This window comes from Pseudomonas sp. FG6, assembly GCF_057809015.1.
In genome coordinates this window covers 1-56,921 of the sequence record NZ_JBMDJD010000012.1, presented here as the reverse complement: position 1 = coordinate 56,921, position 56,921 = coordinate 1, and the positions used below count along the sequence as shown (strand labels likewise).

At 61.9% G+C, this 56,921-nt stretch carries 52 protein-coding genes, 1 tRNA gene and 1 pseudogene (1 of these 54 running past the window's edge); 25 read left to right on the top strand and 29 right to left on the bottom strand.

Annotated elements, in window-relative coordinates:
* From urtE to ureC, 7 genes are all read left to right on the top strand, one after another.
* Positions 1–53, top strand: the 3' end of a protein-coding gene (gene urtE / locus ACODSJ_RS10180; RefSeq protein ID WP_489101604.1) for an urea ABC transporter ATP-binding subunit UrtE. The gene continues 646 nt to the left of window position 1, outside the view; the window shows 53 of its 699 coding nt (coding positions 647–699); its start codon lies off the left edge, out of view; it ends in the stop codon at positions 51–53.
* 31 nt (positions 54–84) lie between these two features.
* Positions 85–927, top strand: coding sequence for an urease accessory protein UreD (locus ACODSJ_RS10175; RefSeq protein ID WP_489101603.1), 843 nt, complete (start codon positions 85–87; stop codon positions 925–927).
* 204 nt (positions 928–1,131) lie between these two features.
* Entirely contained in the window at positions 1,132–1,434 is a 303-nt protein-coding gene (ureA, locus tag ACODSJ_RS10170; protein ID WP_123415109.1) for an urease subunit gamma, read from the top strand.
* Positions 1,435–1,443: 9 nt separating this feature from the next.
* A complete protein-coding gene (locus tag ACODSJ_RS10165; protein ID WP_489101602.1) occupies positions 1,444–1,977 on the top strand; it encodes a GNAT family N-acetyltransferase in 534 nt (177 codons plus the stop codon).
* Positions 1,978–1,982: 5 nt separating this feature from the next.
* Entirely contained in the window at positions 1,983–2,516 is a 534-nt protein-coding gene (locus ACODSJ_RS10160) for a GNAT family N-acetyltransferase (RefSeq protein ID WP_489101601.1), read from the top strand.
* Entirely contained in the window at positions 2,513–2,821 is a 309-nt protein-coding gene (locus ACODSJ_RS10155) for an urease subunit beta (protein ID WP_489101600.1), read from the top strand. The genes ACODSJ_RS10160 and ACODSJ_RS10155 overlap by 4 nt, the downstream gene beginning before the upstream one ends.
* Before the next feature lie 141 nt (positions 2,822–2,962).
* Positions 2,963–4,663, top strand: a complete 1,701-nt coding sequence (gene ureC / locus ACODSJ_RS10150; protein ID WP_489101599.1) for an urease subunit alpha — start codon at positions 2,963–2,965, stop codon at positions 4,661–4,663.
* A gap of 188 nt (positions 4,664–4,851) precedes the next feature.
* Here ureC and ACODSJ_RS10145 read toward each other — a convergent pair whose 3' ends face one another.
* Together ACODSJ_RS10145 and ACODSJ_RS10140 are read right to left on the bottom strand one after the other, a co-directional pair.
* A complete protein-coding gene (locus ACODSJ_RS10145; RefSeq protein ID WP_489101598.1) occupies positions 4,852–5,151 on the bottom strand; it encodes a chaperone modulator CbpM in 300 nt (99 codons plus the stop codon).
* Positions 5,152–5,379: 228 nt separating this feature from the next.
* A complete protein-coding gene (locus ACODSJ_RS10140; protein WP_489101597.1) occupies positions 5,380–6,318 on the bottom strand; it encodes a DnaJ C-terminal domain-containing protein in 939 nt (312 codons plus the stop codon).
* Between the two features lie 69 nt (positions 6,319–6,387).
* On the opposite strand from ACODSJ_RS10140, the gene ACODSJ_RS10135 reads away from it, so the two are divergent.
* Both ACODSJ_RS10135 and ACODSJ_RS10130 read left to right on the top strand, forming a co-directional pair.
* The gene (locus ACODSJ_RS10135; protein ID WP_489101596.1) at positions 6,388–6,618 is read left to right on the top strand and encodes a hypothetical protein; all 231 of its coding nucleotides are present in this window, start codon (positions 6,388–6,390) and stop codon (positions 6,616–6,618) included.
* A complete protein-coding gene (locus ACODSJ_RS10130; RefSeq protein ID WP_489101595.1) occupies positions 6,615–7,889 on the top strand; it encodes an Hsp70 family protein in 1,275 nt (424 codons plus the stop codon). The genes ACODSJ_RS10135 and ACODSJ_RS10130 overlap by 4 nt, the downstream gene beginning before the upstream one ends.
* A 131-nt stretch (positions 7,890–8,020) precedes the next feature.
* Here the strand turns inward: ACODSJ_RS10130 and ACODSJ_RS10125 are convergent, their stop codons facing one another.
* The 4 genes from ACODSJ_RS10125 to ACODSJ_RS10110 all read right to left on the bottom strand — a co-directional run bounded on the left by ACODSJ_RS10125 (position 8,021) and on the right by ACODSJ_RS10110 (position 11,346).
* Entirely contained in the window at positions 8,021–9,034 is a 1,014-nt protein-coding gene (locus ACODSJ_RS10125; protein ID WP_489101594.1) for an AI-2E family transporter, read from the bottom strand.
* Positions 9,035–9,302: 268 nt separating this feature from the next.
* Entirely contained in the window at positions 9,303–9,611 is a 309-nt protein-coding gene (locus ACODSJ_RS10120; RefSeq protein ID WP_489101593.1) for a PsiF family protein, read from the bottom strand.
* A gap of 71 nt (positions 9,612–9,682) precedes the next feature.
* The gene (locus tag ACODSJ_RS10115; protein ID WP_489101592.1) at positions 9,683–10,573 is read right to left on the bottom strand and encodes an alpha/beta fold hydrolase; all 891 of its coding nucleotides are present in this window, start codon (positions 10,571–10,573) and stop codon (positions 9,683–9,685) included.
* 134 nt (positions 10,574–10,707) lie between these two features.
* The gene (locus ACODSJ_RS10110) at positions 10,708–11,346 is read right to left on the bottom strand and encodes an FMN-dependent NADH-azoreductase (protein ID WP_489101591.1); all 639 of its coding nucleotides are present in this window, start codon (positions 11,344–11,346) and stop codon (positions 10,708–10,710) included.
* Positions 11,347–11,476: 130 nt separating this feature from the next.
* Here ACODSJ_RS10110 and ACODSJ_RS10105 point away from each other — a divergent pair, with 130 nt between their 5' ends.
* A complete protein-coding gene (locus ACODSJ_RS10105; protein ID WP_489101590.1) occupies positions 11,477–12,418 on the top strand; it encodes a LysR substrate-binding domain-containing protein in 942 nt (313 codons plus the stop codon).
* Positions 12,419–12,596: 178 nt separating this feature from the next.
* Here ACODSJ_RS10105 and ACODSJ_RS10100 read toward each other — a convergent pair whose 3' ends face one another.
* Positions 12,597–14,672: an AsmA family protein gene (locus tag ACODSJ_RS10100; RefSeq protein ID WP_489101589.1), complete on the bottom strand. Its 2,076-nt coding sequence runs from the start codon at positions 14,670–14,672 to the stop codon at positions 12,597–12,599.
* A 390-nt stretch (positions 14,673–15,062) separates the two neighbouring features.
* Here ACODSJ_RS10100 and ACODSJ_RS10095 point away from each other — a divergent pair, with 390 nt between their 5' ends.
* From ACODSJ_RS10095 to ACODSJ_RS10050, 10 genes and pseudogenes are all read left to right on the top strand, one after another.
* Entirely contained in the window at positions 15,063–15,530 is a 468-nt protein-coding gene (locus ACODSJ_RS10095) for a hypothetical protein (RefSeq protein WP_489101588.1), read from the top strand.
* Positions 15,531–15,685: 155 nt separating this feature from the next.
* Positions 15,686–16,318, top strand: coding sequence for a TetR family transcriptional regulator (locus ACODSJ_RS10090; RefSeq protein ID WP_489101671.1), 633 nt, complete (start codon positions 15,686–15,688; stop codon positions 16,316–16,318).
* Positions 16,319–16,558: 240 nt separating this feature from the next.
* Positions 16,559–17,968 (top strand): PAAR domain-containing protein, encoded by a 1,410-nt coding sequence (locus tag ACODSJ_RS10085; protein WP_489101587.1) that lies wholly within the window; start codon positions 16,559–16,561, stop codon positions 17,966–17,968.
* Positions 17,965–18,354, top strand: coding sequence for a hypothetical protein (locus ACODSJ_RS10080; protein WP_489101586.1), 390 nt, complete (start codon positions 17,965–17,967; stop codon positions 18,352–18,354). The genes ACODSJ_RS10085 and ACODSJ_RS10080 overlap by 4 nt, the downstream gene beginning before the upstream one ends.
* 356 nt (positions 18,355–18,710) lie before the next feature.
* Positions 18,711–18,836: pseudogene (locus ACODSJ_RS10075) on the top strand (DUF6124 family protein); the annotation flags it as partial.
* Between the two features lie 364 nt (positions 18,837–19,200).
* Positions 19,201–19,701, top strand: a complete 501-nt coding sequence (gene ureE / locus ACODSJ_RS10070; RefSeq protein WP_489101585.1) for an urease accessory protein UreE — start codon at positions 19,201–19,203, stop codon at positions 19,699–19,701.
* Positions 19,698–20,372: an urease accessory protein UreF gene (locus ACODSJ_RS10065; protein WP_489101584.1), complete on the top strand. Its 675-nt coding sequence runs from the start codon at positions 19,698–19,700 to the stop codon at positions 20,370–20,372. The genes ureE and ACODSJ_RS10065 overlap by 4 nt, the downstream gene beginning before the upstream one ends.
* Positions 20,373–20,381: 9 nt before the next feature.
* Positions 20,382–20,996 (top strand): urease accessory protein UreG, encoded by a 615-nt coding sequence (ureG, locus tag ACODSJ_RS10060; RefSeq protein WP_489101583.1) that lies wholly within the window; start codon positions 20,382–20,384, stop codon positions 20,994–20,996.
* A 33-nt stretch (positions 20,997–21,029) separates the two neighbouring features.
* A complete protein-coding gene (locus tag ACODSJ_RS10055; protein ID WP_489101582.1) occupies positions 21,030–21,602 on the top strand; it encodes a HupE/UreJ family protein in 573 nt (190 codons plus the stop codon).
* A 226-nt stretch (positions 21,603–21,828) separates the two neighbouring features.
* Positions 21,829–22,962, top strand: coding sequence for an AGE family epimerase/isomerase (locus ACODSJ_RS10050; protein ID WP_489101581.1), 1,134 nt, complete (start codon positions 21,829–21,831; stop codon positions 22,960–22,962).
* A gap of 154 nt (positions 22,963–23,116) precedes the next feature.
* Here ACODSJ_RS10050 and ACODSJ_RS10045 read toward each other — a convergent pair whose 3' ends face one another.
* The 8 genes from ACODSJ_RS10045 to amaB all read right to left on the bottom strand — a co-directional run bounded on the left by ACODSJ_RS10045 (position 23,117) and on the right by amaB (position 33,078).
* A complete protein-coding gene (locus ACODSJ_RS10045; RefSeq protein WP_489101580.1) occupies positions 23,117–23,881 on the bottom strand; it encodes an SDR family oxidoreductase in 765 nt (254 codons plus the stop codon).
* An 801-nt stretch (positions 23,882–24,682) separates the two neighbouring features.
* The gene (locus ACODSJ_RS10040) at positions 24,683–25,399 is read right to left on the bottom strand and encodes an ABC transporter ATP-binding protein (RefSeq protein WP_489101579.1); all 717 of its coding nucleotides are present in this window, start codon (positions 25,397–25,399) and stop codon (positions 24,683–24,685) included.
* Entirely contained in the window at positions 25,396–26,268 is an 873-nt protein-coding gene (locus ACODSJ_RS10035) for an ABC transporter ATP-binding protein (protein WP_489101578.1), read from the bottom strand. Before ACODSJ_RS10035 ends, ACODSJ_RS10040 begins: the two co-directional genes overlap by 4 nt.
* Complete coding sequence (livM, locus tag ACODSJ_RS10030) at positions 26,261–27,565, bottom strand: high-affinity branched-chain amino acid ABC transporter permease LivM (protein WP_489101577.1); 1,305 nt, start codon at positions 27,563–27,565, stop codon at positions 26,261–26,263. The genes ACODSJ_RS10035 and livM overlap by 8 nt, the downstream gene beginning before the upstream one ends.
* A 2-nt stretch (positions 27,566–27,567) precedes the next feature.
* Positions 27,568–28,482 (bottom strand): ABC transporter permease subunit, encoded by a 915-nt coding sequence (locus ACODSJ_RS10025; RefSeq protein WP_072340177.1) that lies wholly within the window; start codon positions 28,480–28,482, stop codon positions 27,568–27,570.
* A gap of 163 nt (positions 28,483–28,645) precedes the next feature.
* Positions 28,646–29,782 carry a branched-chain amino acid ABC transporter substrate-binding protein gene (locus ACODSJ_RS10020; protein WP_489101576.1) on the bottom strand — a complete coding sequence of 379 codons (1,137 nt, stop codon included), beginning with the start codon at positions 29,780–29,782 and terminating at the stop codon, positions 28,646–28,648.
* Positions 29,783–30,151: 369 nt separating this feature from the next.
* On the bottom strand, positions 30,152–31,435 hold the full coding sequence (gene amaA, locus ACODSJ_RS10015; protein ID WP_489101575.1) for an L-pipecolate oxidase: 1,284 nt from the start codon (positions 31,433–31,435) through the stop codon (positions 30,152–30,154).
* 152 nt (positions 31,436–31,587) lie between these two features.
* Positions 31,588–33,078, bottom strand: coding sequence for an L-piperidine-6-carboxylate dehydrogenase (gene amaB, locus ACODSJ_RS10010; RefSeq protein ID WP_489101574.1), 1,491 nt, complete (start codon positions 33,076–33,078; stop codon positions 31,588–31,590).
* Positions 33,079–33,244: 166 nt separating this feature from the next.
* Here amaB and ACODSJ_RS10005 point away from each other — a divergent pair, with 166 nt between their 5' ends.
* The 3 genes from ACODSJ_RS10005 to nadE all read left to right on the top strand — a co-directional run bounded on the left by ACODSJ_RS10005 (position 33,245) and on the right by nadE (position 36,417).
* Entirely contained in the window at positions 33,245–34,150 is a 906-nt protein-coding gene (locus tag ACODSJ_RS10005; protein ID WP_489101573.1) for a LysR family transcriptional regulator, read from the top strand.
* Positions 34,151–34,358: 208 nt separating this feature from the next.
* Positions 34,359–35,585 (top strand): nicotinate phosphoribosyltransferase, encoded by a 1,227-nt coding sequence (gene pncB, locus ACODSJ_RS10000; protein ID WP_489101572.1) that lies wholly within the window; start codon positions 34,359–34,361, stop codon positions 35,583–35,585.
* A gap of 4 nt (positions 35,586–35,589) precedes the next feature.
* A complete protein-coding gene (gene nadE, locus ACODSJ_RS09995; RefSeq protein WP_489101571.1) occupies positions 35,590–36,417 on the top strand; it encodes an NAD(+) synthase in 828 nt (275 codons plus the stop codon).
* 97 nt (positions 36,418–36,514) lie between these two features.
* Here nadE and azu read toward each other — a convergent pair whose 3' ends face one another.
* Entirely contained in the window at positions 36,515–36,964 is a 450-nt protein-coding gene (azu, locus tag ACODSJ_RS09990) for an azurin (RefSeq protein WP_489101570.1), read from the bottom strand.
* A gap of 343 nt (positions 36,965–37,307) precedes the next feature.
* On the opposite strand from azu, the gene ACODSJ_RS09985 reads away from it, so the two are divergent.
* Complete coding sequence (locus ACODSJ_RS09985) at positions 37,308–37,895, top strand: cytokinin riboside 5'-monophosphate phosphoribohydrolase (RefSeq protein WP_489101569.1); 588 nt, start codon at positions 37,308–37,310, stop codon at positions 37,893–37,895.
* Positions 37,896–37,951: 56 nt separating this feature from the next.
* On the opposite strand, the gene ACODSJ_RS09980 is transcribed toward ACODSJ_RS09985, so the two are convergent.
* From ACODSJ_RS09980 to rnr, 13 genes are all read right to left on the bottom strand, one after another.
* The gene (locus ACODSJ_RS09980) at positions 37,952–38,848 is read right to left on the bottom strand and encodes a transglutaminase family protein (protein WP_489101568.1); all 897 of its coding nucleotides are present in this window, start codon (positions 38,846–38,848) and stop codon (positions 37,952–37,954) included.
* A complete protein-coding gene (locus ACODSJ_RS09975; protein ID WP_489101567.1) occupies positions 38,848–41,334 on the bottom strand; it encodes a circularly permuted type 2 ATP-grasp protein in 2,487 nt (828 codons plus the stop codon). Before ACODSJ_RS09975 ends, ACODSJ_RS09980 begins: the two co-directional genes overlap by 1 nt.
* 218 nt (positions 41,335–41,552) lie before the next feature.
* Complete coding sequence (locus ACODSJ_RS09970) at positions 41,553–44,846, bottom strand: transglutaminase family protein (protein WP_489101566.1); 3,294 nt, start codon at positions 44,844–44,846, stop codon at positions 41,553–41,555.
* Positions 44,847–45,020: 174 nt separating this feature from the next.
* Positions 45,021–45,479 carry a hypothetical protein gene (locus tag ACODSJ_RS09965; RefSeq protein ID WP_489101565.1) on the bottom strand — a complete coding sequence of 153 codons (459 nt, stop codon included), beginning with the start codon at positions 45,477–45,479 and terminating at the stop codon, positions 45,021–45,023.
* Complete coding sequence (gene ssp4 / locus ACODSJ_RS09960) at positions 45,479–46,399, bottom strand: Ssp4 family T6SS effector (RefSeq protein ID WP_489101564.1); 921 nt, start codon at positions 46,397–46,399, stop codon at positions 45,479–45,481. Before ssp4 ends, ACODSJ_RS09965 begins: the two co-directional genes overlap by 1 nt.
* Positions 46,400–46,560: 161 nt before the next feature.
* A complete protein-coding gene (locus ACODSJ_RS09955) occupies positions 46,561–48,861 on the bottom strand; it encodes a YgiQ family radical SAM protein (protein WP_489101563.1) in 2,301 nt (766 codons plus the stop codon).
* 214 nt (positions 48,862–49,075) lie between these two features.
* A complete protein-coding gene (gene dnaB, locus ACODSJ_RS09950) occupies positions 49,076–50,473 on the bottom strand; it encodes a replicative DNA helicase (protein WP_489101562.1) in 1,398 nt (465 codons plus the stop codon).
* 136 nt (positions 50,474–50,609) lie between these two features.
* Positions 50,610–51,056, bottom strand: coding sequence for a 50S ribosomal protein L9 (gene rplI, locus ACODSJ_RS09945; protein ID WP_260958874.1), 447 nt, complete (start codon positions 51,054–51,056; stop codon positions 50,610–50,612).
* An 18-nt stretch (positions 51,057–51,074) separates the two neighbouring features.
* Positions 51,075–51,968, bottom strand: a complete 894-nt coding sequence (locus tag ACODSJ_RS09940; RefSeq protein ID WP_489101561.1) for a hypothetical protein — start codon at positions 51,966–51,968, stop codon at positions 51,075–51,077.
* A 37-nt stretch (positions 51,969–52,005) separates the two neighbouring features.
* Positions 52,006–52,236 (bottom strand): 30S ribosomal protein S18, encoded by a 231-nt coding sequence (gene rpsR, locus ACODSJ_RS09935; protein ID WP_002551829.1) that lies wholly within the window; start codon positions 52,234–52,236, stop codon positions 52,006–52,008.
* A gap of 28 nt (positions 52,237–52,264) precedes the next feature.
* On the bottom strand, positions 52,265–52,693 hold the full coding sequence (gene rpsF / locus ACODSJ_RS09930; RefSeq protein WP_260958916.1) for a 30S ribosomal protein S6: 429 nt from the start codon (positions 52,691–52,693) through the stop codon (positions 52,265–52,267).
* 310 nt (positions 52,694–53,003) lie between these two features.
* Complete coding sequence (gene rlmB, locus ACODSJ_RS09925; RefSeq protein WP_489101560.1) at positions 53,004–53,765, bottom strand: 23S rRNA (guanosine(2251)-2'-O)-methyltransferase RlmB; 762 nt, start codon at positions 53,763–53,765, stop codon at positions 53,004–53,006.
* Positions 53,762–56,377, bottom strand: a complete 2,616-nt coding sequence (gene rnr, locus ACODSJ_RS09920; RefSeq protein WP_489101559.1) for a ribonuclease R — start codon at positions 56,375–56,377, stop codon at positions 53,762–53,764. Before rnr ends, rlmB begins: the two co-directional genes overlap by 4 nt.
* 228 nt (positions 56,378–56,605) lie before the next feature.
* Between rnr and ACODSJ_RS09915 the strand changes: the two genes are divergently transcribed.
* A tRNA-Leu gene (locus ACODSJ_RS09915) sits at positions 56,606–56,692 on the top strand.
* Positions 56,693–56,921: the final 229 nt, after the last annotated feature.

Here is a 56,921-nt window from a genome sequence, read left to right as displayed (position 1 = left end):
GGCGCGGAGAAAACATGGAGGCCGAGGGTGTGCGCGGGCTGGTTACGATCTAGTCTCTAGCGTCCGGACGACATTCAGAAAATCATGAATCTACCTGTATCGCCATCCGCCTTGTTCACCCCCAGCTGGCACGCCGAGCTGGACTTGGGCTATGCCCGCTTCGGCGACTGCACGCGCCCGGTCCAGCGCCGCCACAAGGGCCCGCTGCGGGTGCAGAAGCACTTGTACGCCGAAGGCCCGCAAGTGTGCCAACACATCATCGTCCACCCACCCGGCGGGATTGCCGGTGGCGACCGGTTGGACATCGCGGCCCACGTCGGCCCCGGCGCGTGGACACAACTGACCAACCCCGGCGCAGCCAAGTGGTATCGCGCCACGGCACCTGCGTACCAACAACTGACCCTGAGCGTGGCCCCTGGCGCGACCTTGGAATGGCTGCCCCAGGAAACCATCGTCTTCAGCGCGGCCCAGGCCGAACTCGGCACCCAGATCGATCTGCTGGGCGACGGGCGTCTGTTCTACTGGGACATGGTTGCCCTCGGCCGTCCGGCCAGCGGCGAGCGCTTCGACCACGGGCACTTCCAGTCACGGCTGGACATCCGCCGCGACGGCCAGTTGCTGTGGCACGAGCGCCAGCGCATCGTCGGCGGTGATGGGTTGCTCGACTCGCCCATTGGGCTGGGTGGCGATCCGGTGTTTGCGACGCTGGTGGTGACCGGCGAAATCGACAGCGAACTGCTGGAGCAGTGCCGCGCCCTGGGCCATGACGTGCGCGGTGACCTGACCCAATTGCCCGGCCTGGTCGTGGCGCGGTGCCTGGCGAGCGAGGCGTTGCTGGCGCGGGGGTGGTTGGTTGCATTGTGGCGCTTGCTCAGGCCTGCATTGCTTGGAAGAGAGGCCGTACCACCACGAATCTGGAGTACCTGAATCTGCTTTTCCTGTGGGAACAATGGCATGCAAACAATGAACCTCTGTGGGAGCAAAGCTTGCTCGCGATAAACGATGACGCGGTCCATCTGAGCGACCGAGGCGCTGCTATCGCGAGCAAGCTTTGCTCCCAACCAGGTTTTTGCTCCCACAGTGGAATGTATTTTACAGAGACAATTTTTTACCTGCCCTTATGGATTGCACATGGACCTGACCCCACGCGAAAAAGACAAGCTGCTGATCTTCACCGCCGGCCTCGTCGCCGAACGACGGTTGGCTCGTGGCTTGAAGCTCAATTATCCGGAGGCCATGGCCTATATCTCCGCGGCCCTGCTCGAAGGCGCCCGTGACGGTCAGACCGTGGCCGAGTTGATGCATTACGGCACTACCCTGCTCAACCGCGAACAGGTGATGGAAGGCATCCCGGAAATGATCCCCGAGATCCAGGTCGAGGCGACGTTTCCCGACGGCACCAAACTGGTCACCGTCCACCAGCCCATCGCCTGAGGATGCGCCATGACCTCTGTCATTCGTGACGCCCTGCCCACTGACCTGCCGGCGATCCGCGAGATCTACAACGACGCGGTGCTCAACACCACGGCGATCTGGAATGAACAGCTCGTGGACCTGGGCAACCGCCAGGCCTGGCTCAGCGCCCGGCAATCCCAGGGTTATCCGGTGCTGGTGATCGTCGATGGCGAGCAGAACGTACTCGGCTACGCTTCATTCGGCGACTGGCGACCCTTCGATGGTTACCGGCACACCGTGGAGCATTCGGTCTACGTGCGCCGCGACCAGCGCGGCAATGGCCTCGGCCCGTTGTTGATGAGCGCGCTGATCGAGCGCGCCAGGGCCTGTGGCAAACACGTCATGGTCGCCGCCATCGAGAGCGGCAATGCCGCCTCGATTCGCCTGCACGAGCGCGCCGGTTTTGTCACCACCGGGCAGATGCCCCAGGTGGGCATCAAGTTCGGCCGCTGGCTGGATCTGACCTTCATGCAGTTGGTCCTCAATCCCGGGGCGCTGCCGCCCGTCTTCGACAAGGAGTGATGCCTATGAACCCCGCCCAGTTGCGTCGAGTCCACGCCGAAAGCTTTGCGCATTATCGCCAGGGCCTGATCGATCTGTTGCTCGACGCCGTCGGGTACGGCGCCAGCGTGGGGTTCATGGCCGACCTCGATGCCGCCCAGGCCCGCGCCTATTTCGACGAGGTCCAGGCCAGCCTCAACCAGGGCCACCTGCTGCTGTGGGTGGTGGTCAAGGATGAACAGGTGCAGGCCAGCGTCCAGCTTGCCCTGTGCCAGAAGCCCAATGGCCTCAACCGCGCCGAAGTGCAGAAGCTGCTGGTGCGCGGCGAGGCCCGCCGCCGGGGCCTGGGCCAGCAATTGATGAGCGCCCTGGAACTCGGCGCCCGCCAGCACAAGCGTGGCCTGCTGTACCTCGACACCCAGGCCGGCTCCGAAGCCGAGGCGTTCTACCGCGCCATGGGCTACACCCGCGTCGGCGAACTGCCCGACTACTGCCTGAGCCCGGATGGGACATCCACCCCGACCGCCATTTACTACAAGATTTTGGGGCAACCGCAATGATTCCAGGGCAATACCAGGTCCAGCCTGGCGACATCGAACTCAACGTCGGCCGCCGCACGCTCACGCTGAACGTTGCCAACCGCGGCGACCGGCCGATCCAGGTCGGCTCGCACTATCACTTTTTCGAGACCAACGACGCCCTGGCCTTCGACCGCGAGGCCTGCCGTGGCATGCGCCTGAACATCCCGGCCGGCACCGCCGTGCGCTTCGAACCGGGCCAGAGCCGCGAGGTGGAACTGGTGGACCTGGCCGGGCATCGCCGGGTGTTCGGGTTTGCCGGACGGGTCATGGGCGATCTGGACTGACACGCTCTCGTGGCGAGGGAGCTTGCTCCCGCTCGGTTGCGCAGCGACCGCAAAAAATCGAGGGCCGCTGCGCAGCCCAGCGGGAGCAAGCTCCCTCGCCACAATGGACTGCATACGACTTAAGAATCTCAAGGCGAGCACATGAAGATTTCGAGACAAGCCTACGCCGACATGTTCGGCCCCACCGTCGGCGACAAGGTCCGCCTGGCCGACACCGAGCTGTGGGTCGAAGTGGAAAAGGACTTCACCACCTACGGCGAAGAAGTGAAGTTCGGCGGCGGCAAGGTGATCCGCGACGGCATGGGCCAGGGTCAGTTACTGGCCGCCGACGTCGTCGACACCTTGATCACCAACGCGCTGATCATCGACCACTGGGGCATCGTCAAGGCCGATGTCGGCCTCAAGGACGGTCGCATCGCCGCCATCGGCAAGGCCGGCAACCCGGACATCCAGCCCGGCGTGACCATCGCCATCGGCGCCAGCACCGAAGTGATCGCCGGTGAAGGCATGATCCTCACCGCCGGCGGTATCGACACCCACATCCATTTCATCTGCCCGCAGCAGATCGAAGAAGCGCTGATGAGCGGCGTCACCACCATGATCGGCGGCGGCACGGGCCCGGCTACCGGGACCAATGCCACCACTTGCACCTCCGGGCCGTGGCACCTGGCGCGCATGCTCCAGGCCGCCGACGCCTTTGCAATGAACATCGGTTTCACCGGCAAAGGCAACGCCAGCCTGCCGGAGCCGTTGATCGAGCAGGTCAAGGCCGGTGCCATCGGCCTGAAACTGCACGAAGACTGGGGCACCACCCCGGCCGCCATCGACAACTGCCTGAGCGTGGCCGATCAGTACGACGTACAAGTGGCGATCCACACCGACACCCTTAACGAGTCCGGTTTCGTGGAAACCACCCTCGCCGCGTTCAAGGGCCGCACCATCCATACCTACCACACCGAAGGTGCCGGTGGCGGTCATGCGCCGGACATCATCAAGGCCTGCGGCTTCCCCAACGTGCTGCCCAGCTCCACCAACCCGACCCGGCCGTTCACCCGCAACACCATCGACGAACACCTGGACATGCTGATGGTCTGCCATCACCTGGACCCGAGCATCGCCGAGGACGTCGCGTTCGCCGAAAGCCGCATCCGCCGCGAAACCATCGCCGCCGAAGACATCCTCCACGACCTCGGCGCGTTCTCGATGATCAGCTCCGACAGCCAGGCCATGGGCCGCGTCGGCGAAGTCATCACCCGCACCTGGCAGACCGCCGACAAGATGAAGAAACAGCGCGGCGCCCTGCCCGGCGACGGCGAAGGCAACGACAACTTCCGCATCAAGCGCTACATCGCCAAATACACCGTCAACCCGGCGATCACCCACGGCATCAGCCATGAAGTAGGTTCCGTCGAAGTGGGCAAGTGGGCCGACCTGGTGCTCTGGCGTCCGGCGTTCTTCGGGGTCAAGCCGACCTTGATTCTCAAAGGCGGAGCGATTGCCGCCAGCCTGATGGGCGACGCCAACGCCTCGATCCCGACGCCGCAACCGGTGCACTACCGACCGATGTTCGCCAGTTTCGGCGGTTCGCGACACGCCACCTGCCTGACCTTCATCAGCCAGGCCGCCGCCGAGGCGGGGTTACCGGAACAGCTCGGGCTCAAGAAAAGAATCGCCGTGGTCAAAGGTTGCCGGGACGTGCAGAAGACCGACCTGATTCACAACGACTACCTGCCGCACATCGACGTCGATCCGCAGACCTACCAGGTCAAGGCCGATGGGGTGCTGCTGTGGTGCGAACCGGCCGAGGTGCTGCCGATGGCGCAGCGGTATTTTCTGTTTTGAATGGCTGACCTGACCGAACGCAGAACCTGTGGCGAGGGAGCTTGCTCCCGCTGGGCTACGCAGTAGCCCCAAACCAGCAGCGCCCTTCTGGCTGACGGAACGCGGTGAATGGTTTTGGGCCTGCTTCACGCAGGCCAGCGGGAGCAAGCTCCCTCGCCACAGGTATTCCAACTGCCTCTCGTCTGGTTTCACTCCACCAACCGCCCCAGCCGTTGCTTGAGCATACGGTTCTCGTTGCGCAGTTGCTGCACTTCCTCCAGCAGGTCCAGCGCCAGGGCGACGCCGTCCCATTCCAGTTCCAGCTCGCGCCGCAGCTTGGCGGCGCGGCGGGCCAGGACCAGTTCGTAATCGGTGAATGTCCAGTCCTTCGGGGCCGCGCCATGGGGCTCGAGGATGCCGTGCTCGACGATCTCGATCACATGGACATCCGCCAACGCGGCGGCCTCGCAGAATTCCATCAGGTTCAGTTCAATGATCGGGTTGCTCATATGCTGCTTCTCCCAATGCTTTAACTGTCGAGTCTAGTCAGAATTGCGGCAAGTCCGGCGATAACTGTGGCGAGGGAGCATGCTCCCGCTCGGCTGCGCAGCAGTCGTAAAAACCTGCCAACCGGTTTTTCCTGCTGCTCCGTGTCGCATGGTTTTGGGGCTGCTGCGCCCGAGGCGTCGGACCGTCCCAGCGGGAGCAAGCTCCCTCGCCACAGGGGTTGCAGCCGGTCAGAAGTTCTCCCGCGGATCGAACGCCGCCTTCTTCGCCAGTTCCGCCCACAGCGCCTTGACCGCGTCGTCGCTGGCCTTGGGCATCACGGCCTTGAGTTGCACGAACAGGTAACCACGCTCGCCCGCCTTGTTGCGCAAGCCGTGGCCCTTGGCGCGCATGCGCTGGCCGTTCTGGCTGCCGGCCGGGACCTTGAGGTTGATCTTGCCGGTGAGGGTCGGGACCGCCACTTCGGTGCCCAGCGCCAGTTCCCACGGCGCCAGGGGCAAGGTGATGATCAGATCCTGGCCTTCGACGTCGAACTTGGGGTGCGGCGCAAAACGAATGGTCAGGTACAAATCGCCATTGGCGCCGCCACCAATACCCGGCGCACCCTGGCCCTTGAGGCGGATGCGCTCGCCCTCGGTCACCCCCAGCGGGATCTTCACGTTCAGGCTCTTGCTGGTGTTGCTCACGTGCTGGCCGGCCGCGTTGTATTGCGGCACCTGGAAACTGACCTTTTTCGAGTCGTTGGACAGGGTCTCTTCCAGGAAAATCGGTAATTCCATTTCCACGTCTTGCCCTCGACGGCCGGCGCTGCGACCTGACTGTCCGCCACCAAAACCCGGCCCACGATTACCGAAGATCGAACTGAAGAAGTCCGAGAAATCCCCCCCGTCCTGGCCACCAAAACCGCCACGGCTCTGCCAGCCCGGCGGGCCCTGGAACGGCTGGCCGTGCTGACCGTAACGGCGCAGATCATCGTATTCGGCGCGTTTGTCGGCGCTTTTCAGCGCTTCATAGGCTTCGGAGACGTCCTTGAACTTGGTCTCGGCGTCCTTTTCCTTGCTCACATCCGGGTGGTACTTGCGCGCCAGCTTGCGATAGGCGGCCTTGATCGTGGCGTCGTCAGCCGTCGGCTCGACACCCAGGATCTTGTAATAGTCTTTGAAGTCCATCGAAGGATCACCATCCGTTATCGATATCGCACCGCCCTGTGCAGCATGCCCGGGTCCAGGCCCCTGGGCTTGATCAATCTCAAGGTTTGTGACCAGGCGGTGCTTGAAAAAGTTTATCGGCAGCCGGTGGCGGTTCTTCTATCCGCCCTGCGCTGCCAGACCTATGCCTGCAAGTTTGGGGATAAAACCGCGTCTTTCAAGGCCAATGTTCGTGAATTAGCAGATAACTGGCCTTCGAATCCGCGCCACACTGGCATACACTGCGCGGCCGTTTTTTTGACCGGAACCTCAAAGACATGAAAACCGCATCCCCGGCCCGTGCCTGCGGCATCGACTTCGGCACGTCCAACTCCACTGTCGGCTGGCTGCGTCCCGGCATGGAAACGTTGATCGCGCTGGAGGACGACAAGATCACCCTGCCCTCGGTGGTCTTTTTCAATCTCGAGGAGCGCCGTCCGGTGTATGGCCGCCTGGCCCTGCACGAATACCTGGAAGGCTACGAAGGCCGGCTGATGCGCTCGCTCAAGAGCCTGCTGGGCTCCAAGTTGATCAAGCACGACACCAGCGTGCTGGGCACTGCGATGCCGTTCAAGGATTTGCTGGGCCTGTTCATCGGCCAACTGAAGAAGCGCGCCGAAGCCACTGCGGGCCGGGAGTTCGAAGCCGTGGTGCTGGGCCGTCCGGTGTTTTTCGTCGACGACGACGAAGCCGCCGACCAGGAAGCGGAAAACACCCTGGCGGACGTCGCCCGCGCCATCGGTTTCAAGGAAGTTTCGTTCCAGTACGAGCCCATCGCGGCGGCCTTCGACTATGAATCGACCATCGATAAGGAAGAGTTGGTGTTGATCGTCGACATCGGCGGCGGTACCTCGGACTTCTCCCTGGTGCGCCTGTCACCCGAGCGTCGTAACCACGACAACCGTCACGACGACATCCTCGCCACCGGCGGCGTGCACATCGGCGGTACCGACTTCGACAAACAGCTGAGCTTGCAGGGCCTGATGCCGCTGTTCGGCTACGGCAGCCGGATGAAAAGCGGCGCCTACATGCCCACCAGCCACCACATGAACCTGGCGACCTGGCACACCATCAACTCGGTGTACTCGCAAAAGTCGACCCTGGCCTTGAACAGCATGCGCTACGACATCGAAGACACCGGCGGCATCGACCGGCTGTTCAAGTTGATCGAACAGCGAGCCGGGCACTGGTTGGCCATGGAAGTGGAAGAGACCAAGATCCAGCTGACCCACACCGAGCAGCGTCAGGTGGCGCTGGACCGGATCGAGCCGGGCTTGAGCGTGGAGCTGAGCCGGGCGCTGTTCGAGTCGGCCATCGATGGGCTGCTGGAACGGGTGCGCGCCAGCGTCACGCAACTGCTCGCCGAGGCCAACGTCGGCGTAGAGCAGGTGAACACGGTGTTCTTCACCGGCGGCTCCAGCGGCATCCCGGCGCTGCGCAACGGCGTCTCGGCCATGCTGCCCCAGGCGCGGCATGTCGAAGGCAATATCTTTGGCAGCATCGGCAGCGGGTTGGCGATCGAGGCGATGAAGCGCTACGGCGCGCAGGCCTGAGCTGATACCGAGGCGCAACCATCGCGAGCAGGCTCGCTCCCACATTGAACTGCGTTCCGTCTGAAAGAACGCGGTCAACTGTGGGAGCGAGCCTGCTCGCGATGACGTCAGAACAGGCGACGCCTATCAAATCAAACCATCCCCAACTGCTTCAACTCACTCTTGAGGTACGCATAGTAGATCGGCCCCGCCACCACCCCCGGCAGGCCGAACGCGGCTTCGAACACCAGCATCGCCATGAGCAGTTCCCAGGACTTGGCGCTGATCTGCCCGCCGACAATGCGGGCATTGAGGAAATACTCGAGCTTGTGGATCACGATCAGGTAGCCCAGCGCCGCCACCGCCACCCAGATCGACAGCGACAGGCCGACGATGGTGATCAGGGTGTTGGACATCAGGTTGCCGATCACCGGCAGCAGCCCCAGCAGGAAGGTCATCACGATCAGGGTCTTGGTCAACGGCAGCTTGATGCCGAACAGTGGCAGCACCACCGCCAGGAAAATCCCGGTGAAGAACGTGTTGAGCAGGGAAATCTTGATCTGGGCGAAGACGATGTTGCGAAACGCCTGGACCAACAGGCTCAGGCGATCGTACAACGCGGCGGCCAGGGGTTTGCGCTTGGTCAGGTCGGGGATGCGCTGCAAGGCGACAATGGCCCCCAGCACCATGCCGATCAGCAACGTCACGAACATGTGCGCGACGTCCTTGCCCACCAGTTGCAAATCACTCAGGTGCTTGCTCACCCAGTCACCGATCGCCACCCGGAACTCGGCGGCGCTGGCCGGCAGGTAAGCATCGAGGAAGGGTGGCAACTGACCACGGGCGCGCTCGACCACCCCCATGAACTTATCCAGGGATGCGCCGGGATTTTCCGCCTCGTGCAGCAAGAAGCTGAAGGCACCGGCGAAGATCAAGGTCAGCACACTGACCACCAGGGTGCCCAGCAATGCCACCGCCAGCCAGCGGGCACGCCGGCCTTCGATCAGGCGTTGCAACTGCGGGGTGAGCATATTGACCAGCTCGAACACCAGCAAGCCGGCCAGCAGGCTCGGCACCAGGCGCAACGGCAGCATCATCAACAACCCACCAAAAATGATCACCCAACTGATCACCAACAACACATGACGCTGAGAAAACGTTGGCATACAGCCTCGGGACAAAACGGCAGAGAGAATCGCAAGTCTGCCAGCGTTCCACCGGCAGCACTAGAGATTGTATCGGCCGACCTTGGTCGAGGTTCAGGTGTTTTTTTAGCGCCTGTGAGGGCCTCAGCGCGCAGGCCTTGCTCCCACTGCTTTTCCTGTGGGAGCAGGCGTGCTCGCGAATGCGATCTGTCAGCGACATTGATGCTGGCTGACACACCGCTTTCGCGAGCACGCCCGCTCCTACAGGAGATAGGCCCCACAGACCGGCTTATTTGGTCTTCAGGCAATCACTCATGAACGCTTTGCGCGCATCGCCCTTCAAGGCCTTGGTGGTGGCCGTGGCGTTGCAGGTCTTCATGCGTTCCTGCGGCGTAGTCGGTGCAGCCGTGGCGGCGGGGGCGGCAGGGGCGGCCTTGAGGCAATTGCTCATGAAGGCTTTGCGCTCGTCACCCTTGAGCGCCTTGGCGGTGGCGTCGGCGTTGCAGGTGGTCATCTTGGTCTGTTGCGCCGTGGCGGCAAAACCTTGGGCGCACAGCAACAGACCCATCATCAACAAAGGGACACGCAGCATCTTCATGGTGTTTCTCCTGAGGGCCGCACGAGGGTGCGGTGGTGAAGTGCAGTGTAGACAAAGCTTGTTACACCGGCCTACACCCCAGCAGCCTTCAACCGCTCGGCATGCTCGACAAACAGACCAATCGGTTCGGCGCCCTTGCCAACCAGCCCCAGCGACTGGTTGACGATGTCGAAGTGGTCCAGCGGGTAGTCGTCGCGGATGACCGTGCCCAGGTGTGAGCTGTAGCGCCCGACCATGCCGTCGCACTGCCCCGTTTCCTTGACGAAGGTGCCGGCAAATAAACGGCAACTGCGGTGGGTGCCGTCGAACAGGTTGCGCCCCTTGTCGGTCTTGCCGGGCTGCAAGGTCCCGGACCAGGAGTAGTAACGAACGCCGTTGACCTCTTCGGCCCCGTGCCCGCCCCAGGCCGGCGGCAAGCCCTGTGGATAACGCTGGTTGAACAGCGCCACGCCGGCAGTGGTCAGGGAAGCATGGGAAGCGTGCACATCCACCGGTAGCCTGGGCCCACGGTAGCCGCTGTCGAGCAGACTCATCAGGGCGTTGACCAGCCGCAACACGACGCTGAGTACGCGCCCCCTGGCGCTGTCGGCCGGGTAATGAGCCTGCAGGTAATCGGCCAACTCCGAGCCGTGGTTGGCCCCGGCCACCGACGTCACCGACGCCACCAGGTCCGGGCGCCTGGCCGCCGCATAGCGGGCAGTGAGGCTGCCCTGGCTGTGGCCGATCAGATTGACCTTCGACGCCCCGGTTTGCCGCAGGATCTCTTCGATCCGCGCCAGCAACTGCTCGCCGCGCACCTCGGACGAATGCAGCGGCGAGACCTTTACCGGTACCACCACCGCCCCACCGCGACGCAACGCCGGGACGATCCCGTACCAGTACGGATACAACACCAGGCGGATGAAGCCGAGCATCCCCGGAACCAGTACCAGCGGGTAGCGAGTGGCGCAGCGTTGCGACATGGGGACATCCTTGCGGTCAAGAGGTGCTCAGCATCGGTACCGATGATGACCAGTCTATGACAGCCAGATGAATCCGTGGCGAGGGCGCTTGCTCCCAGTGGGTCGGCCTGACGTCTCGGGCGCAGCAGCCCCTCTCAGAAGGACCGCGCGAGCGCCAGCAAGCGCTCCTCGGCCTCGGCACAGGACAACGCAAAGCTGCGCTCGGCCGACTCTTCGCCTTCGGCCGCCACCACCGTCACATCGGTGATGCCGATGAACCCCAGGACCGTGCGCAGCATCGTATCGGCGTGGTTCATGCTCTCCCACTCGCCGCCGGGGCCGAAGCCGAAACCACCGCGACTGGTCACGATCAGCGCTTTCTTGCCGTGCAGCAGCGGCTCGTAATGCGGCACACCGTTGTCCAGCGTGTGGTTGAAGGTCAGCCCGAGGCGCACGATCTGGTCGATCCAGGCCTTCACGCCGCTGGGAACGCTGAAGTTGTACATGGGCGCGGCGATCACCAACCGATCATGGGCCATGAGTTCCTCGACCAAGACATCGCTCAAGGCCAGGTCCGCTTGCATCACCTGCGGCCGTGCCTCGGGCTCCGGGTAGAACGCTGCGGCGATAAAGGCCTCGCTGGCCGGCGCGATCAGCGCCCGACCGACTTCGCGACGCGTCACCTGGGCCTGCGGATGGGCGGCCTGCCAGGCCGAGACAAAGGTTTCCGCCAGGCGCCGGGAATGGGAACGTTCGCCACGAGGGCTGCCCTGCACCACAAGAATATTGCTCATCTGAATCTCCTTCGTTTGCGACTACAATCAATACAGCTTGTGCTGCGCAGCTTGTAACCCAGAGCTGTTTCCAGACAAATGAGGGTTAGTTCATCTGGATGAATTAATTTCATCCATAGGGAGAATTCAAATGTTCGCCAACCTGCCGCTCAATGCCTTGCGCGCCTTCGAATCAGCTGCGCGGCTGCTCAGTTTCAAGGCCGCCGCAGCGGAATTGTCGGTCACGCCGACGGCGATCTCCCATCAGATCCGCTCATTGGAAACCTGGCTGGGGCTGATGCTGTTCGAACGCCTGCCTCGCCAGGTGCGGCTCACCGACGGCGGGCAACGCCTGTTCCACAGCCTGCATGGGGCCTTGCTGGAGGTGGCGCAAAGCGTCGACACCCTGCGCCCGCAACGCAGCACCACGCACCTGACTTTGTCCACCACCGCCGCGTTCGCCGCCCTGTGGCTGGTGCCGCGCCTGGGCCGTTTTTATGCCCGCCACCCGAACATCAACGTGCGCCTGGACACCCATTGCGAGGTGATCGACCTGCACCAGGACGCCAGCGTCGACCTGGTGCTGCGCTACAGCCTGGAGACCTATCCGAACCTGTACGGCCTGTGCCTGTTCGATGAGCATTTCGGGGTCTATGGCTCGCCGGAACAAGTGGCCTTGGCGTCCCAGCAACTGCCGACGCTGATCAGCGTGCACTGGCACAACTCCAAGCTCTACGCCCACGGCTGGGAAGCCTGGTGCGCCCAGGCCGGGGAAACCTGGCTCAGCCGCCAACCGCGCATGCGCGAGTACGACGAGGAACATTACGCCCTGCAAGCGGCGATTGCCGGGCAGGGCCTGGTGCTGGCGAGCAATATCCTCGCCTCGGAAAGCATCGCCAGCGGTTTGCTGGTGGGTTATCGCCCGCATGTGCAGGTCGACGGCGCCGGCTACAGCGCCTTGTGCGTACCGGGCCGCGAGCGTCACCCGCCCGTTCGGGCGTTCTTCCAATGGCTGGAGGAAGAAGCGCAACTGTCGGGGGATTCATTGAAAAATTCGCAGGCGCTTTTTCAGACGCGTGCGACTCAGGCCTGACTTCCTGGCCGATCAGGCATACCGCTATCGTCGGATCGCCGCCCGGAGCAGGCTCGCTCCCACAGGTTTCAAGGTGGACATAGCCTTTGTGAATACCCCCCGGATCTCGACGCGGGAGTGAACTTTGTGGGAGCAAAGCTTGCTCGCGAGGGGCCAGTAGCCCCGTCGCAAACCAAGACTAGCGTGTAGGTTTGACCGTCACCGGCGCCTTGCCCGCCTTCATCTGCTCCAACAGCGGTGCACACTGGTTCGGCTCGCCGCCACTGGGAGCCACCAGCGCCAGCAAGCCGGCTGCCGGTGCCGCGATGACACCCAGCGCCACCATCCCCGCACCGCGCAGCATCAGCGGCACGGCCTTGACGCCGGCGGCGGGCTTGGCGAAGGTGCCCCGGACATACAGCGGCGAGCGCAGGGAGATCAGCCGCCAACCCTTGGATTCCGGTGTGACGGTCAGGTCCAGTTTCTCGCTGGCCATGTCCGCCGTGCCGTCGATGTAGATGATCGCGTTCTCGGTGTCGAACACGAACAGGCGGGTGGTCGCCAAGCCAGTCTTGATGTCGAAATCGGCCGCCGCGCAGTTGATCTTCACTTCCTTGTCGCCAAAGATTTTTCCCACCACGTAGTTGCCCACGTTCAATCCGGCCAGTTCCATCAACTCGCGACTGATGGCGCCATCGTTGATCAGCATTTTCAGCTTGCCGTTGGAAGTGCCCAGCAACGCCGCCACGGAATTGCCGCGGCCGGTGATATCTGCGTCGCCGTTCAACTCACCGAAACTGGTTTTCATCGGTTCGAAGCCCGGGAACAGTTGCTTGAGCTTGAAACCTCGCGCCGTCAACTTCGCCTGGCCCTCAAGGGGTTGGGCGCGGCCATCGAGGCGGATCTGCGCATCGAGTCGCCCGCCCGCTACACCGAAACGCAGGGGTTCAAGGCTCAGTTGACCGTCGTTGAGCACCAGATGGGTATACAAGTCGCTGAATGGTAGGTCCTTGCTGTGGACGATACGCTTGCCAGTGAATTCCACGTCGGCGTCCATCACGCTCCAGCGCTCGGTGCGAAACGCTTCCACCGGCAACACCTTGTCGGAAGGCTGCTTGCTGGCCGCGCCACGGGCCTTTTGCTCGGTGTTGGAGTCCGCGCCGATCAACGGGGCCAGGTCGCTGAACAGCAACTGGTTGGACAGCAGCGAACCACTGAGCTTCGGCCGGGGCTGGCTGGCGACATAGGCCAGGTCGCCGTGGATATCGCTGTCGCCGATCTTGCCGTTGAAGGCTTCGTAACGGAACAGCGCCCCGCCCGGTTCATGGAGCTTGGCGCTCAGGTGGCCATCGGTGGCGTAGGGCGGCGAGTCCGGCAGGGTCACGCCGGTCAGCGGATAGAGATTGGCCAGGCTCTTGCCGGACAGTTTCAAGCGCAGATCCAGGGCGCCGAGGTTCATCGGGTCCGTCAGGGTGCCGGCGAGTTCTACCTGGGTGTCGGCAATTTTCGCCTGGGCGTGCAACGGAAAGGGCTGCGACGCGTCCTGCAAGGCCAGCAGGCCACCGACCTTGCCGGAGCCGACCACGCTCTGTCCGTGGTACTGGCCATTGACCTTGAGGGCAAACACATAATCCTGGGGCGCGGCGCCTTGCTCCCGGGCTTTTGTCGCCACTTTTTCGCCGACGATATCGCTGAACGGGATCGGTTTGCCCAACGGCTCGACCTGCAGGTCGAGGCGAGTCTTGAGCGTCTGGTCGTCCAGGGTGACGTGACCTTTGTCGAAACCAATAGCACCGATGTCCACCACCCAGCTGGACGGTTCGGCATTCGGGTCTTTCGGATCGAACTGAAACGTCCAGTTGGCGCGGCCGTCGGCCAGGCGTTGCAGGTTGGCGTCGGGCTCGGTCAGGTCGATACGGGGAATCGCTACCCGCCGGGCCAGCAGGGCCAAGGGCGAGATGCGCAACTCGACGCGCTTGAGCGTCGCCATCTGCGGGGTCTTCGACCAATCCGGATTGCCCAGGCTCAAGTCTTCGGCCACCACATGCGGCCAGGGCAGCCAGGCGCGCCAACCCCCTTGCTGCGCTTCGCGCTGCCAGACCACGGCCAGGTTGCCATTGATAGCGAATGGGCGGTGCAACTCCTCGGAAACCTTCGCGTTGAGCGAAGGCTTGATCCGGTTCCAATCGAAGAAAGCGATGACCACCACCAGCACGGCGAGCAGGGCAACAAGACTGGCGAAACTCCAGGCAAGGATTTTTGAGGTGCGCGTCATGCACAAGGCTCCTGAAAAAAAATCCAGCGTCCAAACCACGACGACTGGGAAACCGAGCCTGTGGTCGGCCCGTTGTGAATAAAGGATTGGACTGGCGAAGCGGCCGACAGGTTTAACCCCATGTGCGACGAACGGCAGAAAAAACGATCTGGATCCTGACCATCCAGACAACTATCTGTTACCTCTTCCGCACCTTTCGAAGGCAGCACTGGGTACAAAATACCCATTACCGCGCAAAACCGCTTCCCTGAAAGGCCCGTGCTAGAGCCTTCCCCCAGAACAATCAATTCCGTTGATTATTATCATTGTGCTTATGAACTTTTATATCGATTTATCGAGAGTAGCATTGCCCTCGTACCCACTTTTCAGCCCTCCCGAGGAGCAACGATCATGAAACGCCAATTACTGATGAGCCTGTCCCTTTCACTGCTGGCCTCTACCGCTTTTGCCCTGCCAGCGTCCGAACAAGCCACACCTCAGGTCAAGGACAGCCATTCTGTCTACAGCCAGACCGTCGCCGAAGGTGGCCGTGATCGCCTGGAACAGAAAGGCCTGGTTGAAGGCGGTGGCGATCGTACCCCACAACGCGACGCGTTGGCCGCCGATGGTGCCGACCGCACTCCACAAGGCCAGACCCTCGCCGCTGATGGCACCGACCGCACCCCACAAGGCCAGACCCTTGCCGCTGATGGCACCGATCGCACCCCACAAGGCCAGACCTTGGCAGCTGATGGTTCCGATCGCACTCCACAAGGCATAGAACTGGCGGCCGACGGTTCCGACCGTACCCCCCAAGGCCAGCTCGTTGCCGCCGACGGTGGTGACCGCGTGATCGAACGCAACGGCACAGTGAGCTGAGCCCATGGCGGCCCGGAAAAAAGCCCGATTCCCGCAATCGGGCTTTTGCTTTTCAAGCGCCCCTATTCAGTCCTTGTCCCCCCGCTACCGTTCGACGTCGGCAAAGTCGATTTGCTAGAGTGCGTCGTTCCCCTGAACCAGAAGCCAGCTTTGCGATGCTGCCCCGCGCCGAACAGAAACAACAGACTCGAACCGCCCTGATGGATGCAGCCCGTCACCTGATGGAATGCGGGCGAGGGTTCGGCAGCCTGAGCCTGCGGGAAGTTGCCAGGACGGCAGGCATCGTACCCACCGGATTCTACCGGCACTTCGACGACATGGATCAATTGGGCCTGGCACTGGTCAGCGAAGTCGGCCAGACCTTCCGCGAGACCATCCGCCTGGTGCGCCACAACGAGTTCGTCATGGGCGGCATTATCGATGCGTCGGTGCGGATCTTCCTTGATGTGGTGCAGGCCAACCATTCACAATTCCTGTTCCTGGCCCGCGAGCAATATGGCGGCTCGCTGCCGGTGCGCCAAGCCATCGCCCGGCTGCGCGAAGACATCAGCTCGGACCTGGCCGCCGACCTGGCCCTCATGCCCAAGCTGCAACACCTGGACCTGCCCGGGTTGAGCGTGATGGCCGACCTCATCGTCAAAAGCGTATTCGCCACCCTCCCCGACATCATCGACCCACCCGCCCAAGCCCTGCCCGAACACCTCACGCCCCAGGCGAAGATTACCCAGCAACTGCGGTTCATCTTCATTGGCCTCAAGCATTGGCGTGGGTTGGGGAGCACGGAATAACCTACGACACATTTCCTTTGTGGGAGCGAGCCTGCTCGCGATAGCGAAGTCTCAACCACTGATTGCTCACCTGATACACCGTCTCCCGAAAAATCACGCCACAGATAACTCAGTGATGTAGGAAAAGGCGCATCTCGGCCTACGAACTTTCCTATTCGCCCCCAGCACCCTTGCCGCTGGTATTGCGACTCACCCGCGCCGCAACGTCTCATTCATCGTTTCGATGAAGGAGAAAATCCAATGAGCAGGGGTTATTACATTGGCCAGGGCGATCAAACCACCTGCGGCGGAAAAGTCGTGGATGGTGATCCCAGTTTCAATCTGTACGGCCTGTACCATGCCTGCGAAGGTGATCGGGTGACCTGTGGCAAGGACGGAAAAACCTATCGGATTGCAGGAGGCATATCGCACATGATCAGCGACGGAAGACGCATGGCCGGTACGCTGGACAGTGTCAGCAGTTGCCCTTGCAAAGCGCAACTGATCCCTTCCGTGTTCAGTGCCAGCTATTGGAACGAAAGCGCTGTACCGCAAGCCACCCGAGCCGCTCAACCGACTCCACAGCCCGCGACCAGTGCTCCGACTGCTCCGCGCCAATCGTTTTTCGCTCCAAGCAACCCGCCACCCCTGACTTCTACCCGCATGGAACCCCAGGAGCCGGGCTTCTACATCGTGCCTAAAAGCGTGACCCGCGAAGCGCTGGAGGCCACGTTGTTCCCGTCGCCTGACCCGGCGGTGATGCGCATGTTTCGAGCACTCAATCCTCATCGCGATGTCGTCAAGGCCGGTTCGATGGTCGTGCTGAGCGATCCAAACAATCACCAATGCACCCGCGAAGAAGCGCAGGTGATGGCCGCAGCAGAGGCGGTAAATGCTGCCCTCGACGACCTGACGGCCGAACAAGCCGACTTCATGCACCGCCACGCGGCGGAGATCGCCAGTTTCACCGGCCAGACGTCCACTTGGCTGGGCGTCAGCACGGTGGTGATGGAAAAGCACCTGGGCAACCTGCGCGATACCCTGCAAGCCATGGAGCGTCTGCATCAGGACAGCTATCGCCAGCACGGACACCTCAGATCTGCGCAATTCTTCAGTGAACGTAAGCTGCTGCTCGCTCAGCTCGACGCGCATCTGCTCAACTCCACCCGCCTGCGCGGCCAGACGACCCTGGGCGATCATCCCAAGCTGAAAACCGCCCTGGGCATTTCGAGCCGTAGCCTGGTTCATCATTGGAACAAGGCCGGCGCACCGGGGCAGATACCGGGGTATGCCACGCATGTGAAGAGCACCAGCCGTGCGGCGAAATATATGCAGATGGGCGGGTTTATCGGCATTGGTATTGGCGGGGTGTCTTCGTTGCTGGCGATTCAGGAGGTTTGTAATGGGGATTCGAGGGAGGCCTGTGAGCGGGTCAGGTATACCGAAGGAGGGAAATTTGCTGGGTCGACCGCCGCTGGCTGGGTCGGTGGAGAAGTGGGCAAATTTGCAGGCGGGAAGCTCTGCCTGGCGCTTGGTGTTCGCACATACGGCATTGGAGGGGTTCTTTGTGTAGCGGCTCTGGCGGGAGCTGGCGCGTGGGGAGGTACGACGCTTGGTGCTATGGGTGGTGAATATGCAGGCGAGAAACTTCATGAAACTGTACTGCCATGATCAGCATAGATACATGGCCTCCCTGGATTGCACTCATGGTCGCCGGCGGCCCAACCGTGCTTGGCTTCGTAAACATAATATTCAGCCTATACCTAAGCCGTCGTCACCTGGATGCCATGAAGGAGTCCTTGAAAAACAGCCGTTATATCTATATTTGGGGCCCTAGCCTGGGGAAACGGGGGCTGATTTGTTCGGCCTGGGAGGTAATGACGATCGCCGGGTTGGTGATATGGCCAAAAGCGCATATCCGCGTGGGAGATGTAGATCCCGTTGATGTCGAAAACTTCCCGCCTCACCTGAAGCGCCTGTTGATCGCCAAGGTAGCAATGGCAATCATCACCTTGGCTTGGGCGGCAATTGTCGCCTTGCTGATCAAGCTCAGATAACGCCTCGCTCACGTCGAACCAAGCTCAATCTCAACCCCCCACTGTGAGCAGGAGCTTTCGCAGTGGATGGGTTGAGCCCCCCTCACGCTCCTAAACATTCAAATCAAAAAATCGCAGCTTTCGGCAGCCTCTACGCATTTTCTGTAGGAGCTGCCGAAGACTGCGATCTTTTGATCCTTTTCCCCTGCCAAACCCTCGGACATTTCCTTCAACACGCCGGGCTGTTCATGAATTAGGCAGTGCTTTCGAGCGCCGCTAACTTTTGTTTATGGCGGCTGCGCGCGGGAGACTCTCGAGGTCTGCCGAGGTCGATATGCCCGGTCTTGCACACCCGCGCGTAGCTGCCACCTCTTTCGGACGATTCACGCCGCTGCGTCGCCCGGGCGATCAGTCGCATGGCCGATGGCGTTCAGTTGTTGGTCGAGCGGGCGTTGGATCATTTGGAGGCGAAAGCGCTGGCGACCAATAGTGCCAAGGGGTAGTGCTTGTATTGATGCAAGCTGACCCACCGTTATCGCGAGCAGGCTCGCTCCCACAGGGGATCGGCGGCTGAGCCTGGATTTGCGAACAACCAGGAAACCTGTGGGAGCGAGCCTGCTCGCGATGACGATCTGACCGTTAATCTGTTCATTGACCGTCAGACCGCTTTCACGAGCAAGCCCGCCCCCACAGGCTCATCGCAAGCCACCGAATGGTGCGCAACCTCACGCCACGCACCAAGATAGTACGCAGCCTGCCCCTTCTCGAAACACCACCGCCCCCATTCCTGCGCCTTTTCCTACACACCCGTCGATTGGCAAGCCCCTTGCTCTAAACACCGTACCGTTCATTGCTGGAAGCACGCCGATGCTGGTGATTCACCGCAGAATCGACTCTCAACCACGCTGGGATGCCGAGTTGCACCTGAGCTTCGACGCCCGCAGCAAAAGCCGCTTGCGCTGTTTCAGTGCCGAGGGCGAAGACGTGGGCTTGTTCCTGGAGCGCGGCCAGTCGCCGCTGCACGATGGCGAATGCCTGCAGGCCGAAGACGGGCGCATCGTGCGCGTCTGCGCCCGCCCCGAACAACTGCTGCATGTCACCTGCGCCAACGCGTTCGAACTGACCCGTGCGGCCTATCACCTGGGCAATCGCCATGTCGCCCTGCAAGTGGGCGATGGCTGGTTGCGCCTGCTGGACGACTACGTGCTCAAGGCCATGCTCGAACAACTGGGCGCCGTCGCCGAAGCCATCGAAGCCCCGTTCCAACCCGAACACGGCGCTTATGGCGGCGGTCACCATCATTCACGGCACGGCGACGAAGATTTCAACTACGCGCCGCGCCTGCATCAATTCGGCGTGCGCACATGAACCCGGCCTGGGCGCTGCTGCGCCTGGCCAGCCCGCAGTTGCCGATAGGCGGCTACAGCTATTCCCAGGGTCTGGAGATGGCGGTGGACAACGGCCAGGTCAAGAATTCCGACGACGCACGTCGCTGGATCGGCGACCAATTGCTGCTGAACCTGGCGCGCTTCGAAGCGCCCCTGCTGTTGGCTCATTGCACCGCCGCCAGCGTCGACGACTGGGAAGCCTTGCACCAACACTGCGAAGAACACCGCGCCAGTCGGGAAACCCGTGAGCTGTATCAGGAGAGCCGGCAGATGGGCTACTCATTGCAGCAACTGCTTGCCGGCCTGCCCGAACTCGACGCCGCCGCGCGAGATTTCCTCGAACAGCGCCCGGAACCGCACCTGGCCCTGGGCTGGGCACTGGCGGCCCGCGCCTGGCACATCACGCCGCAGGACGCCCTTGCCGCCTGGCTGTGGAGTTGGCTGGAAAACCAACTGGCGGTGTTGATGAAAACCCTGCCCCTGGGCCAACAAGCCGCCCAGCGCCTGACCAGCGAACTGCAGCCGCTGCTGCAACAAGCCCAGCACAACGCTTCGAACATCAACCCCGATCACTGCGGCAGCGCCACGTTTGGCCTGTCCCTGGCGTGCATGGCCCATGAGCGCCAGTACAGCCGCCTGTTCCGTTCCTAGGAGAGCCCCATGAATACACAACCTCTGCGCGTCGGCATCGGCGGCCCGGTGGGTTCCGGCAAGACCGCCCTGACCCTGGCCCTGTGCCTGGCCCTGCGTGAGCGCTACAACCTGGCCGTGGTCACCAACGACATCTACACCCGCGAAGACGCCGATTTCCTGGTGCGCAACGAGGCCCTGGCGCCAGAACGGATCATCGGCGTGGAAACCGGTGGTTGCCCGCACACGGCGATTCGCGAAGACGCGTCGATCAACCTTGAGGCCGTGGACCAGTTGAACCGCCGCTTCCCGGGCCTGGACCTGATCCTGGTGGAGTCCGGCGGCGATAACCTGTCGGCGACCTTCAGCCCCGAGCTGTCGGACCTGACGATCTACGTGATCGACGTCTCGGCCGGCGACAAGTTGCCGCGCAAGGGCGGACCGGGTATCTGCAAATCCGACCTGCTGGTGATCAACAAGATCGACCTGGCACCGCTGGTAGGTGCATCCCTGGAAATGATGGACAGCGACACCCGACGGATGCGCAACGGCAGGCCCTTCGTGTTCAGCAACCAGAAGACCGGCCAGGGCCTGGACGAGATCATTGCCTTCATCGAGCGCCAAGGCCTGCTGAGCGCCGCCTGATTGTTCCGACTGACCACTAAGGAAAGCCTACCCATGACCTGCAAACGTATCCTCGGCGCCCTCGCCTTGTTGCTTACCCCAGCCCTGGCCTTCGCCCACCCCGGCCACGGCGACAACGGCCTGATCGCCGGCCTCGGCCACCCCATCGGCGGGCTCGATCATCTGCTGGCGATGCTGGCGGTCGGCTTGTGGGCCGCGCAGCAACAAGGCGCGGCGCGCTGGGCACTGCCGTGCACGTTCGCCGGCACCCTGCTGCTCGGCGGCCTGCTGGGTTTTGCAGGCCTGGACCTGCCGGCGCTGGAAAGCGGCATCGCCGCCTCGGTGCTGGCCCTGGGCCTGGCGGTGGCACTGGCGGTGCGTCCACCGCTGAGCCTGGCGGTCAGTGCGACGGCGATGTTCGCCCTGTTCCACGGCGTGGCCCATGGCTTGGAATTGCCAGAGATGTCGAGCCCCTGGACCTATGCGACGGGCTTCGTCGCGGCGACGGCGGCGCTGCATGGGGTGGGTTTCGCCCTGGTGCGCGTGTTGCCGAGCGCAGCAGCGCCCCTGGTGCGACTGGCCGGGGCGGCTTCGGCGGCGACCGGGGTCTGGTTGTTGGCGGGTTGATTCTTAGCGCCTACAAAGGCCTATCGCGAGCAAGCTTTGCTCCCACAATGGAGCTGTGGCGGACGGTAAATTTTGCGGCCTTCGCAGAACCTGTGGGAGAAAAGCTTGCTCGCGATAGCGGTGGATCAGCTTGCATCGATGACGGCCTGACAGGCACCGCCTCTCCCAAGCCTGCCACTCTGCTACCATGTCGCGCAAATCGCCCTAGCCGTGACGACGCCCGCCAATGCCAGATGCTTCCCGCTCCGCCCTCCAGCCCGAACTGACCGAGCTGTTCGCCACAGTGCGTCAGCATTTTCACGCGGTGATCGTGCCAATGTGGCAGGGCCCGGGCTGGAACACCGAACTGGCCTTGCCCTACGAATCCCTGGATGCCAACCATGCGCCGCTGCCACCCCAGCGCTACCGCGCCATGGCCTGTGCCCGGCAGTTGTACGTGTTCGCCAGCCTGATCGGCGAAGTACCCCAGGCCGAGGAGCGCGCCGCCGCACTGTTTCGCTCGCTGCAACGGCACTTCCACGATGCCAAACACGGCGGCTGGTTCTACAGCATCGATCCGCAAGGCGCACCGTTGGACACCGGCAAGGACCTCTATACCCATGCCTTCATCCTGTTCGCCTGCGCCCATTACTGGAACAGGGTTCGCGAACCGTTGGTGGAGTCGGTGCTCAACGCGGCCCTGGAAGTCATCGGTCGCCGCTTCGCCACCGGCGACGGCCTCTACGAAGCCAGCCTCGCCCGTGACTGGTCAACGACCGGATCCGGCCCGTTGCAAAACCCTTTGATGCACCTGGCCGAAGCGTTCCTCGCGGTCCTTGCCGTTCGCGACGACGGAGGCGCCCGCGAGGCGTTACTTGAGCTGTGCGACGCGATGTCCAGACGCTTCATCGACCCGCAGCAAGGCATCATGATGGAAAAACCGCTCAAGGCTGTGGATAACTGGTTCGAGCCGGGGCATCAGTTCGAGTGGTATTACCTGCTGGCCTCATCGCCCTTGCTACGCAACGGCAAACTGCACAGCGCCCTGGAGCGCAGTTTCGGCCATACCGAGCAGCAAGGTGTGGACCCACAGTCCGGCGCCGTGTGCGCCATGCTGGGGCTGGCACCAGCGGCCAGCCCCCGCGATGCAACCCAACGCATCTGGGCCCAGGCGGAATACCTGCGGGCACTGACCCTGCGACCGCAAGGCCAGGCCGTGCTGCTGCGCCAGTTGCAAGCGCTGCAACGACACTTCCTGCACGCCAAGGGCTGGAACGAGTGCCTGGATGCCGACGGCATCGTCAGCCGCCGGGACATGCCGTCCACCACGCCTTATCACCTGCTGACCTGCTATCGCGGGCTGGCTGACTACCTGGGCTGACCGGCCAATGGCTATCGCGGGCAAGCCTTGCTCCCACAGGGATCTGGGCTATGCCTACTCCCAGAGATGAACCGAATCTGTGGGGGCAAGACCTGCCAGCGTTGAGTCAACCCTGTGGGAGCAAGGCTTGCCCGCGATGAACGATAACGCGGTCTTAGGCCTTGTTACGCTCAATCGCAAACCCAGCCCAAGTCTGGCTCACCGGCATCAACTCCAGGCTGTTGATGTTGATGTGCGCCGGCGTGTTGAGAACCCAGAAAATCGTCTCGGCGATGTCTTGTGGCTGGATCGGCTCGGCCCCGGCATAGGTCGCGTTGTAGCGATCCTGGTCGCCGCCGAAGCGCACCAGGGAGAACTCGCTTTCGCACAGACCCGGCTCGATGTTGCTCACCCGCACACCCGTGCCTTGCAAGTCGCAGCGCAGGTTCAGGGAGAACTGTTTGACGAACGCCTTGCTCGCGCCATACACGTGACTGCCAGGGTACGGATAGTTGCCGGCAATGGAGCCCAGGTTGACGATCCCGGCCCCACGGCCATGGGCAATCAGCCGCGGCAATAGCAAGCGAGTGCTGTAGATCAAGCCTTTGACATTGGTGTCGACCATGGTGTCCCAGTCATCGAGGTCGCACTTGGGCGCCGGGTCGACGCCCAGGGCCAGGCCGGCGTTGTTGATCAGCCCGCGCAATTTGGCAAAGGACGGTGGCAGGTTCGTGATGGCTTCCTCCATGGCCTTGCGATCACGCACGTCCAGCACCAGGCCATGGACCTCGGTCTGCTTCGACAACTCGGCACAGAGGGCATTGAGGCGCTCTTCACGACGACCGGTCAGCACCAGTTTCCAGCCGGCCTCGGCAAAACGGCGGGCACAGGCCTCACCAAAACCGGACGTCGCGCCGGTGATAAACAGGGTGTCAGACATCGTGTTCTCCTTGTTTGAGCTTCAAAGCCATTGAATGGAATCGGCCCACAGCATGCCCGGCCAGGCCCGGCAGGGGCAAGACTTGTGGACACAGGCTTTCGCCCCATGATTGATCATAAAACAACCAATTGGCTCCAGGCCTTGCTCCTTGGGGCCCGCAGCCGATTGCTCGCACCTTATCCACAGGCACGTCCACAGTAATCGGGGGCAAGTGCGACGGGCGCAGGCCGCTGTGCATAAGGCTTTGCGGGGCATTTTGAAAAGTTTTTCCCTTGACCCTGCACCCACGGTTGTGCAAATCGGCTGAGCGGCTATAAGCCTGCGCCGAGCAGAACGATGGCTCCCAGCCAGTAACCACGGCCCTTCGCGCGGTCTTTCCAGAGTTTAATCACAGACTTATCCACAGCCTTCCCCACAACTTTTCGAGCGCTTTTCCCTGTGCATAAAAAGGTTGACAAGCTGCACTACCGCTTGGCCAAAAACCCTTGATCAAAAAACAACCACACGCCTGCAAGCCACGATTCTAAAGGCTTTCAGCCAGCTACTCCCACGTTACCCACAGCCAGTTCCACAGCAAACGGGGACAACTCAAAACGGTGACAAAACAATGAATTACGGCGGCTTTATGTCGCGGTTTCACAAAGGTTCTGGAGGGTTGTCCACAATTCTCGCCTTGGCACAGGAAAGGGGTGGATTACAAGATTTTCATACCCCGCCCAGCCCCTGTGGGTCGTGATGAGTTCGAAAATTGATAAAAAAACCGGCGATCACTCGCCGGTTCTTTTCATTACAACAACAGCCTCAATGCCCACCCAGGTACGCGTTGCGCACCTCCTCGTTGGCGAGCAGTTCCTTGCCAGTACCGGTCAGGCGGATTTCACCGTTGACCATTACATAGGCGCGGTCCGACAGCTTGAGGGCATGGTTGGCGTTCTGTTCCACCAGGAAGATGGTCATGCCGGTGGAGGCCAGCTCCCGCAAGGTGGCGAAGATCTGTTTCACCACGATCGGCGCCAACCCCAGGCTTGGCTCGTCGAGCAGCAACAACTTCGGCCGGCTCATCAATGCCCGGGCAATGGCAAGCATTTGCTGCTCGCCGCCGGACATGGTCATGGCCCGCTGGTTGCGCCGTTCCTTGAGCCGCGGGAACAGTTCGAACATGCGTTGCATGTCTTCGCTGGCGTGCTGGTCACCGATGGGGATAGTCCCCATCAGCAGGTTTTCCTCGACGGTCATGTCGGGGAAGACCCGCCGCCCTTCCGGCGACTGGGCAATGCCGTTGGAGGCGATGTAGTGGGACGATTTGTGGGTAATGTCCACACCCCGATAGATAATCTGCCCGCCCGCCGCTCGCGGCTGGCCGAAGATCGACATCAGCAGGGTCGACTTGCCCGCACCGTTGGAGCCGATCAGGCTGACGGTCTCGCCTTCGTCGATGCGCATCGAGACTTTCTTCAGGGCCTGGATCGGCCCGTAGAACACGTCCAGTTCCTTGAGTTCGAGGATAGGTCCACTCATACCAGTTCCTCTTCATCGGCACCCAGGTAGGCCGCGATCACCTTCGGATCGTTGCGAATCGCCTCGGGACCGCCCTCGGCGATCACGTTGCCGTGGTCCAGCACCACGATGTGGTCGGAAATGCTCATTACCATGCCCATGTCGTGTTCAATCAGCACCACGGTCAGATCATGCTCGTCGCGCAACACCCGGATCATCCCGCTCAGCGCTTCGGTTTCCTGAGGGTTGAGGCCGGCGGCCGGTTCGTCGAGGCAGATGATCTGCGGACGGGTGCACATGGCCCGGGCGATTTCCAGGCGGCGTTGCTGGCCGTAGGAAAGCTCCCCTGCCAGGCGGTTGGCGCAATCCACCAGGTCCACCACTTCAAGCCAGTAGAAGGCGTGGTCCAAGGCGTCGCTCTCAGCCTTGCGGTAGCCCTTGGTGTTGAGGATCCCCGCCACCAGGTTGCGGTTGACCCACATGTGCTGGGCCACCAGCAGGTTTTCCAGCACCGACATTTCCTTGAACAGGCGTATGTTCTGGAAAGTCCGCGCCAGGCCGGCGCGGTTCACCAGGTGGGTGCCGCCGAACATCTTGTAGAACAGCCGGCTGGCGAAGGCTCTCGGCGAGAAGAAGTCGGTCGGGCGAAACGGTTCGCCCAAGAGCTTGATCACGTTGGTCCGTTGGCCGCGCACATTGAGTTCGATCTTGCCGCCGGAAGCCTTGTAGAAGCCGGTCAGGCAGTTGAACACCGTGGTCTTGCCCGCACCGTTGGGGCCGATCAGGGCGAAGATCGAGTTGCGCTTGACCTGCAGGCTGACATCGCTGAGGGCCTTGATGCCACCAAATTGCATCATCAGGTTTTCGACTTGAAGTACGACTTCACTCATGGCTCTGCCCTCTTTCATACGCCAGGGCACCTTTACGCGGTGTCACACCAGTACGGCTGATGCGGATCAACCCGCGAGGTCGCCAGATCATCATCAACACCATCAGTACGCCGAACAGCAGCACGCGGTACTCGGAGAAGCTGCGCAGCAGCTCCGGTGCCACCGTGAGCACGAATGCAGCGATCACCACGCCAACGGTCGAGCCCATGCCCCCGAGTACCACGATCGCCAGGATCAGCGCCGACTCGAAGAAGGTGAACGACGCCGGGTTGACGAAGCCCTGGTAGCTGGCAAAGAACACACCGGCCAGGCCAGCGGTGGAAGCACCGATGGTGAAGGCCGAGAGCTTGACCAGCACGTGGTTCAAGCCCATCGAGCGACAGGCGATCTCGTCCTCACGCAAGGCTTCCCAAGCGCGGCCAACCGGCATGCGAGTCAGGCGATGCTTGATGTAAAGCACCAGCAGCACCGTGATGAACAGGACGACGTAGATGAACAGGAATTTCAGGTTCGGGTTGTACTCGATGCCGAAGAACTCGTGGAACGGCACCCCGCCATCTTTCGCCCTGCGGCCAAACTCCAGGCCGAAAAAGGTCGGTGACGGCACCTGCATGCCATTCGGGCCGCCGGTGAACGACAGCCAGTTGTTGAGCACCAGGCGAATGATCTCGCCGAACCCCAGGGTCACGATGGCCAGGTAGTCACCGTGCATCCGCAATACGGGGAACCCCAGTATGCATCCGGCCATGGCCGCCGCGATGGCCGCCAAGGGCAGCACCGTCCAGAAACCCAACCCCAGGTATTGGTAGCCCAGCGCCAGGCCATAGGCGCCGATGGCGTAGAACGCCACGTAACCCAGGTCGAGCAGCCCCGCCAGGCCGACCACGATGTTCAGGCCCAGGCCCAACAGCACGTAGATCAAGCCGAGGATGACCACGGTGAGCACGTATTTGTTGGCAAAGAACGGGAACACGATGGCAATCACGATCAGGGCCGGGATGATCCAGCGCAGGCGCGACTTGTAGTCCGGTGGCAGCACATGCACGCCTGACCCCGGGCTCTCGAAGCCCTGGAGCACCTTCAGTCCCCTGGAGGTTTGCAGGAACAGGCTCAGGGCAAAGCGCCCGATCATCACGATCGCCACCAGCCAGCCGACGCGGGCCGGTTGCAGGTTGAAGCTGTAGCCTTCGAGCACCACGCCGACAATCGGCCCGAACACGATCAGCGAGATCAGGCCGGCCAGGATCGCGTCGATGACGCTTCGTTTGATATCAATCGGTTTATTGGCAGCAGACATACTTATACCTTCGCCACGAGTGGGCGACCCAACAGGCCTTGGGGACGGAAAATCAGAATCAGCACCAGCAGCGAGAAACTGAACACGTCTTTGTAGTCGGAGTTGATCAGACCGGAGAACAGCGACTCGGAGATCCCGAGGATGATCCCGCCGAGCATGGCCCCAGGCAGGGAACCGATGCCGCCGAGTACTGCCGCGGTAAACGCCTTGATGCCGATGATAAAGCCGGCATAGAAGTCGAACGTGCCGTAGTTCATGGTGATCAGCACACCGGCCAGGGCCGCCATGGCCGCGCCGATGATGAACACGTAGGAAATCACCCGGTCGGTGTTGATCCCCAGGATGGAGGCCATCTTGCGGTCTTGCTGGGTGGCGCGACACATGCGTCCCAGCTTGGTGTACTTGATGATGTAGGTGAGCACGGCCATCCCGGCGAATGCCGCCACCAGGATAAAGATCTTGGTATAGGTCAATTGCACGAAACCACTGCCGATCTCGACGCGCATGGCGCCTTCGAGCAGCGTTGGCACGCCTTGTTGGCGGGCGCCCTGGCTGATCTGTGCGTAGTTCTGCAGGATCAACGAGATGCCGATGGCACTGATCAACGGTGCCAGCCGGGTCGAGTTGCGCAAAGGCTTGTAGGCGACGCGTTCGATGACCCAGCCGTAAACCCCGGTGACCACCACCGTGAATACGAGAGTGCCGAGAATCATCAGCGGGAAGGATTCGATACCGAAGTAAGCCAGCAGAGCCAGACTGATTGCCGCGAGGTAGGCGGAAATCATGTAAACCTCGCCGTGGGCGAAGTTAATCATGCCGATGATGCCGTAGACCATTGTGTAGCCGATGGCGATCAGACCATAGACCGACCCGAGGGTCAGGCCATTGATCAGTTGCTGCAGGAAAATACCATCCATAACGCAATCTCACGCAGTGAGAACCTGCACACCCGTGGGTGCGCGGCTCTTCTAAGGAAAATACAGATTTACGTCAGAGCAATGTCAGGCGCGACCGGCGCGCGGCCCCTGGAACCGGGACTTACCCGGTTCCCAAAGGAGGCTTGGCCGGTCGCTCCAGCCCTTACTTCTGTTTTTCCAGCTGGTGGTATTTGCCTTCCTTGTCCCACTGGTAAACCACGTAGTCGGAGACCTTCAAGTCGCCCTTGCTGTCCCAGTCCTTCTTGCCCATCACGGTCTGGACCGGGTTGGCCTTGAGCCACTTGGCCGCGTCTTCGCCCTTGTTGGATTTGGAGCCGTTGAAAGCGGCTGCCAGGGCCTGGACCGAAGCGTAGGCGTACAGGGTGTAGCCTTCAGGCTCGGTGCCGTTCTTGCGGAACTCGTCAACCACGGCCTTGCTGTCTGGCAGCAGGCGAGGGTCGGCGCCGAAGGTCATGTACACGCCATCGACGTACTGCGCGCCACCGGCGGTGGTCACCAGTTCGTCGGTGACGATGCCGTCGTCGGACATAAACTTCACGTCCTTGAGGCCTTGCTCACGCAACTGGCGAACCAGCGGGCCGGCTTCCGGGTGCAGGCCGCCGAAATAGACCACGTCGGCGCCCTCCGAACGGATCTTGGTCACCACGGCGCTGAAGTCTTTTTCGCCGCGGGTCAGGCCCTCGTACAGCACCGGCTTGACGCCACGCTTGGTCAGCTGGGCCATGGTTGCATCCGCCAGGCCCTGGCCGTAGGTGTCCTTGTCGTGCAGTACCGCGACTTTCTTGCCCTTGAGCACGTCGACGATGTAGTCGCCCGCCACGATGCCTTGCTGGTCGTCACGACCGCACATGCGGAACATCGCGCTCAGGCCACGCTCGGTGACTTTCGGGTTGGTCGAACCGGGAGTAATGGCGATGATGCCGGCTTCGTCATAGACCTCGGAGGCCGGGATGGTATTGGACGAGCAGAAGTGCCCGACCACGCCGATCACCTTGTCCTGCTCCACCAGGCGGTTGGCCACGGCCACGGCCTGCTTGGGCTCGCAGGCGTCGTCGCCGGCCACCAGCACAATCTTCTCGCCGTTGACGCCACCCGCCTTGTTGATGACGTCGGCTGCCGCCTGGGCACCCTTCATGTACTGCTCGCCAAATGCAGCGTTGGCGCCGGTCATCGGCCCCGCCACACCAAATTTCACATCAGCTTGAGCAAACGCAGAAACACCCAGCGCAGTTGCTACTGCGAGGGCCAGGAAGCCTTTCTTGTAAAACGTCTGGGACATGAGGTGGTGCTCCAAGGTTTTTTTTAGTTGGCACTGCGACTTCATTCACTGAAAAGCTCAGAGCAAGGGCCGTGCCATCGGTTTTTTATTCTGAAAAAAGTCACTGCTTTATTGTTATTTTGACTGTTTCGGGCCCTTTTTCATTGGGCGTGCAACCGTCTAAACCGCGCGAGGTGCAACCTATAATCTAAATCGGTAAAACCCTCCATGAGCCATCATTGCAACCAATGGACGAAACGGCGTGCAACCACGCTGTAACAACCTGCGTCACCGAACTGCACACCACCGGTGCGCGATTGCTACGACCTGCACCATAACAGGCTAGCCGCTGCGCTGGAAAACGCCGCCGTGCGTAACACTTTTCAACACTCAGATGACAAGCCGCAGGCACTGGCCCGCGTGATACAGCGAAAAACCCGCCTCATACAGGCAACTGCGCAGGCCAACCCCAGCCAGTGGCTGCATGGGGGCGAACGGAATCGGTAGCGCCTTGGCGTCGCCGTGGCACAAATAGTCGGCGAAGGCCTTGCCGACCACCGTACCGGTGGTCACGCCCCGGCCGTTGTAGCCAGTCACGGCCACCAGTCCGGGCGCAGGCTCGAACAGGCGCATCAGGTGGTCGGGTGTGAAGGCAATGCAACCGGTCCAGGTGCATTCCCACTCCACCGCCTTGAGGTAGGGAAAATAGTGCCGCTGGACCCGGTCGGCCCACGCCTTGAGGAACCAGGTCGGCTTGCGATTGCCGTTGCCCAGGCTGCCCAGCAGCAGGCGGCCGTCCTTGTCCCGACGGATGCTGCTCAACACCTGGCGAGTGTCCCACGAGCCCTGACCACCGGGCAGGATGCGCCGGGCCGCCTCGTCATCCAGCGGCACCGAGGCAACCTGATAGTAATAACCGGGGAAGAAATTGCGCCGCAGCTCGGTCCAGTCGCCCTCGGTGTAGGCGTTGGACGCGATCACCACCTGCTCGGCCAGCACCGAACCCTGGGCCGTCTGCACCGACCAGCGCTGGCCCTGGCGCTCCAGGCGCGTGACCGGGGAGTGGTCGAACAAGTGGCCACCCAGATCCTTGGCAGCCTTGGCCAACCCGCTGGCGTAGGCCATCGGGTTGAGCGTGCCGGCCCGTCGGTCGAGCAGTGCGGCGGCAATTTTCGAGGTGCCAGTGGCGTCGACACAGGCCTGGCCGGTCAACAGCTCCACCGGCGCGCCCCGACGCTTCCATTGTGCTTCGCGACTGCGCAGGTCGGCCTCGCCCCGGGCGTTATGGGCCATGTGCAAGGTGCCTTCGCGGCGCAATTGGCAATCGATGCCGTATTTGTCGACCAGACTGAACACCAAGGCCGGCGCGGCCCCCAGCATGCGGTTGAGCTGGCTGCCCACCGCCTCGCCAAACCCGGCCTCGATGTCATCCGGTGGAATCCACAGGCCGGCGTTCACGAGGCCGACGTTACGCCCCGATCCGCCATGCCCGGCCCGATGGGCTTCCAGTACCACCACACGCTTGCCTTGCTCAAGCAAGTGCACCGCCGCCGACAGCCCGGTGAAACCTGCGCCGATCACACAGACATCCGCCGTGACTTCGCCGCTGAGCGAGGTGTTTTCAGGCCTTTGCGGCGTCAGATTTTCCCACAGACATTCTTCGCGTAACGGCATTGCCAGACTCCAACAGAAACCTAACAAACACTGAGTTCAATGTGGGAGCGAGCCTGCTCGCGATAGCGGAGTATCAGTCAGATCGTTATCACTGAAATGACGCCATCGCGAGCAAGCTCGCTCCCACAGGGGCACGCTTGGCAGACTCGACCTCAGTCGAAGGTAATCCCCTGCGCCAACGGCAGCTCCAGCGAGTAGTTGACGGTGTTGGTCTGGCGGCGCATGTAGCCGCGCCACGCGTCGGAGCCGGATTCGCGACCGCCGCCGGTTTCTTTCTCGCCACCGAACGCACCACCGATTTCCGCACCGCTCGGGCCGATGTTGACGTTGGCGATGCCGCAGTCGCTGCCCACGGCCGACATGAATTGCTCGGCTTCACGCACATCGGTGGTGAAGATGCACGACGACAAACCTTGGGGTACGGCGTTGTTCAGGTGCAGGGCCTCGGCGAAGTCCTTGTAGCCGACCACGTAGAGGATCGGTGCGAACGTTTCGTGGCGCACCACGTCGCTCTGCTCGGGCATCTCGACGATGGCCGGCGACACGTAATAGGCATTCGGGAACTGGTCTTCGAGCTGGCGCTTGCCGCCAAACACCCGCCCGCCCTCGCTCAGGGCCTGCTCCAGGGCGTCTTGCATGTTGTCGAAGCTGTGCTTGTCGATCAGCGGCCCCACCAGGTTGCCTTCCAGCGGATGGCCGATGCGCACTTTCGAATAAGCGGCCTTGAGGCGGGTGACGATTTCTTCTTTCACCGACTCATGGGCGATCAGCCGGCGCAGGGTCGTGCAACGCTGGCCTGCCGTGCCGACGGCGCTGAACAGGATGGCGCGCACGGCCATGTCCAGGTCGGCGCTCGGCGCCAGGATCATGGCGTTGTTGCCGCCCAGTTCCAAGATGCTGCGGGCGAAACGCGCGGCGACTTTTGGCGCCACTTCACGGCCCATGCGGGTGCTGCCGGTGGCACTGATCAACGCCACGCGCGGATCGTCCACCAGCGCTTCACCGGCGTCGCGACCGCCAATAATCACTTGGCTCAGGTACGGTGGTGCGTCGCTGAAATTCTTCAGCACGCGCTCGAACAGCGCCTGGCAAGCCAGGGCGGTGAGCGGGGTTTTCTCCGACGGTTTCCAGATCACGGCATTGCCGCACACCAGCGCCAGCGCGGTGTTCCAAGCCCAGACCGCCACCGGGAAGTTGAAGGCGCTGATGACGCCGACCACACCCAGCGGATGCCAGGTTTCACGCATGTGGTGGCCAGGACGCTCGGAGGCGATGGTCAGGCCGTACAACTGGCGCGACAGGCCGACGGCGAAATCGCAGATGTCGATCATCTCCTGCACTTCGCCCAGGCCTTCCTGGGTGATCTTGCCGGCTTCCCACGACACCAGTTCGCCAAGGTCGGCCTTGTATTCGCGCAACAGGTCGCCGAACTGACGCACCAGCTCGCCGCGGCGCGGTGCCGGAACCTTGCGCCACAAGTCGAAAGCGTGTTCGGCGCGACTGACCTGTTGCTCGACTTCGGCGGCGCCCTCCCAGTTCACGGCGCCGATGCGACTGCCATCGATGGGCGAATGCACGGGCTGTGTGCCGTTCTGGTACAGGACCGGGGCGACGCCCAGACGATCAAGCAATGCAGCAACCATGGAAATTTCCTCAAACGTAAGACATGGGATCGGCAGCCGGACGATGACGGCTGATCAGACCTGTAGTTTTAGCTGGCCCGAGACTTGCCAACAAACGACCTTTAAGCGAGATATCATTCCGTTTATTCATGCTGTCCATGCAGAGCGACCAGAACAAGGCCTGATCATGCTCAACAAACGCTATTTGCCGTCGATCACCGCGCTGCAATGCTTCGAAGCGGTGACCCGCCACCTGAGCTTCACCCGCGCCGCCGAAGAGCTGAACCTGACCCAGAGCGCGGTCAGCAAGCAGGTCGCGCAGTTGGAAGAACTGTTGCAGCACCTGCTGTTCCGGCGAGTACGCCGGCGCCTGCAACTAACGCCGGCCGGCGATTTGTACCTGGCTGAAGTGCGAAAAATCCTCACGCAGGTGGAGATGTCGACCCATTACCTGCGTTCCTACGGCGGTGACACCGAAGTCCTGCGCGTTTCCACCCCGCCCACCTTCGGCGCCCGCTGGCTGGTTCCGCGCCTGAAGGGATGGCGGCTGCGGCATCCGAAGATTCACCTGGACCTGTGCAGCGAGCAGGAAGCCGACGACCTGCTGCAAGGGCGCAGTGACCTGGCGTTCTACTTTGGCCAGGGTTCGCGCCCAGGCACCGAATCGCTGAAGCTGTTCGGCGAAGAGCTGGTGCCGGTCTGCGCACCCGGCAGCCTGCCAGCCAAGCCGTTCAGCGACCCGACGCAACTGACGGACCTGGTGCTGCTGCAAAACGCATCACGTCCACAGGCCTGGCACGACTGGTTCGGCAACCAGGGTTACCACACCGAGCACAGCTACCACGGGCCCCGCTTCGAAACGTTCTATATGTGCATCCGCGCGGCCCAGGTCGGTTGCGGCGTCGCGCTGCTGCCCAGGTTCCTGGTGGAGGAAGAACTGGCCGACGGCAAGCTGGTCATCGCCTGGCAGCATGCGATGCCCAGCAGCAATGCCTATTACCTGGCCTACCCCGAGCATTCGGCGGAAGTACCCAAGGTGCGGTTGTTTGTGGAATGGATGTTGGAGCAGCTCGAGGCTCCCATGGCACCTTGAGAATGCTATCGCGGGCAAGCCTTGCTCCCACAGAGTTGTGGCAGCTTGTGGGAGCAAGGCTTGCCCGCGATAAGGCCCATTGGTCATATCAAGACACTCCACCAAAAAATCGCTGGCAATACCCACCACGGTTATGCGCCACTAGCCCTTTCTCTACAAACCGCTGCATCCCGCTGCCCAGCGCAGTGGCCAGCCTGGAGACTCCGCCATGAGCGAGAGCGTATTTGCCGATCGCATCGTGCAGAACCTGCTCGACACCGACTTCTACAAACTGACGATGATGCAGGCGGTGCTGCACAACTACCCCAACGTCGAAGTCGAATGGGAATTTCGCTGCCGCAACCGCGAGGACCTGAGCCCATACCTGGCGGAAATCCGCTTCCAGATCGAACGCCTCGCCGAGCTGAGCCTGAGCGCCGACCAGTTGAGTTTCCTGGAGCGCATCAGCTTCCTGAAGCCGGACTTCCTGCGCTTTCTGGGTCTGTTTCGCTTCAACCTGCGCTACATCCACACCGGCATCGAAAACGGTGAGCTGTTTATCCGCCTGCGCGGACCGTGGTTGCATGTGATCTTGTTCGAGGTCCCGCTGCTGGCCATCGTCAGCGAGGTGCGCAACCGCTACCGCTACCGCGAGGTGGTCCTGGAACAGGCGCGCGAGCAGTTGTATCGCAAGTTCGACTGGCTGAGCGCCAACGCCAGCGCCGATGAACTGGCGGAGCTGCAAGTGGCGGACTTCGGCACCCGTCGGCGGTTTTCCTACCGCACCCAGGAAGAAGTGGTGAACGTGCTCAAGCACGATTTCCCCGGGCGTTTCGTGGGAACCAGTAACGTACACCTGTCCCGGGAGCTGGACATGAAACCCTTGGGCACCATGGCCCACGAATGGATCATGGCCCACCAGCAGTTGGGGCCACGGTTGATCGACAGCCAGATCGCCGCACTCGATTGCTGGGTGCGCGAGTACCGCGGCTTGCTGGGGATCGCGCTGACCGACTGCATCACCATGGATGCGTTCCTGACCGACTTCGATCTGTTCTTCGCCAAACTGTTCGACGGCCTGCGCCACGACTCCGGGGACCCCGTGCTCTGGGGCGAAAAAGCCATCGCCCACTACCACCAGCTCGGCATCGACCCGATGAGCAAGACCCTGGTGTTCTCCGATAGCCTGACTTTGCCCAAGTGCCTGGATATTTTCCGCGCATTGCAGGGTCGCATTAATGTCAGCTTCGGCATTGGTACCAACCTGACCTGCGACATTCCGGGTGTAGAGCCCACGAGCATCGTGCTTAAAATGATCAGCTGTGACGGGCAACCCGTGGCCAAGATTTCAGACGAGCCCGGCAAGACCCACTGCAAGGACCCGAATTTCGTCGCCTACATGCGACACGTTTTCCAAGTACCTGCCACCCTTTCAGGCACATCAAGCAAGGAGTGAATTCATGCAAGCCGTACAGCGTGAGATTGCTGAACAGCTCAAGGTCCAGCCGCCGTTCGCCGGTGAGGCTGCCCTCAAGGCCGAGATCGCCCGCCGGGTGAGTTTTATCCAGGATTGCCTGGTCAACTCCGGGCTCAAGAGCCTGGTGCTGGGCATCAGCGGCGGGGTCGACTCGTTGACCGCCGGCCTGCTGGCCCAACGCGCCGTGCGCGAGCTGCGGGAGCAAACCGGCAACGCCGCCTACAAGTTCATCGCCGTGCGCCTGCCGTACGAAACCCAGTTCGATGAGCATGAGGCACAAGCCTGCGTCGACTTCATCGAGCCGGACGAGCGTCACACCGTCAACATCGGCCCGGCGGTCAAGGCGCTGGCCAAGGAGATCCTGGCGTTCGAAGGCAAGGCTCCAGGCTCGCGGGATTTCGTGCTGGGCAACTCCAAGGCGCGCATGCGCATGGTGGCCCAGTACTCCATCGCCGGGGCCGAGCAAGGCCTGGTGATCGGCACCGATCACGCGGCCGAAGCCGTGATGGGCTTCTTCACCAAGTTCGGTGACGGCGCCTGTGACCTGGCGCCGCTCAGCGGCCTGGTGAAAAACCAGGTCCGGGCCATCGCCCGGGACTTCGGCGCGCCGGAGTCGCTGGTGGAAAAAGTCCCTACTGCCGACCTTGAGGACCTGTCCCCAGGCAAACCGGACGAAGCCTCCCACGGCGTGACCTACGCCGAGATCGACGCCTTCCTGCATGGCGAGCCAGTGGACGAGAAGGCCTTCAAGATCATCTGCGAGACCTATCGCAAGACCGAGCACAAGCGGGTGATGCCTTACGCCCCATAACGGGCATACAAGCCCGCTCCCACAGAGGGGGTTGTGGCAGGCACAAAAAAAGCGCCCTGCACGAGGGGCGCTTTCCTGGGGGGCCGGCCGGGATGAATTACTTCAGGGTCACCGTGCCTTTCATCATCGAGATGTGGCCTGGGAACGAGCAGAAGAAACCATATTTTTCAGCGGCGTTGAGTTTCGAGACGTCGAAGGTCACCGAGTCGCTCTCTCCGCCACCGATGATCTTGGTATGACCAATGATGCGAGCGTCACCTTCCTTGAGGTAGTTCTTGTCCACGCCAGCGGCCATGCCGTCGGTGGCGATGGCCTGCATGTCGGCCTCTTTGCTCAGCACCCAGTTATGGCCCATGACGTTCTTCGGCAAAGAACCCGTATGCTTCAGCTCGACGGTGAAGATCTTGCAGCTCTTGTCGATTTCGATGGCCTTGGTATTGAAGGACATCTGGTCGGTCGACTCGATGGTGGTCTTGCAATTCTCTGCTGCCATCAGTTGACTACTGGCCAGCGTCAACAGGGATACAGCTACAAGTTTGGCAAACATGGTGAATCTCCAAGGCATGGTTAACAAAATTCCATCAAAGGGGAAGACTGCCTGATTTCCAGACAAGTTCCTATGACCTGAATCAACGATTGTATACAACTTAAGGCTATCAGCCTGATGGACACAATCTACGAGCCAGCGGTATGAGGGGGCCACTATGATCGGCCTCAACACCTTACCGGAGCGCCTGTCATGAACTTCAACAGCCTGTTGTGCAGCTTGCTCGCCGCCTACGCCTGCGGCGCCAGTGGTACCTACGAGAAACCTTCGCGCGAGGCCTGAAGCCTTTGCGCGACGCCCCGCAGGCTTTACTCTGGGCGCATCACTGCCCTTGGAGTAAAGCATGTCCTTAGCGTCTGTTTGTGTATTTTGCGGCGCCAGCACCGGCGCCGACCCGGCCTACCGTGAAGCGGCGCAAGCCCTGGGACGCGCATTGGCGGAACGAAAACTGACCCTGGTCTACGGTGGCGGCGCGGTCGGCCTGATGGGCATCGTGGCCGACGCAGCCCTGGCGGCGGGCGGCGAAGTCATTGGCATCATTCCCCAAAGCCTGAAGGACAAGGAAATCGGCCACAACGGCCTGACACGCCTGGAAGTGGTTGATGGCATGCATGCCCGCAAGGCACGCATGGCCGAACTCAGCGACGCCTTCATCGCGCTCCCCGGCGGCCTCGGTACACTGGAAGAGCTGTTCGAAGTCTGGACCTGGGGCCAGCTCGGCTATCACGGCAAGCCGCTGGGACTGCTGGAAGTGAACGGCTTCTACAGCAAGCTCACCGGTTTTCTCGACCACATCGTCAGCGAAGGCTTCGTCCGCGCAGCTCATCGCGACATGCTGCAAGTCAGCGAATCCCCCAAGGATCTGCTCGACGCGCTGGCGGAATGGCAGCCGTCGGTCCAGCCAAAGTGGACCGAACAAAAGCCTGATTGACCGTACAGGTTGTTCCCTTTGTGGAGCGAGCCGGCTCGCCTTCACAAAGGGATGGATTAGCCCTCCAACGGCATCACCGTCACCCGCACCTCGGGATCATGGCTGCCGCCCCCCAGGATCACGCCCCGCAGGGGTGAGACATCGGAAAAGTCTCGGCCCCAGGCCAAGGTAATGTGCTCCAGGGCCGGCTGCACATTGTTGGTCGGGTCGAAGTCCACCCACCCCAGCACCGGACAGAACACCGAGACCCAGGCGTGGGACGCATCGGCGCCGATCAGCCGTGGCTGGCCGGGCGGTGGCTGGGTCAAGAGGTAGCCGCTGACGTAGCGCGCCGCCAGCCCGCGAGAACGCACACACGCCAGCATCAAGTGGGCAAAGTCCTGGCACACCCCGCGACGCCGCTCCAGCACCTCCACCAAAGGCGTCGCCACCTGGGTCGCCTCGGCATCGAAGGTGAACTCCTCGAAGATCTTCTCCATCAACGCCTGGACGCCGACCATCAACGGTCGCCCCGTCGGGAAACAGCTTTCGGAAAACTCGACGAAACGGCGCTTGAGGTGCACATAGGGCGATTCGAAACGGTAACGGCACGCGTCCAGCAGCTCTGCCGCAAGGGGTCGGCCACTGCTGTAGGTCAGCGCGTTACGGGTCGTTTCCCAGGCCGGGGACAGGCTGAAATCCAATGCGGGACGGGCCAGCACCTCGACGCTCAGGCGAGCATTGACCAACAGTTCGTCGTGAGGTCGTTCGAACGCCAGGCGGGTCAGCGGGTTGCCAAACACATCCAGCTCGTCGCGGCGAATCGTCGGTTCCGGGCTGATCAGCAATTGCTGCTCGGTGCAGCGCTGCCAGACACAGGCCCGCGGCCAAAGGTGCGCCAGTTGCTGGGCCAGGGACACCGGGCTGTCGTAGTGGTAATGCGTGTCGTGGAAAATCTGGTAGCGCGCGTTCATCAGACGGACACCGTACGCTGGCTGACGTCATCGACGTGGGCAAAATGGCGCAAGGCCAGGCGATCGGATACCTGGGCACTGACATCGGCGACTTCCTGCAACAGGTCGGCCAGCCCATCGAGCGCTGCGCACAGGCTGGCCTCACCGAACAAGGGGTTTTCCAGGCAGCGCAGGTCAAAGCGTGACAGGCGTGCGACCAGCTCCGGCAAGGCGGTCTCCCGGGGGACGGCAAAATCATCGTTCAAGCGCTTGAGGGTGCGGGTCACCAGTTTCAACTGGAACAGCACCGCGTGGGGGTTCTGCTCGTCCAGCAGCAGCAAGTCGAGCACCGGGATCAGTTGAGCCACCGCCAGATAGCGCGAGCGATAGGTGATGCTGCTGTTGCCCAGTTCCAGCAACCACTCAAGCCCCGCCTGGTCGAACACCGCCTCGCCCCGCAGGAATGCCGCCAGGCTGCTGCTCAAAAATTGCAAACGCTCCAGGCGCCGGCCGATCATCAAGAAGCGCCAGCCCTCGTCACGGGTCATGTCGTCCAAGGCAAACCCGGACAATGCCGCCAGTGACATCACCAAGCGGTTGAGGAAATCCAGCAGCTCGCCGAAATCCGGTTGCCCGGTCTCAAGCTCCAGCGCTTCGCGCTGCAATTCCACCAACGCCTGCCAGTTTTCCCGGGACAGCTTGCCCCGCACCTGCGAAGCCGCCCATTGCAGGCGTTGCAGGTTGGAGCGCAGGCTGAACGACCAGTCTTCCCCCAGCAATGCGGCCAGCAGGCGCTCGGGCAGCTCACCCTCATCGGGCAGCAGCATCAGGCTTTCCCCCAACGACACGGCCGATTGCAGCGCCTGCGGGTCGTCACCGTCGACGTAACGCGCCAGCATGATCCGCAGCAGGCGAGCGCTGTCATCGCAACGCTCACAGTAGCGACCGAACCAGAACAGGTTTTCCACCACCCGTGACGGCAGGTAAGGGTCGCGCCGGACCAGGTCATGCACGCCGACCGTTCGTTGGGCCTTCCATTGTTCGCTACCGGAGGCCTGTTCCCCCAGCACCCAGGTATCCTTGCTGGCGCCACCGCGCTGCATCGACACCACCTCGGCATCCGCGTCGGCGGCCACGCGGGTCAGGCCGCCAGGCAGCACGCGATAGCCATCCTGCCCGGCCACCGCGTACACGCGCATGCCGATAGCCCGTGGCTGGATCTGGCCGTCCTCGGCCTGCCAGACCGGTGCCTGGGACAGTTGCGCCAGTTCCTGGGCGACATAGGCGTAGGGCCGAGCCTGCAGGCGTGCCGCCAGTTGATCGCGCTGCGCCTCACTCAGGTCGCGACCGAACACCGGACCGAAACTCTGGGAAGGGAACGCCGGCTTGATCAGTAACTGCGGCAACTTCTCCAGGGCTTGTGCCAATACCGGTGGTTCGCCGCACCACCAGGTGGCGATGGATGGCAACAGCAGTTCCTCACCGAACAGGAATTCGTTGATTTTTGGCAAAAAGCCCAACAGGCCTGGCGACTCCAGCACGCCGCTGCCCAAGGCATTGGCCACCAGCACCCGCCCTTGCCGCACGGCCTCCAGCAAGCCCGGCACGCCCAGGGCCGAGTCGGTGCGCAGCTCCAGGGGATCGCAGAAATCATCGTCGAGCCGGCGCATGATGGCGTGGACCCGGCGCAGCCCGCTGAGGGTCTTGAGGTAGACCGTGGCGTCCCGCACCGTCAGGTCGCCGCCCTCGACCAAGGGATAGCCCAACTCGCGCGCCAGGTAGAGATGCTCGAAATAGCTTTCGTTGAACCGCCCCGGCGTCAACAGCACCACCAACGGCGGCTCACCATCGCTGGGCGCCTGGCGCACGAGGGTTTCCTGCAAGGTCCGGAAGAAGCCGGAGAGGTGTTGCACCTTGAGGTCGCGGTACAGGTCCGGGAAGGCGCGGGAAACGATCATGCGGTTTTCCAACGCATAACCAGCCCCCGAGGGTGCCTGGGTCCGGTCTGCGGTGACCCACCAGCGACCGTCGGGGGTGCGCGCCAGATCCACCGCGTAGAGGTGCAGGAAGATACCCTCGGGCGGTGCGATGCCCTGGCAGGGCCAGAGAAAATTGTTGTGCCCAAACACCAGCTCCGCCGGCAACACCCCCTCGCGGATCAAGCGTTGCGGCCCGTACAGGTCCGCCAATACAGCATTGAGCAAGCGCCCACGCTGGGCGATTCCCGCCGCCAACTGCTTGCCTTCCTGGGGATCGATGACATGGGGCAGCAGATCGAGCTCCCACGGCCGGTCGGCGCCCTTGGGGTCCGCGTAGACGTTGTAGGTGACGCCGTTTTCCTGGATCTGTCGAGCCAGCAGTGCCTGACGCTGGATCAACTGGGCCTGGGTGCTGCGCTGCAACTGGTCGAACAACGGCCGCCAGTGCGCACGCACGGCCCCGCTGTCGTCCAACAGCTCGTGATAGGTGCCCGGGGTCAGCGGGTAACGGTCAAGCAGGTCAGGCATGGAAAGCTCGGCAGACGGCATTGAAAGATGAGACTAGCGCAAGCGCATGACGCCCGGATAGGTGTGTTTGTGTTGGATCCGGCCGGGGTTTTCAGACTGCAATCGTTGTGGCGAGGGAGCTTGCTCCCGCTGGGTTGCGCAGCAACCCTAAAACGGGGCCGCTTCGCCCACGCGCGGACCGGCCCCGCGGGAGCAAGCTCCCTCGCCACAGGGGCCACCTAGCGCTTCGGGGCCCCTTGAAAACGCCGCAGATCGAGCGTGAATGGAAACTCGTCGTCCCTTGCCAGGCTGGGTATCGGCAGTTTCCCGGGGGTGTGCCCGAGCCGGAAGAACCGCGCCATCCGCCGGCTCTCGGCCTCGTTGGCGTTCACCGGCAGGCTTTCATAGTTGCGCCCGCCCGGATGGGCCACGTGATACTGGCAACCGCCCACGGAACGTTGCGTCCAGGTATCGAGCAAGTCGAAGACCAATGGCGCGTGCACGGGGATGGTCGGTTGCAGGCAATTGGCCGGTTGCCAGGCACGGAAACGCAGCCCGGCAACGAATTCGCCCACCCGCCCGGTGGACTGCAACGGCACCGCCACGCCATTGCAGGTGAGCACGTAGCGTTGCGGCGCCAGGCCGTTGAGCTTGATCTGCAAGCGCTCCAGGGAGGAATCCACATAACGCACGGTGCCGCCCATCGCGCCCTCTTCCCCCAGCACATGCCAGGGTTCGAGGGCCTGGCGCAATTGCAGCTCGATGCCGCTGGCCGCGTAGTCGCCGACCTTGGGGAAGCGAAACTCCAGGTGCGCCGCAAACCATTCGGTGCGCAGCCCATAGCCGGCGGAGTTCAGCTCGGCGATCACATCGGCAAAATCCTGCTCGATGAAATGCGGCAACATGAACCGATCATGCAATTCGGTGCCCCAGCGCACCAGCTTCGCCGGCGCATAAGGCTCACGCCAGAACCGCGCCACCAGCGCCCGCAACAACAATTGCTGCGCCAGGCTCATGCGCGCATGGGGCGGCATTTCGAACGCGCGCAACTCCAACAGACCGAGGCGCCCAGTGGCACCGTCCGGCGAGTAGAGCTTGTCGATGCAGAACTCGGCCCGGTGCGTGTTGCCGGTCACGTCGATCAACAGGTTACGCAACAGCCGGTCGACCAACCAGGGCGGGCACGGCTCGCCGACCTCGGGCATCTGCGCGAAAGCGATTTCCAGCTCATACAACGCGTCGTTGCGCGCTTCATCGACCCGCGGCGCCTGGGACGTCGGCCCGATGAACAATCCGGAAAACAGGTAGGACAACGACGGGTGGTTGTGCCAGTAACCGATCAGACTGCGCAGCAGGTCGGGACGCCGCAGGAACGGTGAATCCGCCGGTGTCGCGCCACCCAATACGAAATGGTTGCCGCCGCCAGTACCGGTGTGCCGGCCATCGATCATGAATTTCTCGGTGGTCAGGCGGGTCTGGCGCGCCTGCTCGTAGAGAAACTCGGTGCGCTCGACCAACTCGTCCCAACTCGCCGAGGGCTGCACGTTGACCTCGATCACACCGGGGTCGGGGGTGATGCGCAAATTGCTCAGGCGCGGATCGCTCGGCGGCTCATAGCCTTCCAGCAGCACCGGACAACGCAGTTCCTCGGCCGTCGCCTCGATGGCACTGACCAGCTCCAGATAATCCTCAACCTGCGCAAGCGGCGGCATGAACAGGTACAGCCGGCCTTCGCGGGCCTCGGCGCAAAGGGCCGTGCGGGTCAGCCAGTCGGCAGATGCGTCGACCTCGGGAACGCGTTCCTGCTCAAGCACCGGCTCGCCGTGACGCGCCAGTTGCTCGGTGTCCGGCAGCTCGGGCAAATCCTGGTTCGGGTCGGTGGGGTGGATGAACGGGTACTCGGCGGCCGTCACCCAAGGCTGGGACGCCAGTGGCAGGCGATAGCCCAAGGGCGAATCCCCCGGCACCAGGCGGCAATGGTTGTCCCGCAGGTACCAGCGGCCGCTTTGCCATTGATCGCCCTTGGCCGTGCGGGCCAACGGCAGGACTTGGCCGATCACCTTGTCCAGGCCCTGGCTGAACACCTTGCGCAGCCGCGCACGCTCCTGGGCATCCTCCAGGCGTGGATCCTCGGCCGTAACGTTCGACGGCAACGTGCCTTCGCGCCACAAGTAGTAGAAGTTGTCTTCGTAGGCCGCGAACACGAATCGCGCGGGAATCTTCAAGCGCTCGGCGACGCTCGCCAGGAAACGCCCGGCCAGTTTTCCATCGGCGCCGTAGTCCTGCTGTTCATCGGCAATCAACGCGCTGTTGCGCCAGATCGGCACCCCGTCGCGCCGCCAGTAACAGTTGAGCGACCAGCGTGGCAGCTGCTCGCCGGGGTACCACTTGCCCTGGCCGAAATGCACCAAGCCCTGGGGCGCATAGTGATTGCGCATGCGCTGGAACAGCTCGGCGGAGAGCCGGCGCTTGTCCGGTCCGAGCGCTGCGGTATTCCATTCGGCGCCATCGGGGTCATCGATGGAAACAAAAGTCGGTTCGCCGCCCATGGTCAGGCGCACGTCACCTTCGCGCAGATCTTCATCGATCTGGTGGCCCAACGCCTGGATCGCTTGCCATTGCTCATCGGTGTAGGGCTTGGTGACCCGCGGCGCCTCCCATATCCGCTCCACCGACATCTCGTGGCTGAAGGCGCACTCACAAGGCTCCACCAGCCCGCTGATCGGCGCCGCCGACGAAGGGTCAGGGCTGCAAGCCAGCGGGATGTGCCCTTCGCCGGCGAACAGACCAGACGTCGCATCCAGGCCGATCCAGCCAGCTCCGGGCAGGTACACCTCGCACCAGGCGTGCAGATCGGTGAAATCCACCTCGGTGCCGGAGGGGCCATCGAGGCTTTTCACATCGGCGGTCAACTGGATCAGGTAACCGGAAACGAAACGGGCGGCCAGGCCCAGGTTGCGCAGCAGCTGCACCAGCAACCAGGCCGAATCGCGACAGGAACCGGAGGCATGCTCCAGGGTGTGCTCCGGCGTCTGGACGCCAGGCTCCATGCGGATCAGGTAATTGATGTCTTCGCTCAGGCGCTGGTTCAGCCCCACCAAAAAATCCACCGTCGGCAACGGCGTGCGGTCGATGCCGTCCAGATACGCCTTGAGCCGGGGCGTCAGCGGCAGGGTTTCCAGGTACGGCGCCAGCTCCTTGCGCTCATCGGCGGCATAGGCGAACGGGATTTTTTCGGCGTAGGGCTCAAGGAAGAAGTCGAACGGATTGAACACCGCCATTTCCGCCAGCAGATCGACTTCGATCCGCAGCTCCCGGTTTTTTTCGGGAAACACCAGCCGCGCGAGGTAATTACCCTGGGGATCCTGCTGCCAGTTGATGAAGTGCTGCTCGGGCAAAACCTTCAGGGCATAGGACAATATGCGCGTGCGGCTGTGGGCCGCCGGGCGCAGGCGAACGATCTGCGGGCCGAGTTCGACGGCGCGGTCATAGCGGTAATGCGTGACGTGGTGCAATGCGACATGGATCGACACGGCGTGCCTCCTGCGAGCCTGGGCGGTGATGAAAGCGGCGCAAGACTTATGCCATGCAGGCAGGCCGGACACTTTCTTCGTTTACACAAGCCAGTAGAGCACTAAAAACGCACGACGCCCGTGCCCAGGGACAAAGAAGCGCACATATATGTGGCGAAGCGGTAGCGAGTCGACTCAGCGGCGGGGGCGTGAGGCTTTGGCGGCTCGAATAATCAATTCGCGTTGGCGGCGGATTTCGACGAGTTTGCTGCGCATTTCGCGGTGGCGTTTACTGTTGAGCAACAGCAGGCCCAATAGGGGAAACAATACTGCCATCGCATAGAGGACTCTGTGTGGGCGCCCCTCAATGGTCGGCAATACGCTCAATAGACACAAAACCAGCAGTCCGACCAGTCCCCATACCCATCGCGGCCTCCCACGCATCACCATGAAATTGCAATGCACCGCGATCAACGTGACTGCCGCTCCTCCCAACACCGACCAAGTCGCTTGCTCACCGATTGTCGCTCCGGACAAATAGAACGTCACCAGCAAGGGAACAGCGCAGCCCAGAGAAAACAGCACTGAGAAAATGCCACCAATGAAGGTCGGTAAATAACGCGCAAAAAAACGCGACAGACTCAGGTCGTCCATTACTCCTCCAATTCTTCGTACAAGCCGACAGCAATAGTCTTCACATTTCCCGACAAGCTACTGCCGATCAGGCCAATCGTCGCCCCCAAAGAATCTTTGATCTGAGTAACCGTAGCGTGCTTGAGCTGGGTCGGAGTGAAACGCTTGGGCAACTCCCCAGCAAGCTGTTTGAGCTTGAGCATTTTTGGCGTCAGTCTTGGGTCGTTGATGCTTAGCAATTCTTTAGTCAATTTCGCCCGCTCTTGGCGATTCAGACCGCGCAGGATTTCACGCAGACTTTTGCCGGTGGTAGCCTTCGCCACTTTCACCAGTTTTATGGTTGTCAAGGCAGAAGCTCCGACTCCCAGTAATGAGGCGGCATCGAGACCGATCGAGGCGTATTGGTACCACTCCTCGCTGTCCAATTTGTCATTGATTTGTGGGCTGGCCACTTCAGCCCCTGTGCGGATGACTCCGATAACGCACTGCGCAGAACTAGCAACCGCCGCGGTATAACCCAGAGCAGCTACTACGGAACTGGCGCCCGCGCTGAAGGGAATCGCAATAGTGCCACTGAGCACGACAATCCAGCCCAGCACCGCTCCTGTGCAAGATAGCGTGGTATTGATCGCCTCCCCGACCAATCGTGACTCACGTGGATTGCTCTGTACCTGTTGGGCGAACTGCTCTGGCGTTATGTACTTCTGCGCCTCGCGCAAGATGATCCGTTTGGGCTGGATACTGCAGATCGGCTTGAATTCCCGCAGGGTCACTACATTGAACTCAGCGTCGATATACACCACCCCCGCGCCGACAATACCGGGATCGGCGTCGATGGCGGCGAACAGCCGTGGCAGGTTGATCTGGCTTTCGATGCGTTGGCGGGCCATGAACTGGGACGGGCTGAAGTCCATGCCGATGCCGGTTACGGCGCTGCTCATATGAATCGTCCTTGAGGGCTGGAGATTAAATCTGTGTCCACACTCAACACTGTGGCGAGGGCTCTGCATTAGCGCGCGCCACGATAACAAACCGCCAGCACCGTCGCTAGAAAGCAAAACGCCAGCACTCAAGGCTGGCGTTTTGCGTTGTCGCTCAAGGTTCAGCGCGGCACGACAGGCTTGCGTGCGGGCTTCGGCCCCTTGCCCTTGGCGGCGTCCTTGCGCTCCTTGGCCGCCTTCTGGTTGCGGGCGAACGCCGCGGCCTTGGCCTGCTCGCGCTTGTCCCACGGGTTGCCACCATCGCTGGCACGCGGCGGCAGGCCGGTGTGCTGGGTCAGGATCTTGGTGGTTTCCTTGCCCACTTTGTGGCTGCCGGCCGGCGTCGAGTTCTTGCGACGGGCGCTCTGGTAGCTGTCGGTCGCCGGCTGGTGCAGCGGGATCAACTGGTGCTTGCCCGGCCCGATCAGGTCGGCACGGCCCATGCGGGTCAAGGCTTCGCGCAGCATCGGCCAGCCCTTGGGGTCGTGATAGCGCAAGAAGGCCTTGTGCAGGCGGCGTTGTTCCTCGCTCTTGACGATGGCCACCCCATCGCTCTTGTAGGTGACCTTGCGCAGCGGGTTCTTGCCCGAGTGGTACATCGCGGTGGCGGTGGCCATCGGCGACGGGTAGAACGCCTGCACCTGGTCAGCGCGAAAACCGTTGCCCTTGAGCCACAGCGCCAGGTTCATCATGTCTTCGTCGGTGGTGCCCGGGTGGGCCGCGATGAAGTACGGAATCAGGTACTGCTCCTTGCCCGCCTCCTTGGTGTACTTCTCGAACATCCGCTTGAACCGGTCATAGGTGCCGATGCCCGGTTTCATCATCTGGTTGAGCGGACCTTCCTCGGTGTGTTCCGGGGCGATCTTCAGGTAACCGCCGACGTGATGGGTCACCAGTTCCTTGACGTATTCCGGCGACTCGACCGCCAGGTCGTAACGCAGGCCGGAGGCGATCAGGATCTTCTTCACCCCAGGCAATGCCCGGGCGCTGCGGTACAGCTGGATCAGCGAAGAATGGTCGGTGTTCAGGTTCTGGCAGATGCCGGGGAACACGCACGACGGCTTGCGGCACGCGGATTCGATTTCCGGGCTCTTGCAGGCAATGCGGTACATGTTCGCGGTCGGGCCGCCCAGATCGGAGATGACGCCGGTAAAACCCGGGACCTTGTCGCGAATCTCTTCGATCTCGCGGATGATCGACTCTTCGGAACGGTTCTGGATGATCCGGCCTTCGTGCTCGGTGATCGAGCAGAACGTGCAGCCGCCAAAGCAGCCGCGCATGATGTTCACCGAGAAGCGGATCATCTCGTAGGCCGGGATCTTATCCTTGCCATACGCCGGATGCGGAACACGTGCGTAAGGCATGCCAAACACGTAGTCCATTTCCTCAGTGGTCATCGGAATGGGCGGCGGGTTCAACCAGACGTCGACGTCACCGTGCTTCTGCACCAGGGCTCGGGCGTTGCCCGGGTTGGTTTCCAGGTGCAACACGCGGTTGGCGTGGGCGTAGAGCACCGAGTCGCCACGAACCTTTTCCACCGATGGCAGGCGAATCACGGTTTTGTCGCGGGTCATCTTCGGGCTCGCCAGGATCTGCACGACCTTGGCTTCCTGCGGATCTTCAGCCTGGCCTTTTTCCTGCTCGATGGCGCAAGCAGCCGTGTCCTGGGTGTTCACGTACGGGTTGATGATCTTGTCGATCTTGCCTGGACGGTCGATGCGCGTGGAATCGATTTCGTACCAGTCGGTCGGTGCATCACGACGGATGAACGAGGTGCCACGCACGTCGGTAATGTCTTCGATCTTCTGTCCATAGGACAGGCACTGGGCGACTTCGACAATCGCTCGCTCGGCGTTGCCGTAGAGCAGGATGTCGGCGCAGGCGTCGATCAGGATCGAGTTGCGCACCCGGTCCTGCCAGTAATCGTAATGCGCGATACGGCGCAGGGACGCTTCGATACCGCCAAGCACGATCGGCACATGCTTGTAGGCTTCCTTGCAGCGCTGGCTGTAGACCAGGCTCGCACGGTCCGGCCGCTTGCCCGCCAGGCCGCCGGGGGTGTAGGCGTCATCGGAACGGATTTTCTTGTCGGCGGTGTAGCGGTTGATCATCGAGTCCATGTTGCCGGCCGCGACACCGAAAAACAGGTTGGGCTCGCCGAGCTTCATGAAGTCGTCTTTGGACTGCCAGTTCGGTTGGGAAATGATGCCGACACGAAAGCCCTGGGCTTCCAGCAGGCGTCCGATGATCGCCATGCCGAACGACGGATGATCGACGTAGGCATCACCGGTCACGATGATGATGTCGCATGAATCCCAGCCGAGCTGATCCATCTCCTCCCTGCTCATGGGCAGGAACGGCGCCGGGCCGAAACATTCGGCCCAGTATTTTGGATAGTCAAATAACGGCTTGGCTGCTTGCATGTCGATGACCGGTATAAAGGATGAAAAATCGCGGGCGCGGAATATAGCACAAAAAATGATCAAATTGTGGCGAGGGAGCTTGCTCCCGCTCGGCTGCATGGCAGCCGCACAATCAGCTCAAGACTATCTGTCTGAAGAACTCTGTGTTGCCTTTCGGGGGGCTGCTACGCAGCCCAGCGGGAGCAAGCTCCCTCGCCACAAGGTCCTCGGTGCATCACTCGTCATCATCAAAGTTATAGCTACCCGGCGCCAGGTTTTCGAAGCGCGTGTACTTGCCGATGAAAGCCAGGCGGACGAAGCCGATCGGGCCGTTCCGCTGCTTGCCGATAATGATCTCGGCGATGCCCTTGTGCTCCGTTTCCGGGTGATAGACCTCGTCGCGATACACGAACATGATCACGTCGGCGTCCTGCTCGATCGCTCCGGATTCCCGCAAGTCGGAGTTCACCGGACGCTTGTTCGGACGCTGCTCCAGGGAGCGGTTCAACTGCGAAAGCGCGACCACCGGGCAGTTGAACTCCTTGGCCAGGGCCTTGAGGGATCGGGAGATCTCGGAAATCTCGTTGGTCCGGTTATCGCCACTGGAGCCCGGGATCTGCATCAGTTGCAGGTAGTCGATCATGATCAGCCCGATGTCGCCGTGCTCACGCACCAGGCGACGGGTCCGGGCGCGCATTTCCGAGGGGCTGATACCCGCCGTATCGTCGATGAACAGCTTGCGGTCGTTGAGCAGGTTGACCGCCGAGGTCAGGCGCGGCCAGTCGTCGTCTTCCAGCTGGCCGGAACGGACCTTGGTCTGGTCGATACGCCCCAGGGACGACAGCATACGCATGATCAGCGATTCGCCTGGCATCTCGAGGGAGTACACCAGCACCGCCTTGTCACTGCGCAGCACGGCGTTTTCCACCAGGTTCATCGCAAAGGTGGTCTTACCCATGGACGGACGGCCGGCGACGATGATCAGGTCGGACGGTTGCAGGCCGCTGGTTTTCTCGTCCAGGTCGGTGTAGCCGGTGGACAGGCCGGTGATCGCGTCGGCGGTGTTGAACAGGGTATCGATGCGGTCGATGGCCTTGGTCAACAGCTCGTTCACCCCTACCGGGCCACCGGTCTTTGGCCGGGCCTCGGCGATCTGGAAGATTTGCCGCTCGGCTTCATCGAGAATTTCGGCAGCAGTCCGGCCTTCCGGGTTGAAAGCGTTGTCGGCGATTTCGGTGCTGATGCCGATCAACTGGCGCAAGGTCGCCCGCTCGCGCACGATCTGCGCATAGGCCTTGATGTTGGCGACCGACGGCGTGTTCTTTGCCAGTTCACCCAGGTAGCCAAGACCGCCGACCTGGGACGTCTGGCCTTCCTTGTCCAATTGCTCGGACAGGGTCACGACGTCGATCGGCATGTTCTGGTCGGCCAGCCTGGCGATCGCGCGGAAGATCAGCCGATGGTCATGCCGGTAGAAATCGCCGTCGGAGACTTGATCGAGCACGCGCTCCCAGGCGTTGTTGTCCAGCATCAGGCCACCGAGCACGGCCTGTTCAGCCTCGATGGAATGCGGAGGCACCTTCAGGGCTGCGGTTTGCAGATCGTATTGCTCGGGAGCGGTGATTTCGTTCATGGCCACTTGATTCTTTTGGAAAGCAGGGGGGTACGAAAAGCAGGTGTTGCAAAAAAGACAAAGGGCACGACCTGTAAACAGGATCGTGCCCGATGTTACCGGCTAGCACCCGCAGGTGCCAGCCGACAGGTGTTGCTTAGGCTGCTACCACGACAACGCGTACGGTGGCTTCAACTTCGGCGTGCAGGTGCACGGCTACGTCGAATTCACCTACGTTGCGGATGGTGCCGTTCGGCAGACGAACTTCGCTCTTGGCAACTTCAACGCCGGAGGCGGTCAGTGCGTCAGCGATGTCGTGGGTACCGATCGAACCGAACAGTTTGCCTTCGTCGCCAGCGGTGGCAGTGATGGTCACTTCCAGCTCGGCCAGTTGGGCAGCACGGCTTTCAGCCGATGCCTTACGGTCTGCGGCAGCTTTTTCCAGCTCAGCGCGACGAGCTTCGAACGCAGCCAGGTTGGCCTCGGTCGCAGCAGTGGCTTTGCCGAAAGGCAGCAGGTAGTTACGGCCGTAACCGGCCTTAACGTTTACTTTGTCGCCCAGGTTGCCCAGGTTGGCGATTTTTTCCAGAAGGATCAGTTGCATGTGAAAATCCTCTAACTTTTAACCTTCACCGTTCGCGTTGTCGGCGTCTTTCGGCGCCATACGACCGCGAAAATCAATCAGGCTGTCGACGATGGCCAGGACCACCAGCAACGGATAGATCAGCTGCATGAACAGCAACAACGTGACGTACAACCCCACCAGCCAGAACCTGGCCAGTCGCTTTTTTGCCACCAGCCCGTGAATCAAGGCCAGGGCGGCAAACACCAGCGGTACACTGCACAACGGCGTGAGCATGGCCATCTGTGCGCCGAAATTCGGCCCCAGAAGCATGCCCGCCAGCAGCAACATCGCCAGCCCAAGCGGGAAACGGATGGCGCGAAACTCGCGACCGAAACCACCCGGGTTGTACAACAACGCCTGCCAGTAGCGCCCGATAATCAGGCTCAGCACACTGACGATTTGCAACAAAGCCGCAATCAGGCCGGTCAGGACCGGTGCGATCAGGGACGCGAAACGCGCCTGCTCCTCTGCCGACATCTGCCGGTAGAGCTCACCGAGGGCTTCAGGCAGGATTTTTATCAAAGCCTGCGACAGCATCTCGATCTGGGGCGCGAAAGCCACCCCGAGCACCACTGAAAACACCACCCCCAGCGCTATGCTGACCAGCAGCACACGGTTCCAGGACTCGCTTGCGCGCAACACCAGCGCCAGCGCCGAAGACCCCAGCAGCACCATCAGTGCCCGCGGGTCCGCGGAATACAGCCACCAGAGCAAGGCCGGCAGCAGTCCCAGGGCAAGGACACCAACGGCGTCCCGCCATCCGCGCCGCAAGAGTACGAGACTCCCGGCGGCAGCGCCCAACCAATACAACAACGGCAATATTGCGCATCCAGCCACTACCAGAGTGGCCTGCATGCGACCGCGCATGATGAACTCAGCTAAGGCGCGCATGCATTCAATCCCTTACTGCTCGTCGACTTACCTGGTCTCAGCGGCCGTGGCTGTCGGTGTAGGCCAGCAGGGCCAGGAAGCGGGCGCGCTTGATAGCGGTGGCCAGCTGACGCTGATAACGAGCTTTGGTACCGGTGATACGGCTTGGAACGATTTTGCCGGTTTCGGATACGTAGGCTTTCAGGGTGTTGAGATCTTTGTAGTCGATCTCTTTCACGTCTTCAGCGGTGAAGCGGCAGAATTTACGACGACGGAAGAAACGTGCCATGTGATTGGCTCCTTAAAAGGTCCGTGGATTACTCGTCAGCGTTATCGCTGTTGTCGCTGTCGCTATCGCTGTCATCGCCATCGGCGCTGTCAGCATGCTCAGGACGGTCGCGACGCTCACGGCGCTCACTGCGGTTTTCTTCTGCCTTGAGCATCTCGGATTGGCCAGTGATGGCTTCTTCGCGACGGATGACCAGGTTACGGATCACTGCATCGTTGTAGCGGAAGTTGTCTTCCAGCTCGGCCAGGGCCTTGCCGGTGCACTCAACGTTCAGCATCACGTAGTGAGCCTTGTGAACATTGTTGATTGCGTAGGCCAGTTGACGACGGCCCCAGTCTTCCAGGCGGTGGATTTTGCCGCCGTCTTCTTCGATCAGCTTGGTGTAACGCTCAACCATGCCGCCGACTTGCTCGCTTTGATCCGGGTGGACCAAAAAGATGATTTCGTAATGACGCATGAATGCTCCTTACGGGTTGTAGCCTGCCGCTCAAAAACGGTCAGACAAGGAGTGAATGACACTTATGGACTTGTGGACGCTAGACACATAGGTGCCTGCCATCACAGCAAGGGGCGCAATTGTAGAGAAGGGCCGAGGGAGGTGCAAGGTAATTGGTGATTATTTGAACAACCGCCAATCTTTATCCCAACACACAAAATCAATGTGGGAGCGAGCCTACTCGCGATGAGGGTGTCACATTCAACCTATGCGCTGAATGACACTCCGCTATCGCGAGCAGGCTCGCTCCCACAGGGGGGGTACTGCAAGATCAGGGCTTTTTGGCGCCGGCCTTGGCACTGCGCTGACGCAGCGCTTCGAACAGGCACACACCCGTCGCCACCGACACATTGAGGCTGCTGACGCTGCCGGCCATCGGCAGCTTGACCAGGTAGTCGCAATGCTCGCGGGTCAGGCGGCGCATGCCCTTGCCTTCGGCACCCATGATCAGAATGGTCGGGCCCGTCAGGTCCTGGTCATACAGGCTGACTTCTGCCTCGCCCGCCGTGCCCACAACCCACAAGCCGCGCTGCTGGAGTTTCTCCAGAGTACGCGCCAGGTTGGTCACGGCCACCAACGGAATCACTTCCGCCGCACCGCAGGCAACTTTACGCACCACTGGCGTCAACGTTGCCGACTTGTCCTTGGGCACGATGACCGCCAGCGCACCGGCTGCATCTGCCGAACGCAGGCAGGCGCCGAGGTTGTGCGGGTCCGTCACGCCGTCCAGCACCAGCAGCAAGGGCGCGCCCTCGGTACGATCGAGCAACTCGTCGAGCATTGCCTCGCCCCAGACCTGGCTCGGGCTGACTTCCGCCACCACGCCCTGGTGGACGCCTTCGACCCAGGCATCCATCTCACGTCGCTCGGCCTGGCCGACCGCCACGCGGTTTTCGTTGGCCAGCTCGATCAGCGGCTGGACCCGCGGGTCACTGCGACCTTCCGCCAGCCAGACCTGCTTGACCCGCTTGGGATGATGACGCAGCAACGCTTCCACGGCATGCACACCGTAGATCTTTTCCAATTGACTCATGACTTGGCCTTGGGTTTACGCGCCCCGCCGCTCTTGGCTGGGGCCGAGCCCGCTTTTGGCGGGCCTTTACGGTGTTTGCTGGGCTTGCTGGCTGCCTTGTCCGAGCTCGACCGACTGGTCTTTCCCCCGGACGCCGCCTTCCCACCGGCCTTGGCTTCGGCCAGCAAGGCCTGCTTCATTTCACGGCTTTTGCGCAGCTCGGCGTTTTTCGCCGCTGCATCGCTCGGACGGTAGGCTTCGACGGCCTTTTCCTTGGCCGGACGACGCCCGGCCTTGGACGAGGCTGGCTCGGCCGCTGGCTTGCCCTCGGAGACGGCGCCCTCAGTACCGCGCTTCTTGCGACCGATCGGCGCGTTGATGGTTTTTTCCGCCATCTCGAAGTCGATCTTGCGCTCGTCGAGGTCGACTCGCATGACGCGCACTTCAACGGTATCGCCCAGACGGAAGCTGCGACCGGTGCGCTCGCCCGCCAGGCGGTGATGCACAGGATCGAAGTGGTAGTAATCACCCGGCAACGCCGTGACGTGCACCAGGCCTTCGACGTAGATATCGGTCAGCTCGACGAACAGGCCAAAACCGGTCACCGCCGTGATCACGCCCGGGAACGACTCGCCCACGCGGTCTTTCATGAACTCGCACTTGAGCCAGTTCACCACGTCGCGAGTCGCTTCGTCGGCGCGGCGCTCGCTCATCGAGCATTGCTCGCCAAGCTGCTCCAGGGCCGCCTCGTCGTACGGATAGATGCGCGCCTTCGGAATGGTCATCGCACCGGCGCGCTTGACGTGCGGGGTGTTCATCTTCGAATGGATCACGCTGCGGATCGCCCGATGCGTGAGCAGGTCGGGGTAACGACGGATCGGCGAAGTGAAGTGGGTGTAGGCCTCGTAGTTCAGGCCGAAGTGGCCCTGGTTGTCGGCGCTGTACACCGCCTGGCTCAACGAGCGCAGCATGACGGTCTGGATCAGGTGGAAATCCGGACGATCCTTGATACCGGCCAGCAGGGCCTGGTAATCCTTGGGCGTCGGACCTTCCTTGCCCTTGTGCAGGGACAAGCCCAGTTCACCCAGGAATGCCCGCAGCTTTTCCAGGCGCTCCGGTGGCGGGCCATCGTGGACGCGGTACAGCGCAGGGATTTCGTGCTTTTTCAGGAACTCAGCCGTGGCCACGTTGGCCGCCAGCATGCATTCTTCGATCAACTTGTGCGCATCGTTGCGCACGGTCGGCCGGATTTCGGCGATCTTGCGCTCGGAGCCGAAGATGATCCGGGTTTCCTGGGTTTCGAAGTCGATGGCGCCGCGAACATGACGAGCCCCCAGCAGCACCTTGTACAGCGCATAAAGTTGCTTGAGGTCCGGCAAGACCTCTGAGTACTCACCACGCAACTTGCGCGACTCGGCCAGTTTCGGCGTTTCCAGCATCGCGCTGACCTTGTTGTAGGTCAGACGGGCGTGGGAATGGATCACCGCTTCGTAGAAGCAGTAGTCGGTCATCTCGCCGGACTTGGAGATGGTCATCTCGCAAACCATGGCCAGGCGATCGACATGGGGATTGAGCGAGCACAGGCCGTTGGACAGTTGCTCAGGCAGCATCGGGACGACACGCTCGGGGAAGTACACCGAGTTGCCGCGCACCTGGGCTTCGGCGTCCAGCGCCGAGCCGAGCTTCACATAGCTGGAGACGTCGGCGATGGCGACGTACAACTTCCAGCCGCCGGAAAACAGGCGCAACTTGCCTGGCTTGGCTTCGCAGTAGACCGCATCGTCGAAGTCCCGGGCATCTTCACCGTCAATGGTGACGAACGGCAGGTGACGCAGGTCGATGCGTTTTTCTTTGTCCTTCTCTTCGACTTCCGGCTTGAGCTTGCCGGCTTCCTTGAGGACCGCTTCAGGCCAGACGTGGGGGATGTCGTAGGTACGCAGGGCAACATCGATCTCCATGCCCGGCGCCATGTAGTTGCCGACCACCTCGACCACGTCGCCCTGCGGCTGGAAGCGCGGGGTTGGCCAATGGGTGATCTTCACCTCGACAAACTGGCCGATCTTGGCGTTGGCGTTACGGCCCGGCGTGACCAGTACTTCCTGCTGGATCTTCGGGTTGTCTGCGACGACGAAGCCGATGCCGCCTTCTTCGAAGTAACGACCCACGATGCTTTCATGGGCACGGGAGACCACTTCGACGATCACCCCTTCACGACGACCGCGGCGATCCAGGCCAGACACTCGGGCCAGGGCGCGGTCACCGTCGAACACCAGGCGCATTTGCGCCGGGCTCATGAACAGGTCGTCACTGCCGTCGTCCGGCACCAGGAAACCGAAGCCGTCGCGGTGGCCGGCGATGCGGCCCAGGATCAGGTCGAGCTTGTCCACCGGCGCGTAGGTGCCGCGTCGTGTGTAAATCAATTGCGCGTCGCGCTCCATCGCGCGCAGGCGGCGGCGCAGGGCTTCGATCTGGTCTTCGGTGCTCAGACCGAACTCCTCGACCAACTGCTCGCGGCTGGCAGGCGAACCCCGATCGGCGAGATGCGCCAGGATCAGTTCGCGACTGGGAATAGGGTTTTCGTATTTTTCCGCTTCACGAGCGGCCTCGGGATCGAGGGACTGCCAATCGGCCATTAGAGAGTTTTCACCTTGTCTATATGCGGGTTAGTTTGGCATAGGCGTAATGAAACGGGAAATTTCAGGCATTGGATACCTTTGCCAGCGTCTTTTGCCGGCCCCGCTGGGTCCCTGAAAAACGCCGCTGGTGAAATTTACCGTTTTTTTTTGCGCCAAGGGGTTTACAGTTAAAAATGTGCTCCGTATAGTGCGCGCCATCGACGACGTACACACGTTGTCGATACTGCCCAGATGGTGAAATTGGTAGACACGCCAGCTTCAGGTGCTGGTGACCGCAAGGTCGTGGAAGTTCGAGTCTTCTTCTGGGCACCAATTTCAAGCAGCAGATCAACGGTCTGCCTGCTTCACAAAAACCCGCGAAAGCGGGTTTTTGCATTTCTGGCCCCTGCTATTTCACTTACCGATTATTAAAATAAAAACAGGGGTTTACAGATCAAAACGCGCTCCGTATAGTGCGCCACATCAACAGCGGCAACGCTGAAGATGCTGCCCAGATGGTGAAATTGGTAGACACGCCAGCTTCAGGTGCTGGTGACCGCAA

Excerpts from the sequence above, each read along its gene's own strand:
- livM (WP_489101577.1), bottom strand. The coding sequence starts at position 27,565 with ATGTCTGCTGCCAATAAACCGATTGATATCAAACGAAGCGTCATCGAC.
- nadE (WP_489101571.1), top strand. The coding sequence starts at position 35,590 with ATGCAAGCCGTACAGCGTGAGATTGCTGAACAGCTCAAGGTCCAGCCG.
- ACODSJ_RS10115 (WP_489101592.1), bottom strand. The coding sequence starts at position 10,573 with ATGTCGCAACGCTGCGCCACTCGCTACCCGCTGGTACTGGTTCCGGGG.
- ACODSJ_RS10145 (WP_489101598.1), bottom strand. The coding sequence starts at position 5,151 with ATGAGCAACCCGATCATTGAACTGAACCTGATGGAATTCTGCGAGGCC.
- amaB (WP_489101574.1), bottom strand. The coding sequence starts at position 33,078 with ATGGTTGCTGCATTGCTTGATCGTCTGGGCGTCGCCCCGGTCCTGTAC.
- ACODSJ_RS10175 (WP_489101603.1), top strand. The coding sequence starts at position 85 with ATGAATCTACCTGTATCGCCATCCGCCTTGTTCACCCCCAGCTGGCAC.
- ACODSJ_RS10125 (WP_489101594.1), bottom strand. The coding sequence starts at position 9,034 with ATGCCAACGTTTTCTCAGCGTCATGTGTTGTTGGTGATCAGTTGGGTG.
- ACODSJ_RS10085 (WP_489101587.1), top strand. The coding sequence starts at position 16,559 with ATGAGCAGGGGTTATTACATTGGCCAGGGCGATCAAACCACCTGCGGC.
- ACODSJ_RS10020 (WP_489101576.1), bottom strand. The coding sequence starts at position 29,782 with ATGTCCCAGACGTTTTACAAGAAAGGCTTCCTGGCCCTCGCAGTAGCA.
- ACODSJ_RS10160 (WP_489101601.1), top strand. The coding sequence starts at position 1,983 with ATGAACCCCGCCCAGTTGCGTCGAGTCCACGCCGAAAGCTTTGCGCAT.
- ACODSJ_RS10005 (WP_489101573.1), top strand. The coding sequence starts at position 33,245 with ATGCTCAACAAACGCTATTTGCCGTCGATCACCGCGCTGCAATGCTTC.
- ACODSJ_RS10065 (WP_489101584.1), top strand. The coding sequence starts at position 19,698 with ATGAACCCGGCCTGGGCGCTGCTGCGCCTGGCCAGCCCGCAGTTGCCG.
- amaA (WP_489101575.1), bottom strand. The coding sequence starts at position 31,435 with ATGCCGTTACGCGAAGAATGTCTGTGGGAAAATCTGACGCCGCAAAGG.
- rpsF (WP_260958916.1), bottom strand. The coding sequence starts at position 52,693 with ATGCGTCATTACGAAATCATCTTTTTGGTCCACCCGGATCAAAGCGAG.
- azu (WP_489101570.1), bottom strand. The coding sequence starts at position 36,964 with ATGTTTGCCAAACTTGTAGCTGTATCCCTGTTGACGCTGGCCAGTAGT.
- ACODSJ_RS10100 (WP_489101589.1), bottom strand. The coding sequence starts at position 14,672 with ATGACGCGCACCTCAAAAATCCTTGCCTGGAGTTTCGCCAGTCTTGTT.
- ACODSJ_RS10120 (WP_489101593.1), bottom strand. The coding sequence starts at position 9,611 with ATGAAGATGCTGCGTGTCCCTTTGTTGATGATGGGTCTGTTGCTGTGC.
- rnr (WP_489101559.1), bottom strand. The coding sequence starts at position 56,377 with ATGGCCGATTGGCAGTCCCTCGATCCCGAGGCCGCTCGTGAAGCGGAA.
- ACODSJ_RS09980 (WP_489101568.1), bottom strand. The coding sequence starts at position 38,848 with ATGAACGCGCGCTACCAGATTTTCCACGACACGCATTACCACTACGAC.
- ACODSJ_RS10140 (WP_489101597.1), bottom strand. The coding sequence starts at position 6,318 with ATGGACTTCAAAGACTATTACAAGATCCTGGGTGTCGAGCCGACGGCT.
- ACODSJ_RS09940 (WP_489101561.1), bottom strand. The coding sequence starts at position 51,968 with ATGCGCGCCTTAGCTGAGTTCATCATGCGCGGTCGCATGCAGGCCACT.
- rlmB (WP_489101560.1), bottom strand. The coding sequence starts at position 53,765 with ATGAGTCAATTGGAAAAGATCTACGGTGTGCATGCCGTGGAAGCGTTG.
- ureC (WP_489101599.1), top strand. The coding sequence starts at position 2,963 with ATGAAGATTTCGAGACAAGCCTACGCCGACATGTTCGGCCCCACCGTC.
- ureA (WP_123415109.1), top strand. The coding sequence starts at position 1,132 with ATGGACCTGACCCCACGCGAAAAAGACAAGCTGCTGATCTTCACCGCC.
- ACODSJ_RS10095 (WP_489101588.1), top strand. The coding sequence starts at position 15,063 with ATGAAACGCCAATTACTGATGAGCCTGTCCCTTTCACTGCTGGCCTCT.
- ACODSJ_RS10105 (WP_489101590.1), top strand. The coding sequence starts at position 11,477 with ATGTTCGCCAACCTGCCGCTCAATGCCTTGCGCGCCTTCGAATCAGCT.
- rpsR (WP_002551829.1), bottom strand. The coding sequence starts at position 52,236 with ATGGCACGTTTCTTCCGTCGTCGTAAATTCTGCCGCTTCACCGCTGAA.
- ACODSJ_RS09985 (WP_489101569.1), top strand. The coding sequence starts at position 37,308 with ATGTCCTTAGCGTCTGTTTGTGTATTTTGCGGCGCCAGCACCGGCGCC.
- ACODSJ_RS10110 (WP_489101591.1), bottom strand. The coding sequence starts at position 11,346 with ATGAGCAATATTCTTGTGGTGCAGGGCAGCCCTCGTGGCGAACGTTCC.
- ACODSJ_RS09975 (WP_489101567.1), bottom strand. The coding sequence starts at position 41,334 with ATGCCTGACCTGCTTGACCGTTACCCGCTGACCCCGGGCACCTATCAC.
- ACODSJ_RS10155 (WP_489101600.1), top strand. The coding sequence starts at position 2,513 with ATGATTCCAGGGCAATACCAGGTCCAGCCTGGCGACATCGAACTCAAC.
- ssp4 (WP_489101564.1), bottom strand. The coding sequence starts at position 46,399 with ATGAGCAGCGCCGTAACCGGCATCGGCATGGACTTCAGCCCGTCCCAG.
- ACODSJ_RS09955 (WP_489101563.1), bottom strand. The coding sequence starts at position 48,861 with ATGCAAGCAGCCAAGCCGTTATTTGACTATCCAAAATACTGGGCCGAA.
- dnaB (WP_489101562.1), bottom strand. The coding sequence starts at position 50,473 with ATGAACGAAATCACCGCTCCCGAGCAATACGATCTGCAAACCGCAGCC.
- ACODSJ_RS10130 (WP_489101595.1), top strand. The coding sequence starts at position 6,615 with ATGAAAACCGCATCCCCGGCCCGTGCCTGCGGCATCGACTTCGGCACG.
- ACODSJ_RS10055 (WP_489101582.1), top strand. The coding sequence starts at position 21,030 with ATGACCTGCAAACGTATCCTCGGCGCCCTCGCCTTGTTGCTTACCCCA.
- ACODSJ_RS10025 (WP_072340177.1), bottom strand. The coding sequence starts at position 28,482 with ATGGATGGTATTTTCCTGCAGCAACTGATCAATGGCCTGACCCTCGGG.
- ACODSJ_RS10045 (WP_489101580.1), bottom strand. The coding sequence starts at position 23,881 with ATGTCTGACACCCTGTTTATCACCGGCGCGACGTCCGGTTTTGGTGAG.
- ACODSJ_RS10165 (WP_489101602.1), top strand. The coding sequence starts at position 1,444 with ATGACCTCTGTCATTCGTGACGCCCTGCCCACTGACCTGCCGGCGATC.
- ACODSJ_RS10040 (WP_489101579.1), bottom strand. The coding sequence starts at position 25,399 with ATGAGTGGACCTATCCTCGAACTCAAGGAACTGGACGTGTTCTACGGG.
- ACODSJ_RS10080 (WP_489101586.1), top strand. The coding sequence starts at position 17,965 with ATGATCAGCATAGATACATGGCCTCCCTGGATTGCACTCATGGTCGCC.
- ACODSJ_RS10050 (WP_489101581.1), top strand. The coding sequence starts at position 21,829 with ATGCCAGATGCTTCCCGCTCCGCCCTCCAGCCCGAACTGACCGAGCTG.
- ureG (WP_489101583.1), top strand. The coding sequence starts at position 20,382 with ATGAATACACAACCTCTGCGCGTCGGCATCGGCGGCCCGGTGGGTTCC.
- ACODSJ_RS10090 (WP_489101671.1), top strand. The coding sequence starts at position 15,686 with ATGCTGCCCCGCGCCGAACAGAAACAACAGACTCGAACCGCCCTGATG.
- rplI (WP_260958874.1), bottom strand. The coding sequence starts at position 51,056 with ATGCAACTGATCCTTCTGGAAAAAATCGCCAACCTGGGCAACCTGGGC.
- pncB (WP_489101572.1), top strand. The coding sequence starts at position 34,359 with ATGAGCGAGAGCGTATTTGCCGATCGCATCGTGCAGAACCTGCTCGAC.
- ACODSJ_RS09965 (WP_489101565.1), bottom strand. The coding sequence starts at position 45,479 with ATGGACGACCTGAGTCTGTCGCGTTTTTTTGCGCGTTATTTACCGACC.
- ACODSJ_RS10035 (WP_489101578.1), bottom strand. The coding sequence starts at position 26,268 with ATGAGTGAAGTCGTACTTCAAGTCGAAAACCTGATGATGCAATTTGGT.
- ureE (WP_489101585.1), top strand. The coding sequence starts at position 19,201 with ATGCTGGTGATTCACCGCAGAATCGACTCTCAACCACGCTGGGATGCC.